Annotated in this window: 36 protein-coding genes, 1 tRNA gene and 5 pseudogenes; 25 read left to right on the top strand and 17 right to left on the bottom strand. The window is 54.1% G+C overall.

Translation table 11 applies throughout. The features are described from left to right. Positions 1-80 precede the first annotated feature (80 nt). Positions 81-662 (top strand): recombinase family protein, encoded by a 582-nt coding sequence (locus tag AOY23_RS20330; protein WP_054181073.1) that lies wholly within the window; start codon positions 81-83, stop codon positions 660-662. A 79-nt stretch (positions 663-741) separates the two neighbouring features. Beyond that, positions 742-1,986, top strand: a pseudogene (glpK, locus tag AOY23_RS20325) (glycerol kinase GlpK); the annotation flags it as partial. Between the two features lie 46 nt (positions 1,987-2,032). Here the strand turns inward: glpK and gltS are convergent. Continuing rightward, positions 2,033-3,235, bottom strand: a complete 1,203-nt coding sequence (gene gltS, locus AOY23_RS20320; RefSeq protein ID WP_054181040.1) for a sodium/glutamate symporter — start codon at positions 3,233-3,235, stop codon at positions 2,033-2,035. A 284-nt stretch (positions 3,236-3,519) separates the two neighbouring features. Here gltS and AOY23_RS20315 point away from each other — a divergent pair, with 284 nt between their 5' ends. From AOY23_RS20315 to AOY23_RS20300, 4 genes are all read left to right on the top strand, one after another. Then, positions 3,520-4,911 (top strand): nucleobase:cation symporter-2 family protein, encoded by a 1,392-nt coding sequence (locus AOY23_RS20315; protein WP_054181041.1) that lies wholly within the window; start codon positions 3,520-3,522, stop codon positions 4,909-4,911. A gap of 117 nt (positions 4,912-5,028) precedes the next feature. Continuing rightward, the gene (locus AOY23_RS20310; RefSeq protein WP_054181042.1) at positions 5,029-6,747 is read left to right on the top strand and encodes an AsmA family protein; all 1,719 of its coding nucleotides are present in this window, start codon (positions 5,029-5,031) and stop codon (positions 6,745-6,747) included. Positions 6,748-6,925: 178 nt separating this feature from the next. Further along, positions 6,926-8,497, top strand: a complete 1,572-nt coding sequence (locus AOY23_RS20305) for a PTS transporter subunit EIIC (RefSeq protein ID WP_054181043.1) — start codon at positions 6,926-6,928, stop codon at positions 8,495-8,497. 12 nt (positions 8,498-8,509) lie between these two features. Further along, complete coding sequence (locus AOY23_RS20300; RefSeq protein ID WP_054181044.1) at positions 8,510-9,886, top strand: family 4 glycosyl hydrolase; 1,377 nt, start codon at positions 8,510-8,512, stop codon at positions 9,884-9,886. A gap of 4 nt (positions 9,887-9,890) precedes the next feature. Here the strand turns inward: AOY23_RS20300 and AOY23_RS20295 are convergent, their stop codons facing one another. Further along, entirely contained in the window at positions 9,891-10,631 is a 741-nt protein-coding gene (locus AOY23_RS20295) for a MurR/RpiR family transcriptional regulator (protein ID WP_054181045.1), read from the bottom strand. Between the two features lie 88 nt (positions 10,632-10,719). Between AOY23_RS20295 and AOY23_RS20290 the strand changes: the two genes are divergently transcribed. Then, positions 10,720-11,919 carry an MFS transporter gene (locus AOY23_RS20290; protein ID WP_054181046.1) on the top strand — a complete coding sequence of 400 codons (1,200 nt, stop codon included), beginning with the start codon at positions 10,720-10,722 and terminating at the stop codon, positions 11,917-11,919. A gap of 20 nt (positions 11,920-11,939) precedes the next feature. On the opposite strand, the gene yicI is transcribed toward AOY23_RS20290, so the two are convergent. Continuing rightward, a complete protein-coding gene (yicI, locus tag AOY23_RS20285; protein ID WP_054181047.1) occupies positions 11,940-14,258 on the bottom strand; it encodes an alpha-xylosidase in 2,319 nt (772 codons plus the stop codon). Positions 14,259-14,268: 10 nt separating this feature from the next. Next, entirely contained in the window at positions 14,269-15,657 is a 1,389-nt protein-coding gene (locus AOY23_RS20280; protein WP_054181048.1) for a glycoside-pentoside-hexuronide family transporter, read from the bottom strand. A gap of 290 nt (positions 15,658-15,947) precedes the next feature. Between AOY23_RS20280 and AOY23_RS20275 the strand changes: the two genes are divergently transcribed. Together AOY23_RS20275 and AOY23_RS20270 are read left to right on the top strand one after the other, a co-directional pair. Continuing rightward, positions 15,948-16,042, top strand: a tRNA-Sec gene (locus tag AOY23_RS20275). 299 nt (positions 16,043-16,341) lie between these two features. Further along, entirely contained in the window at positions 16,342-17,544 is a 1,203-nt protein-coding gene (locus AOY23_RS20270; protein WP_054181049.1) for a tyrosine-type recombinase/integrase, read from the top strand. A gap of 176 nt (positions 17,545-17,720) precedes the next feature. Here AOY23_RS20270 and AOY23_RS22160 read toward each other — a convergent pair. The 8 genes and pseudogenes from AOY23_RS22160 to AOY23_RS20240 form a co-directional block, all read right to left on the bottom strand. Next, positions 17,721-18,133: pseudogene (locus AOY23_RS22160) on the bottom strand (phage tail tape measure protein); the annotation flags it as partial. 70 nt (positions 18,134-18,203) lie between these two features. Beyond that, a complete protein-coding gene (locus AOY23_RS22760; RefSeq protein WP_151255137.1) occupies positions 18,204-18,428 on the bottom strand; it encodes a hypothetical protein in 225 nt (74 codons plus the stop codon). Positions 18,429-19,281: 853 nt separating this feature from the next. Beyond that, a pseudogene (locus tag AOY23_RS23330) lies at positions 19,282-22,921 on the bottom strand (hemagglutinin repeat-containing protein); the annotation flags it as partial. Positions 22,922-27,193: 4,272 nt separating this feature from the next. Next, a pseudogene (locus AOY23_RS23325) lies at positions 27,194-27,874 on the bottom strand (filamentous hemagglutinin N-terminal domain-containing protein); the annotation flags it as partial. Between the two features lie 135 nt (positions 27,875-28,009). Beyond that, positions 28,010-29,668, bottom strand: coding sequence for a ShlB/FhaC/HecB family hemolysin secretion/activation protein (locus AOY23_RS20255; RefSeq protein WP_054181052.1), 1,659 nt, complete (start codon positions 29,666-29,668; stop codon positions 28,010-28,012). A gap of 396 nt (positions 29,669-30,064) precedes the next feature. Beyond that, complete coding sequence (locus AOY23_RS20250; protein ID WP_235501681.1) at positions 30,065-30,565, bottom strand: zinc-ribbon domain-containing protein; 501 nt, start codon at positions 30,563-30,565, stop codon at positions 30,065-30,067. Between the two features lie 199 nt (positions 30,566-30,764). Next, a complete protein-coding gene (locus AOY23_RS20245) occupies positions 30,765-31,385 on the bottom strand; it encodes an inovirus Gp2 family protein (protein WP_054181054.1) in 621 nt (206 codons plus the stop codon). 889 nt (positions 31,386-32,274) lie between these two features. Next, positions 32,275-32,484 (bottom strand): helix-turn-helix transcriptional regulator, encoded by a 210-nt coding sequence (locus AOY23_RS20240; protein WP_054181055.1) that lies wholly within the window; start codon positions 32,482-32,484, stop codon positions 32,275-32,277. A 245-nt stretch (positions 32,485-32,729) separates the two neighbouring features. Here AOY23_RS20240 and AOY23_RS20235 point away from each other — a divergent pair, with 245 nt between their 5' ends. From AOY23_RS20235 to AOY23_RS20170, 13 genes and pseudogenes are all read left to right on the top strand, one after another. After that, positions 32,730-33,668 (top strand): hypothetical protein, encoded by a 939-nt coding sequence (locus AOY23_RS20235; RefSeq protein ID WP_054181056.1) that lies wholly within the window; start codon positions 32,730-32,732, stop codon positions 33,666-33,668. Positions 33,669-33,720: 52 nt separating this feature from the next. Beyond that, positions 33,721-34,611: a GTPase family protein gene (locus tag AOY23_RS20230; RefSeq protein ID WP_235501682.1), complete on the top strand. Its 891-nt coding sequence runs from the start codon at positions 33,721-33,723 to the stop codon at positions 34,609-34,611. Positions 34,612-34,918: 307 nt separating this feature from the next. Further along, entirely contained in the window at positions 34,919-35,470 is a 552-nt protein-coding gene (locus AOY23_RS20225) for a hypothetical protein (RefSeq protein ID WP_054181057.1), read from the top strand. A gap of 5 nt (positions 35,471-35,475) precedes the next feature. Next, complete coding sequence (locus AOY23_RS23080; RefSeq protein ID WP_235501683.1) at positions 35,476-35,991, top strand: hypothetical protein; 516 nt, start codon at positions 35,476-35,478, stop codon at positions 35,989-35,991. A gap of 275 nt (positions 35,992-36,266) precedes the next feature. After that, on the top strand, positions 36,267-37,088 hold the full coding sequence (locus AOY23_RS20210) for a DUF932 domain-containing protein (protein ID WP_054181059.1): 822 nt from the start codon (positions 36,267-36,269) through the stop codon (positions 37,086-37,088). Positions 37,089-37,165: 77 nt separating this feature from the next. After that, positions 37,166-37,645, top strand: a complete 480-nt coding sequence (locus AOY23_RS20205; protein WP_054181060.1) for an antirestriction protein — start codon at positions 37,166-37,168, stop codon at positions 37,643-37,645. A gap of 54 nt (positions 37,646-37,699) precedes the next feature. Beyond that, positions 37,700-38,185 carry a RadC family protein gene (gene radC / locus AOY23_RS20200; RefSeq protein ID WP_054181061.1) on the top strand — a complete coding sequence of 162 codons (486 nt, stop codon included), beginning with the start codon at positions 37,700-37,702 and terminating at the stop codon, positions 38,183-38,185. A gap of 20 nt (positions 38,186-38,205) precedes the next feature. Continuing rightward, positions 38,206-38,427: a DUF987 domain-containing protein gene (locus AOY23_RS20195; RefSeq protein WP_054181062.1), complete on the top strand. Its 222-nt coding sequence runs from the start codon at positions 38,206-38,208 to the stop codon at positions 38,425-38,427. A gap of 21 nt (positions 38,428-38,448) precedes the next feature. Beyond that, complete coding sequence (locus AOY23_RS20190) at positions 38,449-38,808, top strand: type IV toxin-antitoxin system YeeU family antitoxin (RefSeq protein WP_054181063.1); 360 nt, start codon at positions 38,449-38,451, stop codon at positions 38,806-38,808. Between the two features lie 45 nt (positions 38,809-38,853). Continuing rightward, positions 38,854-39,229: pseudogene (locus AOY23_RS20185) on the top strand (TA system toxin CbtA family protein). Then, positions 39,226-39,717: a DUF5983 family protein gene (locus tag AOY23_RS20180; protein WP_054181064.1), complete on the top strand. Its 492-nt coding sequence runs from the start codon at positions 39,226-39,228 to the stop codon at positions 39,715-39,717. The pseudogene AOY23_RS20185 and the gene AOY23_RS20180 overlap by 4 nt, the downstream one beginning before the upstream one ends. 29 nt (positions 39,718-39,746) lie before the next feature. Then, positions 39,747-39,950: a DUF957 domain-containing protein gene (locus AOY23_RS20175; protein ID WP_054181065.1), complete on the top strand. Its 204-nt coding sequence runs from the start codon at positions 39,747-39,749 to the stop codon at positions 39,948-39,950. A gap of 90 nt (positions 39,951-40,040) precedes the next feature. Continuing rightward, complete coding sequence (locus AOY23_RS20170) at positions 40,041-40,880, top strand: DUF4942 domain-containing protein (RefSeq protein WP_054181066.1); 840 nt, start codon at positions 40,041-40,043, stop codon at positions 40,878-40,880. A gap of 383 nt (positions 40,881-41,263) precedes the next feature. Here AOY23_RS20170 and AOY23_RS22155 read toward each other — a convergent pair whose 3' ends face one another. The 5 genes from AOY23_RS22155 to AOY23_RS20150 all read right to left on the bottom strand — a co-directional run bounded on the left by AOY23_RS22155 (position 41,264) and on the right by AOY23_RS20150 (position 45,883). Further along, on the bottom strand, positions 41,264-41,434 hold the full coding sequence (locus AOY23_RS22155) for a YlcI/YnfO family protein (RefSeq protein ID WP_072171076.1): 171 nt from the start codon (positions 41,432-41,434) through the stop codon (positions 41,264-41,266). A 203-nt stretch (positions 41,435-41,637) separates the two neighbouring features. Further along, on the bottom strand, positions 41,638-42,270 hold the full coding sequence (locus AOY23_RS20165; protein ID WP_054181067.1) for an ECs1377 family protein: 633 nt from the start codon (positions 42,268-42,270) through the stop codon (positions 41,638-41,640). Between the two features lie 39 nt (positions 42,271-42,309). Continuing rightward, positions 42,310-43,272 carry a sugar-binding transcriptional regulator gene (locus tag AOY23_RS20160; protein ID WP_049848479.1) on the bottom strand — a complete coding sequence of 321 codons (963 nt, stop codon included), beginning with the start codon at positions 43,270-43,272 and terminating at the stop codon, positions 42,310-42,312. An 89-nt stretch (positions 43,273-43,361) separates the two neighbouring features. Further along, the gene (locus AOY23_RS20155; RefSeq protein ID WP_054181068.1) at positions 43,362-44,147 is read right to left on the bottom strand and encodes a triose-phosphate isomerase family protein; all 786 of its coding nucleotides are present in this window, start codon (positions 44,145-44,147) and stop codon (positions 43,362-43,364) included. Continuing rightward, positions 44,138-45,883, bottom strand: coding sequence for a dihydroxyacetone kinase family protein (locus AOY23_RS20150; protein WP_054181069.1), 1,746 nt, complete (start codon positions 45,881-45,883; stop codon positions 44,138-44,140). The genes AOY23_RS20155 and AOY23_RS20150 overlap by 10 nt, the downstream gene beginning before the upstream one ends. Positions 45,884-46,218: 335 nt before the next feature. Here AOY23_RS20150 and rpiB point away from each other — a divergent pair, with 335 nt between their 5' ends. From rpiB to tkt, 3 genes are all read left to right on the top strand, one after another. Continuing rightward, positions 46,219-46,689: a ribose 5-phosphate isomerase B gene (gene rpiB / locus AOY23_RS20145; protein WP_054181070.1), complete on the top strand. Its 471-nt coding sequence runs from the start codon at positions 46,219-46,221 to the stop codon at positions 46,687-46,689. Positions 46,690-46,700: 11 nt separating this feature from the next. After that, entirely contained in the window at positions 46,701-47,681 is a 981-nt protein-coding gene (gene tal, locus AOY23_RS20140) for a transaldolase (RefSeq protein ID WP_054181071.1), read from the top strand. Next, positions 47,668-48,959, top strand: a 1,292-nt coding sequence (gene tkt / locus AOY23_RS20135) for a transketolase (protein WP_072171075.1), incomplete at its 3' end; no start/stop codon positions are given. The genes tal and tkt, both read left to right, overlap by 14 nt.

The raw sequence follows: 48,959 nt of genomic DNA, 5'->3' as shown, positions 1-48,959 counted from the left end.
AAACCAAGGTTTTAGAAAAGCAGTTACACATAGTGAAATCTGCAAGAATCCTCCACATGTGACCTACAGGAGGAAAAATGATGGCCATGATTGGTTATATCCGCGTATCAACAATTGACCAGAACAACGATTTGCAGCGTAACGCACTCATAAGTGCAAGTTGTGACCGTATTTTTGAAGACCGTATGAGTGGGAAAGTGGCTAACCGGCCAGGTCTTAAACGCGCTTTAAAGTGCATTAATAGCGGAGATACGTTGGTGGTATGGAAACTGGACAGGCTTGGACGAAGTGTAAAGAACCTGATAGCTCTGATATCAGAACTGCACGAACGTGGCGCTCACTTTCGCTCTTTAACAGATAGTATTGATACAAGCAGTGCCATGGGGCGCTTTTTCTTCCATGTTATGTCAGCACTGGCCGAGATGGAGCGCGAGTTAATAGTTGAAAGGACAATGGCTGGTTTGGCTGCAGCCAGAGCGCAGGGACGTATAGGAGGCAGACCCAGAGTGTTGCAGCCACATGAACGTGATCAGATACAGCGATTGCTTGCTAAGGGACATACGCGACAAGAACTGGCAATTATTTACAGCATCGGTCTGTCAACGTTGTACAAGTATTTCCCGGTAAATGTGAAGCGGGAGCAAAACGAGGTGGTATTGTAATTCTTTTGCAAATGTTGAAACGCCGCAGCGATGCCATTTATCTCACGGAAATGGACGCATTTATCGCGCGGCGCATCACATCGTCTGGGATCGTGAAACCGGCAAGCCGATTTATAACGCCATTGTCTGGCAGTGCCGCCGCACCGCGGACATCTGCGAACAGCTCAAACGCGACGGCATGGAAGAGTACGTGCGTAAAACCACCGGTCTGGTGATCGACCCGTACTTCTCCGGCACCAAAGTGAAGTGGATCCTCGACCATGTCGAAGGCTCCCGCGAGCGGGCAAAACGCGGCGAACTACTGTTCGGCACCGTCGACACCTGGCTTATCTGGAAAATGACCCAGGGGCGCGTTCACGTCACCGACTACACCAACGCCTCGCGTACCATGCTGTTCAACATCCATGATCTGGACTGGGACGACAAAATGCTCGACGCGCTGGATATCCCGCGCGCCATGCTGCCGGAAGTGCGCAAATCGTCTGAAGTGTACGGCCAGACCAACATCGGCGGTAAAGGCGGCACGCGTATTCCTATCGCCGGGATCGCCGGTGACCAGCAGGCAGCGCTGTTTGGTCAGTTGTGCGTCAAGGAAGGGATGGCGAAGAATACCTACGGTACGGGTTGCTTCATGCTGATGAACACCGGCGAGAAAGCCGTTACGTCGGAGCATGGGTTGCTGACCACCATCGCCTGCGGACCGCGCGGCGAAGTGAACTACGCGCTGGAAGGTGCGGTGTTCATGGCGGGCGCATCCATTCAGTGGCTGCGTGATGAAATGAAACTCATCAACGATGCCTTCGACTCTGAATATTTCGCCACCAAAGTGAACGATACCAACGGCGTGTACGTCGTACCCGCGTTCACCGGTCTCGGCGCGCCGTACTGGGATCCGTATGCCCGCGGCGCCATTTTCGGTCTGACCCGCGGCGTGAATGCCAACCACATCATTCGCGCCACGCTGGAGTCGATTGCCTACCAGACCCGCGACGTGCTGGAAGCGATGCAGGCCGACTCCGGCATTCGTCTGCACGCCCTGCGCGTGGACGGCGGCGCGGTTGCCAATAATTTCCTGATGCAGTTCCAGTCCGACATTCTCGGCGCACGCGTAGAACGTCCGGAAGTTCGCGAAGTTACCGCGCTGGGTGCGGCTTATCTGGCTGGTCTGGCGGTGGGTTTCTGGCAGAATCTGGATGAATTGCAGGAAAAAGCAGTCATTGAGCGTGAATTCCGCCCGGGTATTGAAACCACCGAGCGTAATTACCGTTACAGCGGCTGGAAAAAAGCGGTGAAACGCGCAATGGCGTGGGAAGATCACGACTAAATTCATCAGCCGCAGTAGAGAGCCGGGCAGACGCCCGGCTTTTTTATTAGCCGAAGATCGGCAGCATCAGGTACAGCTTGATCACCAGCGCGTTGACGATATCAATAAAGAACGCGCCCACCATCGGCACCACGAGGAAAGCCATGTGTGACGGGCCGAAACGTTCAGTAATCGCCTGCATGTTGGCAATCGCCGTCGGCGTTGCGCCGAGACCAAATCCGCAGTGCCCCGCCGCCAGTACTGCCGCATCGTAGTTTTTGCCCATCATGCGCCAGGTGACAAACATCGCGTACATTGCCATCGCCAGCGTCTGCACCACCAGAATCACCAGCATTGGCAACGCCAGCGATGCCAGTTCCCATAGTTTCAGGCTCATCAGCGCCATGGCCAGGAACAACGACAGCGAGACGTTACCCAGCACGGAAACCGCACGCTCAAACACGCGATAAAACCCCAGCAGCGCCAGACCGTTACTCAGGATCACGCCGATAAACAGCACACAGACAAACACCGGCAGTTCAAACGCGGTGCCCGCCAGCAGTTGCGCAACCACACGACCCACAGTCAGGCAGATGGCAATCAGCGCGATGGTTTCAATCAGCACCAGCGAGGTGATCATGCGCCCGACATCCGGCTTCTCAAACGCGGTGGGAACTTCCTGATCGTCCGGCGTGCCATCCGGTGTCGACGAGTGTTTAACCAGATAACGCGCCACCGGGCCGCCAATCAGGCCACCCAGCACCAGGCCGAATGTCGCACAGGCCATCGCGACTTCCGTCGCATTCGCAAAGCCGTAGCGTTCCACAAACAGTTTACTCCACGCCGCCCCGGTGCCGTGGCCGCCCGAAAGCGTGATCGACCCCGCCAGCAGCCCCATCAGCGGATCGAGTCCCAGCACTTTTGCCATCCCGATGCCAATCGCGTTTTGCATCAGCAGCAGGCCGACCACGACAATCAAAAACGTGCCGAGCACTTTTCCACCCAGTCGCAGGCTGGCAAGGTTGGCGTTAAGGCCGATAGTGGCGAAAAACGCCAGCATCAGCGGGTCTTTCAGGCTCATATCGAAATCAATTTCGATATCCATGCTTTTTTTCAGCACCAGCAACGCCAGCGCCGTTAGCAGGCCGCCCGCGACGGGTTCGGGAATGGTGTATTTTTTGAAAAGGGGAACCGTATGGACCAGTTTGCGCCCCAGTAGCAGCACCAGCGTGGCGGCCACGAGCGTCGATAAGGTATCGAGATGAAACATAGAAAAGCTCCTTATTAGCGCATGCTCCATTCACACGCGATGTAGTGTTCCTGTGCCGATTAATCTCTTCATGAGGAATCAGGAGCCGAATTTTAATCAAAAAGTGGGCAAAAATTACAGAAAAATGGTTCATGACAGGTTATTTCTGCGGAAAAACTGCCTTTAGTGAAATAAAACGGTAATTTTTCGTGGTTGCGTAAATTATTTCGCCAACGCCAGCAAACGTTTGCTTTTGCCGCACAGTTCGATAAAATCCCCACTTTTCCACCACGGGACTGCCTTAGATGTCTGTTAACACCCTCGAGTCAGAAAGTGCGCAACCGGTTGCGCAGACTCAACCCAGCGAATTAATCTATCGCCTCGAAGATCGCCCGCCCCTGCCGCAAACCCTGTTCGCCGCGTTCCAGCATCTGCTGGCGATGTTTGTGGCGGTGATTACCCCGGCGTTGTTGATCTGCCAGGCGCTGGGATTACCGGCTGAAGATACGCAGCACATTATCAGCATGTCGCTGTTCGCTTCCGGTGTGGCATCCATCATTCAGATTAAGGCCTGGGGTCCGGTGGGTTCCGGGTTGCTCTCTATTCAGGGAACCAGCTTCAACTTTGTCGCGCCGCTGATCATGGGTGGTACGGCGTTAAAAACCGGCGGTGCCGATGTCCCGACCATGATGGCGGCGCTGTTCGGCACGCTGATGCTCGCCAGTTGTACCGAAATGGTGCTGTCCCGCGTACTGCATCTGGCGCGCCGCATCATTACGCCGCTGGTCTCAGGCGTGGTGGTGATGATTATCGGTCTGTCGCTGATTCAGGTTGGCCTGACTTCCATTGGCGGCGGTTACGCGGCGATGAGTGACCACACTTTTGGTGCGCCGAAAAACCTGCTGCTGGCCGGGATCGTGCTGGTGCTGATCATTATCCTCAACCGCCAGCGCAACCCGTATCTGCGTATTGCGTCGCTAGTCATCGCCATGGCGGCGGGGTATCTGGCGGCGTGGGCGTTAGACATGCTGCCCGCGAATACCGCGCCGACCAACAACGATCTGATTATGGTGCCAACGCCGCTTTATTACGGTCTGGGTATCGACTGGAATCTGCTGCTGCCGCTGATGCTGGTCTTTATGATCACCTCGCTGGAAACCATCGGCGACATTACCGCCACCTCTGACGTTTCTGAGCAGCCCGTTTCCGGGGCGGTGTATATGAAGCGCCTGAAAGGCGGCGTGCTGGCGAACGGTCTGAACTCTTTTGTCTCTGCGGTGTTCAACACCTTCCCGAACTCCTGCTTCGGGCAGAACAACGGCGTGATCCAGCTGACCGGCGTCGCCAGCCGCTACGTCGGTTTCGTCGTGGCGCTGATGTTGATCCTGCTCGGTCTGTTCCCGGCAGTCAGCGGCTTCGTGCAGCACATTCCTGAGCCGGTACTGGGCGGCGCAACGCTGGTCATGTTCGGCACCATCGCCGCTTCCGGTGTGCGCATCGTCTCCCGCGAACCGCTTAACCGCCGCGCGATCCTGATTATCGCCCTGTCGCTGGCCGTGGGCCTGGGCGTCTCTCAGCAGCCGCTAATCCTGCAGTTTGCGCCGGACTGGCTGAAAAATCTGCTCTCCTCCGGTATCGCCGCTGGCGGTATCACCGCGATTGTTCTGAATCTGGTCTTCCCGCCAGAGAAAGCGTAATCCCCGCACGACAGCGGCCTGGCCGCTGTCGTGACATCGAAATACACGATTCCCTCCTTGAGCATTGCGCATAATTCGTGCATAACACTCTTATTGCACTTCTCAGGATGGAAGCCCATGAAATTTATCGGGAAGCTGGTTCTCTGGCTGCTGATCGCCCTCCTGGTGGTGATCATCGCCTTCTATTTTCTGCTCCAGACGCAGTGGGGCGCGCGACGGGTCAGTGGCTGGATCACTGATCACACCCGCTATCACCTCGCTTTCGACGCGATCGATCATCGTTTCTCGTCGCCTGCCCATATCTTGCTGAAAAACGTCACTTTCGGTCGCGACGGCAAACCGGCAACGCTGGTCGCCAGAACGGTGGACATCGGTCTCAGCAGCCGTCAGCTCACCGACCCGCTGCACGCCGACACCATTCTGTTACAGGACGGCACGCTGAATCTCTCGCCATCCACGGCGCCGCTTCCCTTCGAGGCTGACCGCCTGCAACTCAGCAATATGGCATTTAACAGTCCGCAAACGGACTGGGTCCTGAGCGCCCAGCGCGTCACCGGTGGCGTCAGTCCGTGGCTGCCGGAAGCGGGTAACGTGTTAGGCAAGAAAACGGCGATTCAGATGAGTGCCGGATCAATGACGCTCAACGGCGTTCCCGTCAGCAACGTATTGATTCAGGGCTCTATCGACAATGGTGTTGTCACGCTTGATACCCTCGGTGCCGATATGGCGCGCGGGTCGCTGACCGGTAAAGCGCGTCGCGAAGCGGACGGCAGTTGGGTGATTGATAACCTGCGGCTGGACGAAATCCGTCTGCAAAGCGACAAATCGCTGGCTGACTTTTTCGCGCCGCTCGCCACGGTGCCGTCGCTGCAAATCGGTCGCATCGACGTGACCGACGCGCGTCTGCAGGGACCGGACTGGGCGGTGACTGATCTGGACATGAGTTTGCGCAACCTGACGCTCAGCAACGGCGACTGGCAGAGCCAGGACGGTAACCTGTCGATGAACGCCAGCGAGTTTATCTGGGGCAGCATCCATCTTTTCGATCCTATCCTGAACGGCGAATTTTCTCCGCAGGGTATCGCCATCCGCCAGTTCACGTCCCGCTGGGAAGGTGGTCTGTTGCGCACCTCCGGCAACTGGCAGCGCAGCGATAACGGGCTGGTGCTGGACGATATCGCCATTGCCGGTCTGGAATATACGTTACCGAAAAACTGGAAACAGCTGTGGATGGAACCCATGCCGACCTGGCTGAGCAATCTGACGCTGAAAAAAGTGAGCGCCAGCCGCAACCTGGTGATCGACATCGATCCCGCCTTCCCGTGGCAGATCACTTCGCTGGACGGTTATGGCAACAACCTGCAACTGCTGAAAGATCGCCAGTGGGGCGTGTGGAACGGTAACGCCACGCTGAACGGCGCGCTGGCGACGTTTAATCGCGTTGATGTGCGGCGTCCGTCGATGACGCTGACGGCCAACGCGTCGACGGTCAATATCAGCGAACTGAGCGCGTTTACCGAAAAAGGCATTCTGGAAGCGACGGCGACGGTTTCTCAACTCCCGCAACGGCAGGTCAACGTGAGCCTGAACGGACGCGGTGTGCCGCTGAATGTATTGCAACCGTGGGGTTGGCCTGCGCTGCCGATCACTGGCGACGGCAATCTCCAGCTCACCGCCAGTGGCAGCGTGCAGGCCACCGCACCGCTGAAACCCACCGTCAGCGGTCAGCTTAGCGCAGAGAACATGAGCCACCAGAAAGTCAGCCAGACGATGCACGGCGGTGAAGTCGCCACCGCAGCGCCTCAGCCTGCGCCTGAAACACCCGCCGCACCATAATCTCCCGCCCCTGACGCGAGTCAGGGGCATCTCTTTCCCATGAAACCTGTTCGCATTTTGTGACTGTTTGTACCTATTTCTCGCAACAGGTTCCGGTTCGCCGGTGTAGTTGATATAACTCCTTTACTGGAAAAGCATTCAATAAATAAAAATTCCCTTTAAAAAAGGTACAACTACTATGTCTGGGATACGTCAACGTATTCTGGAGAACATGCAAAAATTCTCCAGAGCCATGATCGGCGCAGTCTTGTTTTTACCTGTTATTGGTTTAATTCTGGCATTGAGTTCGATATTAACGAACCCGACGCTCATTTCAGAAACGAATTTTTTACATCAAATCGGCCAGCTGTTGGGGGACACGTTCTGGCCGTTATTTGGTAATTTAGGATTATTGTTTTGCGTGGGGATTAGTTACGGTTTAGCAAAGGATAAAAAAACAGAAGTCGCACTGGTTGCGGTGATGTGTTTTATTATGTTCCTCGGCGCTAACCACTCCTGGCTGGAATATACCAACGGTATCGCCGAAAAAATTAACGGCGAATATTACGGTACCGGGCAAACACAAATTCTGGGATTTGTGGTCGTCGATATGGGCGTGTTCCTCGGTATTATTCTTGGCTGCACCATTGCCTGGGTGCATAACAAAGTCACCGGTATTGAATTGCCCGGCGCGCTGTCCATGTATGGCGGCGCGAAACTGACGCTGATTGCCATGACCCCGGTGATCATCCTCTACGCCATGGCTTTTACCTGGATCTGGCCGTTCATCACTCACGGTATTGCTGCGCTGACCGGCTTTATGAAAAACGCGGGCGTGGCGGGAGTGTTCGTCTACGGCTTCTTCGAAAAATTCCTCATCCCCACCGGGTTGCACCATTTCGTCTGGTCGCCGTTCCAGCTCACGCAGATTGGCGGCACGCTGAGCGTTGACGGGCAAACGGTCTCCGGGACGCAGGCGATTTTCCTCGCCTACATGCGTCACCCGGATCTGACGCCGGTGATGAACGAAGCGCTGCGCTTCTCGCAACAGGGCATGACCACCATCTTCGGTCTGGCCGGTGCGGCGCTGGCGTTCTATCACACCGCGAAACCGGAGAAAAAGGTGCTGGCGAAGGCGATTCTTTTGCCTGCCATCATTACCTCGATGCTGACCGGGATCACGGAGCCGATTGAGTTCACATTCCTGTTTATTTCGCCGCTACTGTGGGTAATCCACGCGACACTGACCGCGGCGTCACAGGCGATTTGCGATATCTTCACCGTTCGCCCCTGGGGTGCGTCGGGCTTAATTGAATTCCTGATCTATAACCTGCCGCTGCCGGTCGCCTTAACCCGTTGGCCGATGTATGTGGTGATTGGCGTTGGTCAGTTCGCAGCGTATTACCTTATTTTCCGCACCCTGGTCGTCAAACTGAAACTGAAAACGCCAGGTCGTGAAGATGATGACGACGTGAAGTTATACAGCAAAGAAGATTACCGGCAGAAAATTAAACAGAATGCGCAAACCAGTAATACCACCACCGATGAAATTATTCGTGGGCTGGGCGGTAAAGAAAATATTATTTCCATCGACAACTGTTTTACCCGCTTACGGGTGGCGGTACATAACCCCGATATTGTTGACGATGCCGTTTTGAAAAGTACCGGCGCCAATGGCGTGGTGCATAACCGAAATGAAGTACAAGTTATTTATGGCGTCAGGGTTGGGCAAGTTCGCTCCAGCGTTGACACCTGGCTGGCAAATAATTAAGTGGGAGACGTTATGAAATTAACCGTAATAGGTGGCGGCGGTGTCCGTTCAGCATTCCTGGCGAAATCGCTGGCGTACAATGCGCATCGCATCGGCTTACAGGAGGTGGTTTTTCTCGACAGTTCTGCGGAAAATCTGACGCTATTCGGTGAAATCGCGCGCTATGTATTTAATACCATTCGTCCGGATATCCATTTTTCCCTGACGACCGATCCCGTTGCGGCGCTGAAAAGCGCCAATTACGTGATTACCACGCTGCGCGTTGGTGGCGACGCAAGCCGCATCCGTGATGAACGCATCGCCCTTGAACACAACACGCTGGGTCAGGAAACCACCGGCGCGGGCGGTTTTGCCATGGCGATGCGCTCCATTCCGGCCATTCTGGACTACTGCCGGTTGATTGAAGAACATGCTGCCAAAGATGCCATTCTGTTCAACTTCACCAACCCGTCAGGGCTGGTGACGGAGGCGATTATCAAATCTGGCTTTAAACGCCGGGTGTACGGGATCTGCGATGCGCCGTCGGAACTCATTCGCGAGCTGCCGTCGATTCTGGGCTGCAACCCGCAGGATCTGAAAGTCGAGTGCTACGGGCTGAACCATTTCTCGTGGTTTACCCATTTCACCGTGCGGGGCGAAGACGTCACCGAGAAGTTAATCAACAATCCTGAGCTGTACCTTAAAACTGCCATGCAGTATTTCTCGCCGGAACTGGTCCAGCTGTGCGACAAACAGTTGCTGAATGAATATCTCTATTACTACTACTATCGGGAAGTGGCGCTGAAAGCAATTCAGGACGCGCCGGAAACGCGTGGCGAGCAGATCGCCAGCATCAACCAGGATATGCGCCAGGAGCTGGCAGGCGTCAACGTACGGGAAAACCCGGAAGCGGCGTTTGATATCTGGATGAAACACTATCTGCGCCGTGAAAACAGCTACATGCAGAGCGAGTCGCATCAGGAGAAATTCAACACCCGCGAACCGCTGACGCTGCAGCAGTTTATTGAAGAGCCAGATACCGGCGGTTACGCAGGCGTGGCGCTCGATATTCTCGAGGCGGTCAACAGCAACACCACGAAACGTATTGTGGTTTCGCTTGCCAACAACGGTACGCTGGATTTCCTGCAACCGGACGACGTGATTGAAATCAGTTGCGATCTCAGCCGGACGGGCCTGAACCCCGTCACGCCGAAGCACGTCCCGACGGCGCAGAAGAACATGATTTCCTGCGTCAAAGAGTACGAACGTCTGGCGGTGGCGGCAATTCTTAACCGCGACCGCACGCTGGCGGTGCGCGCGTTAATGGCGCATCCGTTGGTGGGCTCATGGTCACTGGCGCAAAAACTGGTCACGGCGTATCTCGACGACACGCACTGCAAAGACTGGTAAGGGTTTATTCGGGGGTATCAGCAGATGCCCCCGACGCGGTCTGCCTGAACCACAGTTTCAGCAAATGCTCAAAACCTAAAATGCAGTAACCGAAGAAGGGGTTGCTCCAGTAAATATCGTCATCGTATTTTTGCGGGTCGTGAATAATAAAGGAGGTATCTGCCGCCTGGGCTAACGGGCTTTTATAATCACCGGTAAAGCAAATGAGATCGATGTCTTTGCCTTCCAGTGCCTTAACCCAATTTAACGCCGAGCTGCTACGGCCAGATTTAGACACAATCCAGATCGCATCAAATTTCGTTGCCGTTTTTTGTTCGAGTATTTCATAGTCCGGCCATAACGCCAGACTGGCATTAACGCCAATCACCAGGAACTTATTATAAATATACTGTGCAATAAGCTGTGAAAACCCGCTGCCGTGGATCAGAATGCGATGATGCTGTAATCCACTGAGCAGCGGGGTCAGTTGTTCTGCGGGCTGAATCTTCATGAAATCAACGTCATTGGTGACGTCCAGTTTGGGCATCGTAATATTAAACTTAATGAAATAGACCAGCTCCAGCCAGCCGCTGAATTTCAGTTTTTTCGCCAGACGCACCAGTGAGGAAGGATTACTGTAACAGCGCTCCGCGACGGCACGAATTCCGTCACGAATACATTGTTCCGGATCGTTCTGAATGGTCCGCAAAACGGTTATTTCAGTTTTGCTTAGTTTCACATCGCGAAAAATATTTTCCAGTTCCATGCACCCCCCCCGAATAATGAAAAAGGACTGTAACAGACATGTGGATTTCAGTATGTGTATTCTTTCACTTTTCCGGAATAATAATGCCATGAAAAGGAATTTGTCTTTACTGGCGATGGCGTTTTTCTTATGGGGGAATATTACCGCCATTAACAGCACCATCATCCTTTTCTTTTATCATTACTTCCAGATTAGCTGGCAGCAGGCGATGCTCATCACCGTCCTGTTTTATATCGCCCCGTTTATCAGTTGCCTGCCCTGCTCTGTGCTGATTGCTCACTGGGGCTATCGGCGCGTACTGCAATTTTCATTACTGTTGAGCACCGCTGGCTGCCTGTTGCTCGCGGCGGCGATCAGCATGAATACCTTTTATGGATCGCTGCCAGGAATGTTCATTGTCGCCACAGGCGTGGCCGCCATGCAGGTGGTCGCTAACCCGTACCTGTCGCTGCTTAGCCCGGCTGACCGGCGGGTGAGTAACCTGAGCCTCGCCTCAGCGGTCAATTCGCTGGGCACCACGCTGGCGCCGGTGTTTCTGGCATTGCTGTTGAAGCTGTATCCCGCAGACCCTTATCTTCATCAGGAGCCGGTCAGCGGATTATGGTTCATGCTGGCGCTGGCCTCGATCGCGTTGCTCATCGGCAGCGTCATCATTCGCCTGCCGGATGTGCCTCGCCCGCCGCTGGCGGCGCTGCGTTTTTCCAGCCTGCGCCAGCAACCACAGCCGTTGCTGAGTATCGCCGCGATTTTTGTTTACGTCGGCGTAGAGGTGGCGATCGCGACGAGTCTCGTCCAGTATCTGACCCTCTCCGCTGGCTGGTCGCCGGAAACCGCCATGTCGCTGGTCTCACTCTACTGGGGCGGCGCGCTGGTCGGGCGACTGCTGTTTGGTCTGTTTGCCAGCAACGCCCATAATGCTGCCGTGTTTCGAACCGCAACCCTGCTGGGCGTGCTGCTGGTTGCGCTGGCGACAGGGCTCAACAATGCCGCTGGCGGGTGGCTGTTACTACTCACCGGCCTCGGCAACTCGGTGATGTATCCGATTATTTTTGGTCACACCCTCAGTCAGTATCCGCAACAGGCAAACCTGCTGGCGGCCGCGATGGTCATGGCAGGCATTGGCGGGGCGATCATTCCCTGGTTGCAGGCGGTGATCATTGATAACGTCAGCCTTCATCTGAGCTTTCTGCTGCCGATGGCGCTCTATGCGCTGCTCGCGGTGTGGGGCAGGATCGCCTTTGCGAAGGAGAAAAACAGCGTTACGCCTGATCGTTGCCCTCTCCCCTGAAGGAGAGGGCATCAGCGCCGTTACAGCGTGATCACCAGTTCATTATGCTCTGGTGTCACCACCGCACCCCATTCGCTGCTGGTCACCGTACCGCCCTGCACCTCTGCCACCTGCGGCACATTGCGCAGGCACAGCGACCAGCCGCGGGCATCGCCTTCGCCCTTGACGGTCACGCTGTTGCCGCAGCGCGTCGCTTTGAGCGTAAAGACGACCTCACCGTTCGCCGCAGGCACCTGACATATCGCCTCCGCGCCATCGGCGAGACTGAACAGCTGGAATGCCGTTCCTTCATGCCAGGCGTAATCTGGCTTCTGGTTGTTATTCCCCAGCGCCAGCAACGTGTTTTCCCGCACATACACCGGCAGGCTGCGGAAATCATGCTGCTGTTTCAGCCAGCGGTTGCCCTGCACTTCATCGTTGTGCCACAGATGCGTCCAGCGTCCTTCTGGCAGGTAAAACTGTACGTCACCCGCTTCTGAGAAGACCGGCGCAACCAGCACCGCATCGCCAAGCATGTACTGCCTGTCGAGATAATCGCAGGCCGGATCGTCCGGGAACTCCAGCATCATGGCGCGCAGCATCGGCGTTCCGGTCTCATGGGCCAGTGCCGCCTGACGGTACAGGTATGGCATCATCCGGCATTTCAGTTCCGTAAAGTGGCGCACCACGTCACAGGATTCGTCGTCATACGCCCACGGCACGCGGTAGGATTTGCTGCCGTGCAGGCGGCTGTGACTGGAGAGCAGGCCGAACACGCACCAGCGTTTATAGACGTGCGCCGGGGCGGTATTTTCGAAGCCGCCAATGTCATGGCTCCAGAATCCAAAGCCTGACAGGCCAATCGACAGCCCGCCACGCAGGCTTTCCGCCATCGATTCATAGTTGGCGTAGCAGTCGCCGCCCCAGTGCACCGGAAACTGTTGCGCACCGACGGACGCCGAGCGAGCAAACAGCACGGCCTCCTGTTCGCCCACGGTCTCTTTCAGCACGTTCCACACCAGTTCGTTGTAGATGTACGCATAATGATTGTGCATTTTCTGCGGATCGGCACCGTTATGCCACACCACATCGGTAGGAATGCGCTCGCCAAAGTCTGTTTTAAAGCAATCGACGCCGATATCCACCAGCCCTTTCAGCTTACTGGAGTACCATTCACAGGCTTCCGGGTTGGTGAAATCATAAATCGCCAGCCCCGGCTGCCATTTATCCCACTGCCACAGCGAGCCATCCGGGCGTTTGAGCAGATAACCTTTCTCTTTCAGCTCGTTGAATACCGGGGATTTCTGCCCGATGTACGGGTTGATCCAGACGCAGATTTTCAGCCCTTTCGCTTTCAGGCGACGGATCATCCCTTCCGGATCGGGGAAGGTCACCGGGTCCCACTCGAAATCGCACCACTGAAATGCTTTCATCCAGAAACAGTCGAAATGGAAAACATGCAGCGGCAGGTCGCGTTCGGCCATGCCGTCAATGAAGCTGTTGACCGTTGCTTCGTCATAGTTAGTGGTAAACGAGGTGGTGAGCCACAGACCAAACGACCATGCAGGCGGCAACGCCGGGCGCCCCGTCAACTGCGTGTAGCGGTCAAGCACTGCTTTCGGCGTCGGGCCGTCGATCACGAAATACTCCAGAGACTCCCCTTCGACGCTGAACTGCACCTTCGACACTTTCTCCGAGCCGATTTCAAACGACACGCACTCAGGATGATTCACCAGCACGCCGTAGCCGCGGTTAGTGAGGTAGAACGGGATGTTTTTGTAGGACTGCTCGGTACTGGTGCCGCCGTCACGGTTCCAGGTATCGACCGTCTGGCCGTTGCGCACCAGCGCGGTAAAACGCTCGCCGAGACCATAGACCGTTTCCCCGACGCCGAGATCGAGTCGCTCAAACAGGTAATTGCGTGCGGTGTTGGTGTCCTGTACGTAGCCGTTATTCTTCACCTGACTGCCAGTGATGCGCACGCCGTTGCGCATAAAATCCAGCGACCAGAACTCGCCTTTGGTGACGCGAACGCTGAGGTTGCCGCTTTTCAGTTCGGCAAATTCCGCGGTGTTCTGCATTTCGACGTTAACGTCTTTCTGTATCTTCAGCGGATAGTGCGGGCCGTTGTCGACAGCACCCTGAAAGTGTTCAATGCGTACGCCGACCACACCTTCCAGCGGTGAGAAAAAGCGAAGGGTGAACAATGGCGTATCCAGTTGCCAGGTCCGTTCCCGGACGTCGCGCGGGGCGGCGTAAACCACCATCTCGTTGCCTTGTTGTTCGACATCGAACACCTGGATCGGGTGGATCAGAGTGAGCCCGGGTTGGATCAGCCAGTTTCCATCACTGATTTTCATCGTTTCATCCTCATAGTTCTTTGCTAACCGGTAGCTGTTCAAATTCCTGTTGATGACGACGTGCGCCCTGCGCAAGTTCGCTCATGATCTTCGCCAGATAAGGGGTTTTCAGGGTGTAGTAACGTCTGGCGATCACCGCGCTCAGCAGATAACACACCGCCGGAACAAGGGTGAACAGCGCAATGATGATGCTGATGGTGGCGCTGTTTTGCGTTTTCGCCGCGGCATCATAGCCGCCGCCCGCCAGCATCCAGCCAATCAGTGCGCCACCCAGCGCCAGGCCGAGTTTCAGCACAAAGAGGGTTCCGGCGAAGCTGATGCCGGTGAGGCGTTTGCCATTGCGCCACTCGCCGTAGTCGACGGTGTCGGACATCATCACCCACTGGATAGGCGTCACCAGCTGATGCAACACGCCAATGACGAAAATGAACAGGAACATGGTGATGTCATCGTTCATCGGCACAAAGAACATTGCCACGCTTAATACCGCCAGCGCGGCGTTGGTCCACCAGAACACGCTGACTTTGCATTTCCAGTCGGTCAGCGGTTTCGCCAGCGCCGAGCCAATCAGGTTGCCGACGCAATAGGTACCGAGGAAAGCGGTAAACAGCGCGGCATCGCCCATGATCCAGGTGACGTAATACATCATCGCCCCGCCACGCACACAGACGGCGAGGATATTGAGGATGGTCAGCACTCCGACGATGCGCCACTGGTCGTTCTGCCAGATATCGCGCAGATCTTCACGCATGGAAGCGGTGCTCGGCGGCACCTGAATACGTTCTTTGGTGGTAAAAAAGCAGAATGCCAGCATCAGGAACGCCACGACGGAGAGCACCGCAATCCCGCCCTGAAAACCAAACGCTTTATCCTCGCCGCCAATCAGATTCACCAGTGGCATCATCAGCACGGTGGAGAGCATGCCGCCTGCCGTCGCCAGCACAAAGCGCCAGGACTGCAGCGAGATGCGCTGTTTCGGGTCGTCAGTGATCACGCCGCCCAGCGCGCAATAGGGAATATTGACGATGGTGTAGAGCAGCGTCAGCAGCGTGTAGGTTACGGCGGCGTAGATCAGCTTGCCGTTGTGGGAGAGATCCGGCGAGCTATAGGCCAGCACGCAGACGACACCAAACGGGATGGCGCCAAAAATAATCCACGGCCGGAATTTCCCCCAGCGACTGCGGGTGCGGTCGGCAATCAGCCCCATGCACGGGTCTGAAATCGCATCCAGCGCGCGGGCCAGCAGGAACATGGTACCGACGAAGCCAGCAGGAATACCAAAGATGTCGGTATAGAAAAACATCATGTACAACATGACGTTATCAAAAATGATATGGCTGGCGGCATCACCCATGCCGTAACCAATCTTCTCTTTGACGGACAATACTTCACGTTTCATTTTCTCATCCTTTTGCGCCTGAAAAGGGCATTGAAACCGGTTACGGAATTTTTAAACCATCGTTCCGGACGCTGGTATTCCAAAATCTGGTTATCAAATTACGTTTCTTGCTTTCTGTGATCGCGGTCGGACGGAAGAGTGTGTAAAAATGTAACTAGCGGATTTTATGAGGGTTTATGCAACGCAGGTTATCGCAGGGCAAAATGATGCGAAAAAAGTTCATGAAGTGATGTGGTAAATGCCTGAAAGTAGCTATAATGCGCCCCGCCTCCATGTAGCAATGCAGGCGCGGAAGATCGTCGTCTCCGGTGAGGCGGCTGGACTTCAAATCCAGTTGGGGCCGCCAGCGGTCCCGGGCAGGTTCGACTCCTGTGATCTTCCGCCAATTAACCTCTTCTGAACTCTACCGACATCAACAAATCCCCTTATAATCCTATATATATCAGGATATTCTTGTATCCTGAGGTCAATCGATTTCAACCTACATCAAGCTATTTTTGGGGGTGCATTAGGGGGTGTCATTTTCCTCTCAGATTATCAGCACCCCCATAATGGTGAAAATATGAGTTATAACAAAGGTTTTTGAAGACATCTTTGTTATACAGGGGGTACATTAGGGGTATCAGGTTGGTTACTGGCGGAAATCCCCCAGGAGGATGGATTCATCAAAAGCCGGAGGATGTCATGGCGCTGACCGATGTTAAAGTGAAAACAGCGAAGCCAAAAGAAAAGCCCTATAAGGTGACTGATGGCCGCGGTATGTATCTGCTGATTAACGCTAATGGTTCCAAATACTGGCGTATGAAGTACCGCTTCGCCGGTAAAGAAAAGATGCTGTCCATTGGCGTATACCCTGATGTTTCACTGGCTGAAGCGCGTGAAAAGCGCAACGAAGCCAGAAAAATTCTTGCTGCAGGAAGCGATCCGGGTGAAGTAAAGAAAGAAGAGAAAGTGGCTCAGCAAATGAGCCTGAAAAACACTTTTGAGGCAGTTGCTCGCGAGTGGCATCAGACTAAAGCCGATCGCTGGTCATTACGCTATCGTGATGAAATCATCGACACCTTTGAGAAAGATATTTTTCCCTATATCGGCAAGCGCCCTATCGCAGAAATCAAACCAATGGAGTTGCTGGAAGCCCTACGTAAAATGGAGAAACGCGGAGCACTGGAGAAAATGCGCAAGGTTCGTCAGCGCTGTGGGGAGGTGTTCCGCTATGCAATTGTCACTGGTAGAGCTGATTACAATCCAGCCCCCGATCTTGCCAGTGCGTTAGCAACGCCGAAAAAAGTACATTTCCCTTTCCTTACTGCCAATGAACTTCCTCACTTCCTTAACGATCTGGCAGGTTACACCGGCAGTATTATCACGAAGACAGCCACTCAAATCATTATGTTAACCGGTGTACGCACGCAAGAACTGCGCTTTGCACGCTGGGAGGATATCGATTTTGAGACAAAATTATGGGAGATCCCGGCAGAAGTGATGAAGATGAAACGACCTCATATTGTGCCACTTTCAGAGCAGGTTATTGCTCTGTTTAAACAACTTGAGCCGATTTCGAAACATCACCCTCTGGTGTTTATCGGTAGAAATGATCCACGTAAACCTATCAGTAAGGAAAGCATTAATCAGGTCATTGAGTTGCTAGGGTACAAAGGCAGGCTAACGGGACATGGCTTTCGCCACACGATGAGCACTATTCTGCATGAAGAGGGCTTTAACTCGGCATGGATTGAAACACAGCTTGCACATGTTGATAAGAACGCGATTCGTGGGACGTATAACCATGCGCAGTATCTTGATGGGCGTAGGGAAATGATGCAGTGGTATGCGGATTATATTGGTGAATTGGGGAAAAGTGGGGGGTGTGGTAGAAGGGTTATTTAGGAAGACAGCATATATTAATATGTAGCCATCCAGCGATAAAGATGGCTATTTTCAGCAAAGTGGCAAGGCACTTTTGTCATGGGGATATCTTACTACGCATCCTCCAAGGCATCAAAAGCGGCCATCCTCTCCCCTAGTCGGTCATCTGCTCGATAACCGTCAGCGCATCAGCCAGCGACACCAACATTTTTGCAGTGGTCGAGCGTTTCCTGCACTGCTTTAACCGGTGCAATCAGATCGGTGAACCATTGCCAGACCCCGCGTAATTTCTCGACGATGGAATCAAACACCGGCACGCGCGGGGAAAAGATTTCGGCGACAGGCGCAGAGGCCGCTTTAACCCCCTCAACCACACCCGAGAAGATGCACTTATTGGTTCCCGGTATTTACGAATCAGTAGCGCACCCGCCACCACCGCATCAGCGACCGCCAGACTGCCTGCGCCTATCGTGGTCATTATCGCGCCTCCAGCTACGGTAAAGACCGTACCAATCAGACCTGTAGCAGCAATAATTGCGTTAATCCCAATGAACACTGACCACGCACTCAGGACAATCCCGCCAATTATACCGATGAGCCCCAGCGCGCCCCGCTACCGCCCCTCATTAACAGGAGAAGCTACCGCACCACCATCATATAGACTTAATGCTTTACCAGACTCACCGATAATAAAAATACCAAAAAACAAATCCAGCAGGTACTCCCATCCAAGTTAGCTTGAGACAAACAATTAAATCTTTTAATGAAAATGGGAAGCTCTCATTCACATCCCAAGCTAACCATGCCCCTAATAAGCGGCCAAGCATAGTCAGGGCAAACAACGCCAAGCTCATAGAGCAGCATAAAGATAAAAGGTTAAGTAATGACTTAGTGCTATCTTTCATCACTTACCTCCACTATCTTTCAGCTTATCCTGAACCATACCCGATACAGCAGAGTCGCCGACATTACCCATTATTGATGGCAATGGATGCTGCGGGGCTGGTTTCGTTATTGTCCAAACACCAGTTGGAATCCATTCATACTGCTTCGATATTGGGTTTAATTTTTTATCAAATGGAACTTTTAGAACATTACCCGCAGCATAACCAGCCGAAGCCCCTACTTTACTCAGTAAAGACGCAATAAATGGATCATCACCACTGATTTCAGCTTGGTAATAACCACCTACTGCATTCCATGTCACGGTTGGATTATAACCTTTACCGGCAGTAATCCCACCAATCAGACCGGTTCCTATTAAATCTGAAAGTTTCACTTCTCCCGTCGTACCGTATTGAATACCGGCCCCTAATCCAACACCAACCCCCACAGCTATAAGCTGTTCTTTAGTATTATTGACTGCATTGGTGATAAAGGCCTTACCTCCCATTACCGCAACAGGCCATGAAGTTGGATCGCTGATAACAGACAGTAAGCGATCCCCCTCTGTAATATTATCTTTAAGAAACTTGAGGTCTGAGCCGTTGAGATAATTCACAATAGCGGCCGCATCGGGATCCTTAAGTTTTTCATCCAGTCTGAATTGTCCGGAATGTGGATCATTAGCAACATTAGTACTTCCCTGAATTAATTCCTCCCAAGTTACGCATGCAACACCACCGCCAGTACAGGCTTCAGCCAGTTCCTTACTGTTTTTGTTGCTGATATCCAGATATTTCTGAACAACAGATTTACAGTCTCCACCAGAAGCCTTGCATTCCACCAGTTCTTCATCGAATTGTCGGGCTTCTTTAGAGCTTAAGAAGTTATTCTCAATCGCATTCTTGCCGCTCTGCGCACCAACAGCCGCTGACGCGGTGCTGTCACCAGCAATACCGCCTGCCATACCTGCAGATATTGTTGCCAGGGTGCTTATCGTCTGTTTCTGCTCTTCACTGAGATCAGACTGTTTCACACCTGGGTACAACATTCCGGCAATCGCTCTGGCGGCCAGTTCTCCCGCTGCTGCGCCTGCCGCACCGGCTGCCGCATTATTACCCTGCATTGCCGCAACCGCGCCGCCCAGAATGGCATGGGCGATGGCGTTTACAGCCGGATTATCCTCCGTGGATTTCAGCAGATGCGCCAGTTCCGGTGCTGAAGCTCCCGCCAGTGCTGCGCCAACGTCGCCACCTGCCAGCCCCTGAAGCGCGGCTGTCGCGGCCTGAATACCCCGCTGGATATTGCTGCCCGTGCCGTACTTCGCCATCTCACTTTTGTATTCAGGCGATTTCTGCAGCTTTTCAAGCCAGGCCTGACGTTCTTTTTCTGTCGCCCCCGGCTTAAGGTCACCGTATTTTTCTTTCGCTGCATTTAGCGCATTGAGCTCACCCTGCGTGCGGGCAATATCTGCCGCCTGGCTGCCAATGTCACTGATAAGACCCACTTCCTGCAGACGGTTCTGCTCTTTCTCCTTGTCGAAGATGGGGCTGATACTGTCGTTGGCATGTTCCGGGTCACGGCTGAGGTCGGCGATATCCTGTTTCTGATTCACCTTGTCGCGAATGGTGATGGTGCCATCCGACACAGCCGCCTGGGTTGTGCCTTCTGCATGACCGCTGCTGCCACCGGCAGATACCATCCCGCCCGGCATGTTGCCTTTAAACTGGTCGCCGCCAAAACTCCCGCCGCCGCTCAGGCTGATGCCACTGTGGCTGACTTTATAATCCGCCTCGTTGTGAAGGTCGCTGAATCCCAGCGTGCCGGTATCAAGCTGGTTTTTATCTGCCGTCGCGTTCGAGGCGATTACAGCACCGTCAAGCTGGGTATGTTTACCCACCGTGATGTCGAACCCGCCATCACCGGCGAACATCCCGGTCTGCTCCTGCACAGAGTCGTAGCGACTCTTCATCTTGTCCTGACTGGCGCTGATGTAACCCGAGCCGCTCATAGAACCAAAGGTGAAACTCCCGCCTGCGGCCACGCTGGTCTGTTTGCTGTCGTAGTCATTGTTATCCTGCTGGCTGCTCATCAGCAGGTTACGGCCCACGTCAGCCGTGATTTTATCGCCACTGACCTGCGCACCGTTCAGTACCGTATCGCGGCCACTGTTGATGGTGACGGTTTTCCCGCTGTCGATGGTGGTTTCAGTCCATTCGGTGCCGTTGCCTTTCTCGTTGCCTTTTGAGGCATTGACATTGGCAAAGATGCTGATACCGGCTCCGCTGCCACCGGCACCGATGCTGACTCCCACACCGCCGCCACTGCTACTGTTCTTACCGGTCGTTTTTTGCGTGTTTGCCGCACCCAGAAGCAGAACATCGTTCGCGGCATCCAGAGTTGTGTCGCCGCCCGCCTTAATCTGGCTTCCGGCAATCACGATATCCCCGCTGTTATCGCCCTTGTTTTTACCGGTTGCGATAACGGACAAATTATTCCCCGCATTCAGCGTGCTGCCGGATACCGAGTCACTCTCTGAATGCTGTTGAGATTTCGATTTCTGGGTGGTGAGTGACAGGCTGACGCCCATCGCATTCGGGTCACCAGTTGCGGAGGCCATTGCCGCTGCCTGTCCGGCCTGAACGCCAGACAGGGCCGTTTTGGTTGCCTGCAGTGCCCTGAGACGACTGTCACTGGTCTTTTTCGTCTCCTGCGCGTTAGTGACGGCATTATTGATGGCGCTGCCCACTGTGCCGGAGAGGGCAACGGTCAGCCCGCTCTTCTTCTGCTCAAATCTCTCGTCCACAGTACGACGGTCATGACCCGGGTCAATCACCACACTGTCACCGGTAATGCTGATATCCCGGTTCGCAATCACATCCGAGCCGCTGATATGCGCCTGGTTACCCGCGGTGATGCTGACGTTACCGCCCGTACTACCCACTGTGGAGGCACTCTGGCTCTGGGTCGTTCCGGCCTCGCGACGGTCATGGGTGGTTTTACTGCTGCCGATGGTGAAGCCAATGCCGCCGGTGCCCATCAGGCCGGATTTCTTCGTTTCCTTAAAGCGCCATGAGGTGTCGGTATTGGTGGCGGCGGATATATCCACATTATTACCCGCGCTGAGCGACACATCCTGGTCAGCCACCACATCCGAGCCTTTCACCTTCAGGTCATTACCTGCACTGACGGTGACACTGTTCCCGGAAAGCAGGGAGCCAGCTTCACGGGTGGCACTGTCTTCCTCAATGGTGTGCGTAGTTTTCTTGCTGAGGAAGCCGCCGCTGGTTTTCTTCTCTTCCTTATAGTGATAATTACTTTCGGTAGCGGTTGTAAGATTCACATCACGCCCGGCATTCACACCAATATCACCCTGAGTCGTCACAGAAGAGGCTTCGGTGTTCACATCACGTCCGGCAATAATCAGCGCATCATTACCACTGGCGATTTCCGTACCCTGCTGACGTACGGACTCATTAATCTCTTTTTTGTTTTTCGACATGTAGCTGTTGCCCTGGCTGGCAGATTCCGCCATCAGGTTCACGTCGCGGCCTGCTTGCAGGGCGACGTTATTTTCCGCCGCAATCCCGGCGGCCTGACTGTTCACGTCACGGCCGGCGGCAAGCGTGAGATTATTACCGGCGGTAACGGTGGTGACCGCCGCATGGCTTTCGTGGCTTTCAGCTTTGCCGTTGCGCTGCGTTTCTCCTTCACGTGTGGCATTGAGGTTCAGGTCATTGCCCGCCGCGAGCAGGGCACTTTCACCTGCAGATACAGAAGACGCAGTGACGTTCAGGTCGTTGCCCGCCTGCATGGCGAGATTGCCGCCTGCAGTGATGTTGCTTCCCTGTTGACTGACAGAGCTGTTGTTGATATCGCCCTTACCCCTGAATCCGGTGCGACTCTCGTGCTCTGCGATCTCATTCGCCGTAACGTTTATATTCCCTTCTGCTGCCATGGTGAGATCGCCCCCTGCAGCGACATTTGCGCCAGTGACGTTGATGTCTTTCCCGGCGTAAAGATCGAGGGAGTCCTTCGCGGTGATGGAGGCTGCCGGTCCGACGTCTGTTCCTGAAATATGGACATTGCCGGTACGCCCTTTCGCATTTACATCCCACTGCTGTGTCTGAGTGATGTTGTTAATGCTGCCGGTCACGCTCTCCAGTTGTACGGTCTTACCGCTGATAGCAGAGCCGATATTGTTGATATCACTCAGCGCGCTCAGTGAAAGGTTCCCGCCAGCGTTTATCAGCCCGGCATTCAGGTTGTCGAGGCTGTTGCTGCTGTCGATAGCTAATGCATTCTGCGCAGTAATGGTGCTGCCATCGTTGATGACAGTACCACCAGCCAGTTGAACGTTATTTCCGCTGATAACGCTGCCGTTCTGCACGACAACGTCTTTCGGTGATAGATACACTTTCGGGATCATCACCGTCTGTCCGTTGATGGTCGCGGATTCCCACCACAGGATGCTCTGATCGAGCGCGGCGATCTGCGCGGCCGTCAGCGCGACGCCAAACTGCAGGCCGAGGGCGTTCTGCGTGGTGGCGGCGTTATCCATCAGGTATCGCATCTGGTCGAGCTCAGAGCCGAGACCGTTGATATAGCGGCTGCCGGTCTGGTTCAGTACATAGTTGCTGACGTAACGGGTATCAAATGCCGCATCGCCAAGGAAACGATAGTCGTTATCCGGGTTGAGACCGAGTCGGTCAAGGAAATACGACGATCCCAGGAACTGGTTCTGATCAGTAAACGCGCTGTTCGTTTCTCGCGGCGCATCGCCCGGTTGCATGCCCAGCAGCGCATAAAGGTCGCCATACAGGCTGGGGTCAAGCTGACCGAGTCCGTCGAGTTTCGGGTTAACGGTAATAAGATACGGGCTGTCCGGGTCGGTGGAGGTGACAAAATAGCCGTTATTGCCCGAGGGGAGGGGGTAAGCGCTGGTACCTGAATTATCCAGCGGATCGCCACCAGCCAGGTTTTGTAATGCATCATTGACTTCATCACGCCATTCGGGGGAGTTGACGGCGACAGTGTCCGCGTTTGTGAGCGATTTCGTTTTTTCCGCATCACCTAAGGTTTGTTGGCTCAGCGGTGTCAGTGACGGGGTGGTGATAGCGTTACTAATCTGCCCTGCACTGGCGGTGGCACTGGTATTACTGATATCACTGGTGAATGTGGCATTAACATTGCCGCCTGCCTGGATAACAGAACGATAAATATCGCCATTTTCCCGTGAGGTGTCATGACCGACCAGCGTAAACGCAATGGTATTACTGTCCGGCATAACGTCTGAGTATTTATTCCCGTCCGTCGGGTAGCCGGTTTCCGGATCTACCGCATACCCGATACGCCCGGGATCGTACTGATAGACATACCACTCTGTGGCTGTCCCTGACTGCCAGCTCTGATTATTGAGCACGTTGCCGGTAAGGGCGATATTCCCGTTAGCCAGAATATTACTGGCCTGGTTTTCCAGCGTGCCGGCGGTGATGGACAGATTATTGCCTGATGCTATCTGCGCCACGCCTCCGGTACTTGTCACATCAAGCCGGGTCTGGCTGGCGATAAATTTCTGTATGGCGAAATCAACAAACATCGCATAGTAAAACTGATTCCAGTAGGTATAGTGACATGCCCCATTGCCACTGCATCCTGCAGCCTGGCGTTCAATCAGTTCGCTGGTCATGCCATAGCTTCCCTCAGCCAGGTTACTGATATCGATATTTACCGTTGCATCGCCGATGCCGGGGATCGCCTGCCCGCCATTAATATGTGTTTCTGTAACTTTCAGACCATCCCGCTGATTCAGCAGATGACCCGTCTTCATCGTCATATCGCCCCTGAGGGTCTCGATATTTCCTGATGTATTGATGATCTCTGTATTCGCCGCACCCGCCGCATTCTTCTGTATCACCAGATTGTTGCCCGCCAGGATATCGCCATAAACGTTGTGAATGCGGCCAGCAAACATGTTGAGATTGTTACCGGCATAAATCAGTGCGGTGTTCAGCAGCACCCCGGCAGCGTTCATTGTCAGACTGCCCGCGGTGCCGGTGAAGCCATTCACCGTGATATCGCCGCGCGAGGTCATCTGTACGTCGCCGCCCGCCGAAAGGCTTCCTGTGTCGTTAAGCAAAATGCTCTGGGCGCTGAAACTGCTGCTGGCAGTTCCGGTGGTCAGTTGACCATTGTTCGTTAAGGCTCCGCCTGCGCTGAGCAACAGGCCATTACCCTGCACCACACCGTTATTGGCAATGGCTGCCTGAGAGGTCACGGAGAGCAGATTGCCCGCCGCCAGGGTACCGCTGTGGGTGAGGGCACTGACCAGCTTCAGTGTGGTATCGCCAAGCGCGACGACCTGACCGGCGCTGGTGAGGGTGTTGCTGTCGAGCAACAGATCCCCGGCGCTGAACAGTTTGCCGCCTGCCTGGTTATTAACGGTAGCGCTCTTCACACTGAGGGAAGAGGTACCCAGTACGGTGCCGCTGTTGGTGAGTGTATTATTCAGCACCTGCAGGTTTGCACCCTGCAGCGTGCCGGTGTTGGTCAGGCTGGTTCCGCGCAGTTCGGCATCGCCGGTCGTCACTATCTTCCCGCCGTTAACGGTCTGCACGGCATTCACCAGCAGCGTCAGTGCCTGGATAAGCCCGTTACTGCCGGTGGTGAGTTGCGGTGTGGTCAGCGTGAGTTTGCCGCCGGAAAGGATGTTGCCACCATTCTGTGCGCGGCTGGTGGCGGTGAGCGTGGTCGCGCCGCCGCCCTGTAGTGTACCGTTGTTGATAAGTGTCGCGGTGGACAGGTTGAGCGCATTCTGGCTCAGCAACACGCCATTCACGGCGTTGTTCAGCTCGTCGCTGATGTTCAGGTTGAGTGATTCCCCCTGCACGCGGCCGCTGTTGGCGAGCGACGCGGTAGTGACGGTTGTGGTTTTACCCTGCAGTTGCCCGGCGTTACTGGTGCCTGCGGATTGCAATGTCAGCGTACCGGCGCTGAGCATTTTGCCGCCTGTCTGGTTAGTCAGCATGCCGTTCAGCGAAACCGCCAGGCCACTGACGCCGGTGATGTCGCCTGCGTTGGTCAGTGTGTCACCCGACAGCGTCAGGTTCTGCGCGATCCATTGTCCGCTGTTGCTTAAATTCAGTGCACTGAGCGCCATCTCACCGTTCGAGGTGACTTTGCTGCCCGCGGTACTGGTGAGATCACCCGTCAGACGTGCAGTCAGTCTGTCAGCCGCCAGGATCGCACCGCTGTTTGTCAGACTGTCTGCGGTGAGCAGAACCCGTTTGCCCTGCCATTGCCCTGAACTGGTAATGCTGCCTGCGGTAATCGTCAGATCGCCGGTGGTCAGTAGTGATCCCCCGTTATTCATCAGCGCAAGTTGAGGGGATGCCATCTCCATACGGGAGGCAAGCGTCAGCGCGGCGACCCCGGTGAGCGTGCCGCTGTTGGTGATACTGTCCTGGCGAACCGTCAGCCTTTTACCCTGAACCGTGCCGCTGTTGCTGAGCGTGTTACCCGTGAGGCTGAGACTATCCGCTGACAGCAGTCTGCCCCGGTTGTCTGTCTTCTGCGCCGTCAGCGAGGCACTGCCCTGGCTCATGATATCGCCGGTGCTGACAAGTGAACCGGTGTTCGTCATAAGTGTACCGGTCGCCAGCAGGCTGCCGCTGTGGCTCCAGTCCGTGCCGGCCAGCGTGGTGTTATCACCCTGTACTGTGCCGGCAGTGGTGAGCTGCCCGGCGGTGATGTCCAGTGCGCCCGCAGTTAACCAGCGTCCCGCACTGCCCTGGGCCAGCGTGTCACCACGCAGCGTCAGGGCTCTGGCTCCCTGTAACAGCCCGTCGCCGGTGAGGGTTGTCGTCTGCACGGTCAGTCCGGTATCGCTGACGATAAGGCCATTGTTGACGATACCAGGAACGTTCAGCGTCAGATTCGCGGCACTGTACAGTGTCCCGGTCTGCTGGTTGTCGAGCTGTTGCGTGTTCAGCAGCAGTTGTGAATCGCCCTGCAGCAGACCGCTGTTGGTCAGCGTCTGTGACTGAGTGTTCAGGGTGGTGGCAACCATCACGCCCTGGTTAATCAGTGCCGGAGTGTTAATGTTCAGTGCCTCTGCACTGCTTTTGCCGCTGTGGGTCAGACGTTCACTAGCGGTAATTTTTAACTGACTTTTTGCCGCCTGGGTACCAGCCAGCATAGCCTGCTTCGCGCTGAGCGTGACGTTGCGCCCCTGCATCTGCGAGGCGGTTGTGGCGGAGAGGTTCTGTCCCTGCACCGTGATATCACCGGTGGCGTTTATCGCACCGCTCAGCGTCTGGCTGGCAGCATTCAGCGACAGGGCATTACCTGCGACCAGTTCACCGCTGTGGCTGAGTGTACCGGTGGTGACGCTCAGGTTCTGTCCTGCGGTCACGCGCCCCTGTGTTGCCACACTGCTGCCGGCATTCAGGGCGATATTGCGGGCGGCATCGGTCTGGCTGTTGCTGTCCTGCGAAAGGGTGGTTGCCCGCAACGTGGCATCCCGCCCGGCCATCAGTTTTTCATTCTGTTGAGTGATTTTACCGCTGGCGGTCAGGCTGAGGTCGTTGTCAGTGTTGAGCGTTCCGTTACTGAGCGCTATGTCGCTCTGGCTGCTGACGGTCAGGTTACCACCTGCTTTATGGTCGCCGGTTAAGGTGACGTTCTGGCCTTTTGCAGTGATGGCGCCGGTGGCAAGGCTGTTGTTGACGGTCAGTCTGCCGTTCGCATCCAGCGTAATATCGCCGCTGCGGGCATTAAGGTTACCGAGGTTCACCCCGACACCACTATCACTGGAGACCAGTCGGATACGGTTGGCGTACATCCCGCCCAGTGCGCCGGTATCAACAGCGACTTTTGGCACATCGCCTTCGCCTTTCAGCGCGCTGACACGTCCGTCCGCGGTTACGCGGTTGGCCCCGGCAATCACCGTCAGGTTTTTCGCGTGCAGGGCGGCGTTAATGTCCGTGGCGCGGGTAAGAATGGATACCGAGTCGCTGAGGCTGCCGTCGAGCCCCTGACCTTCAATGGTAATGCTGCCTTTAGTGACATCAAACGACTGCAGGTTGCCGCTGGCATCCAGTACCGGTTTCCCGGTGGTCAGCGTCACATTTGGGGTATTGATAAAGCCGCAGCCGTTACAGGTAATACCGTACGGGTTGGCGACGATCACATTCGCCGCTTTGCCCGCCACTTCGGTATAACCCTGAAGCTGTGAACGGTTAGCGCCGGTGACTTCGTTGATAATACCTTTCGCTTCCTGCCCGGCTTTCAGGTTCGGGTTGTTCTGGATCAGGCCGCCCAGTTGGGTCTGGTTTAACTTTCCGGTGGCGTTGTTAAGAATTAAACCTTCCTTCCCGACGTTATAATTATTGTATTTGTTATGCGAGATCCCCGCGCCATTGGGCGTGGCGATATTCACCACCGGCACACCGTTTCCGGCCTTGTCCATCTTCGTGTTACCGGTGGGGGTGATGGTAGCAGCCACAGCGGGCAGCAGCGGTTGCGTTGCCAGCAGGGTACTTAACAGCCAGCTCAGTACACGCTGAGAAAAACGGGTCTGATTGTTATCCATCGTTTTTGTCCCTTAAAACGCCACCGCCAGGCGGTAATAAATATTGAGATGATCCGGAGCCAGCCAGTCCGGGTATTTCACGGGGGTTCCCACGGTAAACTGTGTCGAGAACCAACTGTTCGCGCTGGTCAGCCCGACGGCCGCACCCCACAGCGTGCCGCTGGCGTACGGATCCTGGTCGTCCTGTTTCAGCCAGCCGCCATCCAGTGCCGCCATCACGCTGATTTGCCCCACCCACGGCAGGGTAAACAGCGAGTAATTCAGCTCATTACGCAGATAACCGCCATTGTTGCCGGAGAGGTACTGTTCTTTAAAACCGCGGACAGAGCTTTCTCCACCCAGCGTGAGCTGTTCGGCGCCGTAAAGCCGATCCGGTGACCACTGAAAGTAAACACTGCTGAGCCACCAGAGATCGGTCGCCAGAGGCCGCTGAAAACTGCCGTTAATGCTCCACTTGCGAAATTCAGCCCGTGGCACATCGCCGTGTTTATCGTGATCGTCTTCCGCCCCCAGCCAGGGCACACCCTGAGTGACGGACGGATTGAGCGTCGCCACACCACCGGCCATTTTTTGCGTGTGATTGATGCCGAGCATCACGCTGGAGAGCTTGCGGCTACTGGATCCCAGCAGCACGTCATCAAGATAATTGCGGCTGATGCGGTGCGTCATGCCGGTGGTAAGACCGGTTTTGATATCGCCATTGCGAAACACCACCCACGAACCGGTAAGCCGGTGCGTTTCGCTGTCACCGGTTGAGCGCCACGGCCAGCCGTTGTTATCAATGGTGTTGAGGTAATTGCTCCAGCTGTAGCTGTAATCGAGTAGGCCGTAGCCATACGGCACGCTGACGCCAGCAGCAAAATTCTGCGCATCATGCGAGTCTGAAAAATCGCTGCTGCGCCCGCCGCTGATAAACCATTTATCCGCCAGCCCGAGCAGGTTATTGCCGGTCAGCGCGCCGCTGAACTGACCGGTACCGGTGCTTTTCTGCCCGCTGTTATCAAAACTTACCGAACCGCTAAGCGGAAATTCCGGGGCGGCGGTGAGATTCACAATTGACCAGCCCTGTTTGTCGCCTGGCTGGATTTCAATCTCCACCGGAACCTGCCGCACGCGGTTTAATTGTTCCATACCCTGTTCGATGTCGCGCAGGTTAAGGATTTTTCCTTCCAGCCCGGGGAACGTCATGGCAAGTGTCCGCTGCGGTACACCTTCCAGACGGATTTGCTGAAGTCGGCCTTCCAGCACCGTCAGATGCAGCACGCCGGAGGAGAGGTCCTGTTCGGTCAGAAAAGCGCGGCTGGTGATATATCCCCGGCTGATATACCAGTCGGAGACGGCATTAGTGACCTGCGTCAGGCGGGTCATGTCCAGGCACTGATTCAGCCAGGGGGCGGTAACGGTGTCAGCGTCGCGTGGTGACAATTTCGTGTTGCCACTGATTTCGATACGAGAAATGGAAAAGCACGGACCTCCTGTGGTCGGTGGTGCGACAGGAGTAGTAGGACGGGGGAGCGACGTGCTGCGCTCCAGTTCATCACGCTGACGCTGATTCTGCTCAAGCAACTGTTGTTGCTGCTGTTGAATGGTATCACGATCAGCCGGAGAGAGCGGTGCCGCTGTTGCATGCACGCACGCTACCGCCAGAATGGTGATACAGAAGTGGCGCATGACGACGGAATATCCGTGTACTGGCTTCCTGCCCATTACTTATCCTTAAGGAATATTTCGTATGAAAATTAAACGTGAAAATAATCCAGAAGTAAGCTTTTGTAAATAACATTGTTAATTTTGTGTATATGATAATTGAGGCTAATATATTTTTTTGTCCCGCTAAAATGGCGAGAAAGTATTGCATCAGCATACAGGAGCCAGAGGTACTGACAGGAATTGTCGGCCCGGGCTTCCGAATATTACCTGCATCAGTGATCCGGCATTTTCGGCAGCATGGAACTGACTACAGCGAAGTGATGGTGCGTTAAGCAGGGCTAAAAATCAGCGCAATTCAATTGTACTTCAAAGCATAATGCGTACCGGAGACCCGATAGTTCTGCTGTCATTTTTTTGTCACATGTTTCCTTCGATACTGTATATCCCTGTGCCACATACAGAGCAGAACTTCTCCCCCTGGTAGTGTTGCCCGCACCAGACACAGTGCCAGGACAGCACCGGCACGGGGACTACCATCTCCCCAATGGAATTACGTAACTTTCTGAGCCTGGCTTCTGCTTTAATTTCCGGATCAGAATGAACGCAGTCCTTCAGCGTGCTGTCAGGCACCGTACTCTGGTCATGCCAGAACCACGGTTTTTCGTCTGCATTTCCGGGCTGAACGTAAAGAACACAGCCACATGAGGAGCAGGTCAGCGATCCCGGTTCGCCGGTTGCGGCTTCGTCAGCAGTGATAAAATGTCCCCTGCCGGTATTTGCGAGATAGCATTTCATCATTCGCATGCCAGTCTCCTTAAACACACCGCAAGGAGCACAAGCAGGAAGAGTGAAGGTAAAAACGATGGCTGTTTTTGGTCGCCAGTAAGCATGAGTGTTCTCATTATCTTTTTTCTCCATTACAGCCAGATACCGCGCAGGCGCACTCCATCCCGTTAAGGGCAAAAGGACTGGGAAAACGTGGCGGTATGACTACAGAAAGGGTTATCGGGTATTTAGTGGCGACGGTACGATAAGAAACAGGTCGTCAGCTTCAGGGCAGATAAAGGTTTACTTCTTCAGCAACCAGGGGAAATGTCTCACCTTGCGTTGTGCTGGCTTATCTGACACTACCCCCAAATGAGCGGGCTTCCCTGCTGTAGACTTTGGTGCGTTCTTTGGCGAAGTAACTCAGGTGGCCCAGCAGACTCTTTCTTTGCTTCTCAAAACGGTCCTCGCGAATCGCTTCCAGAATGTGTGGCGTGTTATTGAAGGACACCAGTGTTCTGTATTCAGGAAACCCAAGCAGACCTGTCGCACTCAGCCAGGCCTCACAGATATAGCTCCCCAGATTACGGTCTTGCTTCGAATAATCTCCCAGGCAGTTGAAGGTATCTTTGTTAACGAATATCGCGACGTGGTAGTGCGGTTTGCTGCTTTCGCCCACCTCACGAACCCAGACGACTCTCAGATCCGTTGGACACACCTGAAGACCTTCCCGCCTGCGTCGGTGCTGATGAACGGCTATACGGGCTTCCAGCGCCCCTTTGAAGCGTTCCATTATCCCGACCTGCAGATTAGGGATACAGACTATCGAATCGCCTCTGTCGCGGTACTCAGGCAGCCTGAGAACGAAGGTGAAAACGGCAGTTCTGGGGTGAGCCACCGTTGCTAAAGTGATAATTTCCTCCATACGCTTCATGTAATCAGGATTCAGTGGGCCAAATTTACTGTCAGGCATCAGTGTTACTCCTGCTGGTTTGATTCAGACGTGCGAAGTCCCTGCCAGAGCAAATGGCAGTAACGAACGCACGAATGAGGGTTAAAGTTTCAGACGGTGGGAAGGTATAGCGCTACCAGATGCTCATCTGCTGACGCTGATGCTTTAACTGGCGATGAATGCGTTTACTTGCTGATATTTATGCAAGGCTGAACGGAAGCTGTCCTGGCTATTGTCAGTCCTCGCGATTTGATATCTCCCCCCGATGAGCGGACTGTGTGGTTAGTATTTTCAGGGGGGAAAGGATTCTTTAATTTGATTTTAAAGAACTCCAGGGGTAAGTCTTTATATCTGTATTAACTGAGACTGGCATCCTGCAATTCTATTTTCTATAGCGTGTCTCGTTAGCTCATCAGGTTAATTTCAGTGAACTAATGAGTTAGTGTATATCATATTATTGTTACTTAACCCTTCACCTTCAGATATTATATTGCCATTATCTTGTATCTCACTCTGTTATATTTCTCGGTGACTTGCTTATATAATATATATACTGTACCAGCCTACATGACCAGCTAATAACCAGGCCTTGCCAGGCACGGGCTTATATATTTAAAACTCTCCGTTTTTACTCCAGGGTTATCAGTTCAGAACACAATAAAAAATATTATTCCCGGTGAGCCAGGCGTTCACAACTGAAAGACCGGAAGCCGTCATGTGGCCGACGAAGTTGACTGGCAATAGCCAAATGCTCGTCAGGCAACCCGGTGGCAGAAAGGGCAGGGTTTAGCGCCACAATACTGCCGACGACAGCGTGGACATATCCAGCGGGCCGGGATATCTGCAGACACTGTGCGTGAGGCTTTTGCTGATACAGCTTTTCTTCTGTTGAACTTCAGCGCAGACATGGTTAGTTACCCCGTGAGTCAGCAATACGCTGCTGCATCCAGGCTTCCACTTCGCTCTTCAGCCAGCGAGAACTGCGCCCCAGTTTAATGGGCTTCGGGAACTGGCCTTCGCTGATGAGTTTGTAGAACCACTTGTCCGTCATTTCGGTGTAGGTGGTAATGAATGTCATATCGACAAGCTGGTCATTAAGCAGTGCGGGGGATGTGTTCATGGAAATCTCCTTTACGTTAAAAGTGAAGGAGGAATGACTGTTCTCAGTGTTGTGTTGCAGCCTTCCTCAGAGGATGGGAAGGACGAGTAAAAAATTACGTCACGAACTGTATGGCAGGCTTCTTCATCCTGCTCAGACAAAAAAGGTATTCAAAACACCAGCGTGTGCTATCCTGCTTATATTGATAAAGTACAATAAGTGCTGCACTTATTTGTTACATAAAGTGCAGCACTTATGGAGAAAAAATGCCCAGCCATCATCGAATCACTATCAACCTGCCAACCCGAAAGTTCTTCAGTGATCTAAAGGGACTGGCACAGAAGCGAGGTTTCACTCTGTCGAAGCTCATCCTGGAAATCATCATTGCAGGCCTGAGATTCGATGCATCTTCAGCACGATTTCTGGAGGAGTTAAGTAATGAGTTAAAAGAAGGTAATTCAGGGGAAAAGAGTTTTACCAGGGATGAGACGCACATTTTGCATGGTACATCCATAGTGGTGCCGAATGAGGATAAGGATACCAGCGATGCCTATGAGAGGATTATACTGAAAGCTCATGAATGTCACCTTCGTGTGTATGAATTCACAATTCCTGATGTAAGCAGTAAGAGCGAGTTCGACCCTAAAGTCAGAAGGAAAATGAGTGACGATGCCAGAAATGAAGTTTTGGCTATGTTGAGAGCATTTATTATTAAGGAGATACCTGCGATTACTCATTTTATGGGAGGAACGCCTGATTTTCTCCATTTATTCGTTAAAAAGGCAATTATTCAGTACAATAAGGATAACAATATTGACTGCAATGGCAGAATTCTAACCACACTGCATGTATTACCTCTTTTTTTTAATGACGTTGCTAATAGCAGACTTGATTTTCCCGGAATCAGATTCAGACAGTTCAAAACACTGGCAGTTGATGGCTGGGATAAAAATAAATATGAGAGAATGGTGTATATTAAGCGCGCTTCAGGAACAAAGTCAGGAGGGTATTTTATTGGGCTGGACTGGAATAAGAGGGACAGTGTGGATGAAATTTATGAAGGCTATGAGATGTTCACGATAGGTGATGCGGAAAAAGAGAAAGATATGCGCTATAAAGTGCATATGCACTCCCGTGATGTGAAATTCAAAAATACGCCAACGCTTTCACTTTCAAAAAAAGACAACCAGATATCACCACTGTGAGTACGGCAGCCAGTATCGCTGTCGCCCTGTTGTTTAACTCACGGAGGTCAATGTGTCAGACCGTACCCCTACCGGGCAGATTCCTGACGCCCTGCAACAACCCTTATCCCGTCTCCCGGGTATTCTGTCGGAAGCCATGGTGGAGCGACTGCTCCGGTGCGTTCACTACGAACCGGTGATTGGCGTCATGGGAAAATCAGGGGCAGGTAAATCCAGTCTCTGTAATACTCTCTTCAGTCCGCCACCTGCCAGTGTTGACCCCGTCAGGGGCTGCACCCGCCACGTTCATCGTTATCAGGTTACCCGTGGTACTCGTACCCTTCATATTGCCGATTTTCCCGGTATTGCCGAAACCCCGGAACCCGACAGGCAGTATCGTCGTCTGTACCGGGCATGGGCCCCGAAGCTGGACCTGATTGTCTGGGCGCTGAAGGCAGACGACCGGGCCTGGAAAGATGACCTGCGCTGTTACCGTGAACTGCTTGGCGAGGGAGCTGCACCAGAGCGTTTTCTGTTTGTTCTCACCCAGGCGGATAAAATGGAGCCCTGTCGCGAATGGGACAATGCAAACCACCAGCCCTCGCCACGTCAGGCTAAAAATCTCCGGGCTAAAACTCAACTTGCCGCGACACTGTTTGCAACTGTCCATCCGGTCATTGCAGTATCCGCAGCGGAAAACTATCACCTCGAACTCTGGGCGGAAGCGCTGATTAAGGCGCTGCCGGTGAGCAGCAGTAGCGCTGTTTTCCGTCATCTTAACCCTGATCTGCGAACGGAATATGTTCAGGAAACCGCCCGCGAGCGCTTTGTCCATGCCACAGGCGACATTTTTGATGAAGCCGTCGCGGCCATACAGATATCAGGCAGGCTGGTACGCCGGTTACAGCGACTCCGCCAGCGCTTCCTGGCGGTTATCCGTGCTGTCTGGCATCTCCTGTTCTGATTTCACAGCGCTTTTTTCCCCTGCCGTTTCGATCTGTTTCAACGATCGAAATGATTACCGTTGATAGTTTATTGCTATTGATTGTAAATTATCGATCGTTATTATTGATAGATATCAACGATCAGTTTACGCATATCGATCTGAATTAACAATTATCCCGCCTTCTGATTAGCCAGTACGATCTGTGCTGAATGTGAAGATATCCCCTGTTATTCGTTTCATTTAATTAATTGTTTATAAAGGAATATTTTATGTGTGTTTTTATGCCTGTGATGACGGGTGTCTGTATCCACAGGGAGACCCTGAGATGAAATCCTATCCATTACAGCGTCAGGACATTTTTGCCTGGTGCCTCGCAGTTGTACTTCCGGCAATATGGGTGGTGCTGTACCTGAACTTTCCACAGACTGCCGCACTTGTCATTTATCTTGTCGTCGCACTGGTCTGGGTATTGCTGGACCGGACAAACCTGATGAAGCAGGGCATCACGCCGCCTTCTTTTCTCTGGTTCTGGTTTCCGGTGGTGTACCTGCGCCAGCGCGACCAGATGCAGGGCAAACCGTGGCGGCTGATGCAGGTATGGTTGCTCTGCACCGCGCTGTCATTCGTGGCGATATACCTGCTTAACCGGCAGTCAGGTACGGAAAATCTGGCACAGAGCGCCTGTGGTGTGGTGACGAAAATCCTGCGTGATGAGGGGTATGACGAACGCTGTATCCGCGTGACGGACATGCAGGAAGAAGTGAGAGGGCGTTTCTGGCGGGCACAGGCGTTGCTGAACACCGGTGTAAAGGAGCCCGTGACCATTGAGGCCAGGGGCCGGGATATTTATGTCGTATTACCCGAAGCAGGAGAGTGAAGAAGATGGAAACAGTAAAAAGTATTTCCCGATGTCTGGTGCTTAATGCGGTGATTTTATTCTCCGTGACATCAGTGGCACATGCAGCCACACAGGACACACTTCGTCAGGCACATTACCAGCGCTGTGCAAAACCGGTGTTTTACGCACAGACTACGAATCACAAAAAAGAGGTGGAGATTTGCATTGTCACGCCGTCGGTCTCGTATTCATTCGGTAAGGTTGGTGCAATAAGCAAAGAGATGAATCTTACTGTTCCTGCGGGTAGCACCACTTACGCGTACCAGAACAACCAGGTCATCAGTATTCAGGATTTTACGGTCAGAAATGGTGATACCAGTTATCAGATTTCAGCTGGTTCGAATGATTCCGGAGAGCCATTTGCTTCCCTTTATGTCTATAAGGGCACCCCGGAGACCGGAAAACTGCTCGCAGAGATAAAACTTGACCCGGATACGGTAGCTAACAACATCAGCCATTCACTGGCAGAAGAGGGGGTTATACAGGCTGACAGCCTCTGATAGCAGCATCTACCGGATGACATCAATACGGTTTTTTACCCCACGATACAGCCGATTGATTGCGAGAAATCTAAATGAAGTGAGTTAGCAGTACAAACTGCAAGAGTGCTTTTACCTTTAACTGGTAATCCGTAACGGCTGTACGGTGCTGCTTGTAAAAGGGTCTGCAACCTTCGCCGGTGAATACTGAACCGGTCACACCACTGCACTGACAGGGCTGTTCCTCCTTCGGGAGGAACAGCCCTTTTCTTTTCCTGCCATATAAGGAGTTAACCATGCGTTTAGCCAGCCGCTTTGGTCGGATTAACCAGATACGCCGCGACAGGCCACTGACTCACGAAGAACTGATGAGCCATGTCCCCAGCATCTTCGGTGAGGACAAACATGCGTCCCGTAGTGAACGCTACACCTGGATACCGACTATCACCATCCTGGAAAACCTGCAGCGCGAAGGTTTTCAGCCGTTCTTCGCCTGTCAGACGAAAGTACGTGACCCGAGTAAGCGTGAACACACGAAGCACATGCTGCGTCTGCGTCGTGCCGGACAAATCACTGGTCATCTGGTCCCGGAAATTATCCTGCTCAACTCTCATGATGGCTCATCAAGTTACCAGATGCTGCCTGGTATCTTCCGCAGCGTCTGTACCAATTCGCTCGTCTGCGGGCAGTCGTTTGGCGAAGTGCGTGTACCGCACCGGGGCGATGTGGTGGAAAAGGTGATTGAGGGCGCTTACGAAGTGCTCGGTATCTTTGACCGGGTGGAAGAGAAGCGTGATGCCATGCAGTCGCTGCTGTTACCACCACCGGCACAGCAGGCACTGGCGAATGCCGCACTCCAGTACCGTTATGGTGAAGACCACCAGCCGGTGACGGCATCGCAGATACTGACACCCCGCCGCTATGAAGACCGTCAGAACGACCTGTGGACAACGTACCAGAGACTGCAGGAGAACCTGCTGAAAGGCGGTCTGCCCGGGCGTACTGCGAAGGGCAAACGCAGCCATACCCGAGCCGTTAACGGCATCGACGGTGACGTGAAGCTCAACCGCGCATTATGGATGATGGCGGAAAACATGCTGGAACTCTCCGGTAAATAATCCCCCGCGTTTCCTCACTGTTATCCCGCTTTAGTCACCCACAGCTTTACCCCATTAATAAACAAGGAAAAACCAGCATGACCGACAATACACTGCTACTGTTCACACCCTCAGAATCCGTTCCTGTTGCTGCTCAACATCAGATTACCGCAACACAGGTAACCGATGAGAACCGCATCAGCTTCTGGCCGCAGTATTTCGGCAGCATTCCACAGTGGATAACTCTCGAACCGCACATCTTTGCGTGGATGGACCGCTTCTGCGCTGACTACCATGGCGGTATCTGGACCTTTTTCACTCTCAGTAACGGCGGTGCTTTTATGGTGCCGGAAACTGGTGAGGACAGTGATGAGAGTTCATGGACGCTGTTCAACCCCATGAACGGCAACGACGGAGAAATGAGCGCGGTAGCCGCCGGGATTGCGGTCTGTCTTATTGCTTACAGTCATCATGCCTGCCGTACCGAATGTGACGCCATGACGGAACACTATTACCGCCTGCGGGATTACGCTCTGCTGCATCGCGAGTGTCAGGCCATTATGCGCATCATTGATTAGGAGTTTCAGACTATGCCCGACATGGCGGCATTACCCGTACAGTCACAACCCGACATGTTCCCTTCTTCAGTACATCCACAACAACAGCCCATCATGACCCCGTATGCACAGCGCACCATTCGTCGGGCGCTGAATATTCTGGAACGTCAGTTACGTGAGCCCGGTGCAGTATTCTCCTCCAGTAACTCTGTTCGCAACTGGCTGCGCCTGCAGATGACACTGGAAGAAAAAGAGGTATTCATGGTGCTCTTTCTGGATAACCAGCATCGTCTTATTGCGCACGAAACGCTGTTCACCGGCACCATCAACCATACGCAGGTCCATCCCCGAGAGGTGGTGAAGGTGGCACTGAAGCACAACGCTGCAGCTGTCATTGTGGCGCATTGCCACCCTTCGGGACTTGCGGAACCCAGTCTGGCTGACCGCCATATTACAGAGCGTCTTAAACAGGCGCTGGACCTGGTGGAGATCCGTCTGCCGGACCACCTGATCGTCGGTGGAATGGATATCGTCTCCTTCGCCGAATCGGGCTGGCTTTAAAGGGGAAGGAGGAAATATCGGTGAAAATTATCAGCAAACGTCAGGCCATGACGATATACCGTCGACATCCACAGTCCAGGCTGTTTCGCTTCTGTACCGGCAAATATCGCTGGTCCGGCAGTATCTGCCACTACGCAGGCATGAAGGTGCAGGACATTCGCGGTGTGCTGGCGGTCTTCGCGGAACGTCGTCAGGACCGCAACGGCCCGTATGTGGTACTGCGCTGCGTCACACTTAATTAACCTGATGTAAGGAGCACTACATTGTCGAATACAACACCCGCAACAGACCATGATATTGCAGAGCACTGGTGGGGACTGAAACGCAGTACTACCCCATGTTTTGGTGCCCGTCTGGTACAGGAAGGCAACCGCCTGCATTATCTAGCTGACCGCGCCAGTATCAACGGTAAATTCAGTGACGCAGATTTACGTCATCTCGATCAGGCATTTCAGCTGCTGATGAAACAGATGGAACTAATGCTGACCAGCGGTGAACTCACTCCCCGTCATCAGCACTGCGTCACGCTGTACGCGAAAGGACTGACCTGCGAGGCCGACTCCCTTGCCAGTTGTGGCTATGTCTATATCGCGATTTATCCGACACCGGAAACAACTGCGTAACTCCCCGCAATGCCTCTTCTTTTATTCCACAAAGAGATAACTCCCATGCAGAAATCCTCAGCATCACCGGCGGGGGCGGTACAGCCACGACCGTCACCCGTCGACATCTGGCAGACCCTACTCACGTACCTGCTGGAGCAACATTACGGCCTCACGATAAACGACACACCGTTTGGTAACGACGGTGTCATTGAGCAGCATATTGACGCTGGTATTTCACTGACAGACGCAGTGAATTTTACCGTGGAAAAGTACGGACTGGTTCGTACTTTTCCACGGCTTCAGTGGCACGGAGCATTCCCCCTTCATCAGCAGCACTGATATTCTCCGCGCCCGTAAAGCCACCGGAATGATGACGCGTGATAATTACAGAACCATCACCAGTATCACCGGCGGTAAATACAGCAGGGTGACACGATGAAACTCGCTCTCACGGTGGAAGCCGGTGCCGTCAACGTGCAGGCCCTTAACATGGGCCGGATTAGCGTGGATATTGATGGTATTGAACTGACCGACCTGATTAATGTGGTCTGTGATAACGGTTATTCGCTTCGTGTTGTTGATGAACCCGGAAAACGGGTTGTGGAGGACACACTCCCGCCTGTCGCCCGGTTTAACGGTATTCAGTGCAGTACCGCCCACGTCACCGAAGCGGATAACAGTCTGCTGTATACGCTCTCGCACCAGCATGAAGACCACGGCGACAGTGAGTGGATATGCTATACCGGTTCCGGTTATCTGAACTACTTCGATGCGTGGCAGTACCCAGTACTTCAGCTAAAGAAACGGGGATTATCAAAAGTCTGCCGTCGGTTAGTGGTGACATTAATGTGCCGTTATCACATTCGCATTATTCATCTTGATGCCCTGGACGAGCAGCTATCCGGTTTCTCCACCTTTGAGTGGTGATCCGCTTCCAGTTACCACGAGGTCTTTTCATGCGGACATTAACCACCGAAGAAGCCCTGCAAATCCTGCTCGACTGGCTACGGGACAATATCGACTGCAACAGCGGGATCATCTTCGATAACGACGAGGAGAACACGGACTCCACCATGCTGCTCCCGCACGTGGAGCAGGCACTGAATGATGTTCATGACCTCCACCACCTCCAGCGTTTACACCGCGCTAAATCAGGCTAGCCACTGAACCGTACTCATCACACGCGCATAAGCGCCAGCCCTCACCAACTGGCGCTTTGCTTTTTTGCTTTATATAAAGGAAAGAAAACTATGTCAGAACAACTTTATGCCGATCCCGACGTAATAGCCGGGCACACCGACGTGATCTGCTCCACCAGCATTGAACGTATTGTCACTGGATGTAATGCCTCATTGAGCCTGGCAGAAATTCTTATCCATCAGCTTAGTGATATTTCTGCACTGACCGACAGTATTGACGGTGGCAAAGCGAATGAATGGGGTGTGCGGCAATACCGTTACGACTGCTGGCTGACGGAGAAGCCAGAAACGGCAATGAAAGCGATCACCCGCAATATCGATCGCAGCATCTGGAAAGATTTAATGCAACGCTCCGGTATGCTTGCACTCATGGATGCGGTTGCCCGTAACGAGTGGTACAACAGTCTGGAGAAAGACGATATCCCGGCGATCTCTGAAGCCAACATACTGAGCACGTTTGAGCAACTGCACCTGAGCAAAGGGGAAGTGTTTGAGCGCGGTGTCATCAACGTTTTCAAAGGACTGAGCTGGAACTATAAGACCAACTCACCCTGCAAATTTGGTTCAAAGATCATTGTCAGCGGTCTGATGAAATATGACCAGTGGGGATTCGGACTGAACTGGGGCTGGCAACGCGACAGATTAGCTGATCTTGAGTGCATGCTGATGCTCCTTGATAGAAAACCTATTCCTGACAACCGAGCTGACGTTACCTGTCGTCTCGGAGACCATATCCATGAGAACAGACACAGCAATCGTTATGAGGACGAAATGTTTGCAATCAAATATTTTCAGAAGGGAACGGCACATATCACGTTGAAGCTCCCTGACCTGGTGGATCAAATGAATGACATCATTGCCAGACACTATCCGGGAGTGTTACCTTCATGATCAAGTTCTAGGGATTGATTCAATTGAATATTTTAGCCTCTTTCCCTTGCGCAAATTTATTTGGGGGTACTAATGGGGGTTACTCATTTATCCAACACAGATTAGTGATTTAAAATCAATAAATTAACAAACAAGTGCGACTCCTGTGATCTTGCCAAAATGTCTTGTTTTGTACTCTCCTTGCATCAACAAATCCCCTTTAGCCAGGCTATTACACAGCACGTCAAAGTGATCTACGAAGAAGAAAAACCTGAACAAATACGCAACCTGTAAGTCTTACTTACAAGTTCAGCAGGAAGGAGCACGTTGGTAAGTCAGTCTGAACATCCCTGATTTCTACGAGAAAAATCATCTCAAAAGATAGAAAACTTCTATTATCAGAATTAGGTGCGACTCGTTTTGCTCAAACGCATCCTGCACGCCTCTTTCACCCATTTACTGAAATTCCCCTTTCCAGCAACTTTCTCAATCTGTTCTAAAAGCTCATCCTCAAATCGGATGTTCTTCATCGTGCTTTTTGTACGGTCGAAATCGGCTTTCTTTTTCTCTTGCATGGTACCTACCACATGAAATTTCAAATCTGACAACGCTCAAAGGTGCGCGTCTAACCGCACCAACTATCAAGGAGTTGATTATGGCTGATTCGCATTCTAACACGGTGCGCTGGTATTGCCCGGCGGCGCTTCGCTTGCACGGGCCTACAAATGCAGCGAACCCCAGTAGGCCGGATAAGCGAAGCGCCATCCGGCAGAAATGTCTACCCCGCCTCACCCCGATACACCGGCACCAGCCTTGTCGTACCGGTAATGTTATCGGAGACACTGATCTCAGACGTGGCGATGCGCATTCCCGATTTTCGCAGCCGCTGTATATCTGCGGCGACGCGCTGAATGCCGAACCAGAACAAAGCGTCGAGCGCGGTGACCTGCAGTCCGCTTTCCAGCGCCAGTTTGAGGCGATCGCGCGGGGCTTTCACCTCTTTGGCGATCTGCTGGAAAGGGGTCGCCAGCGTGCCAGTGGGATCAACCCGGCGGATGCGGGTCGAGAGGCGATACTGAAATTCGTCGGGGATTTCGCTTAACGAGGTATTAAGACTGTAGACGCAGCCAAAGCGCTTACCATTAAACGTCGCGCTTTTCTGGCTGAGCTGAAGCTCGTCCCGCAATCCAGCAATCAACTGCGGCGTGCGGGTGAGCAACAACCGGAAGGGAAGCTCAAAGCTGGTGACGTAATCCACATTCAGCAGCGCAATGCGCAGACGCTCTTCCGCTCCGGCCTGTAACTGGCGGCACTCGTCCAGCACTTCGCGCCACTGATGGGTGAGCCGCGGTGTCTCAGCGGCTTCCGTAAAACTATATTTTTCAATCTGATAGTCAATTCGTTCGGTCATGTCCGTTCGCCATCCCGCCGGGTGGTTAATACGAGGTGATTACTGACTCAGACTCAGGATAGTACGGATATTTCTGGCGCTGGTCGCGATAATATCAATCGCGCCGGTGCGCAGCGCGCCCATGATGGCCATCGCTTTGGTGTTTTCCGATGCAATCGCAATCACGCAGGGGATTTGCCGCAGCTCGTCGATGCTCAGACCAATCACGCGGTTATCCATTACGGTATTGACGTGTTCGCCACGGGCGTTGAAAAAGTCATACCCGGCGATATCGCCGATGACGCCCTGATGAAGGCTGGCATCGTTGATCTCTTGCGGCGTGAACCAACCCAGTTTCACCATGTAGCTGTCTTCATTCATGTCGCCAATACCGACCAGCGCAATATCGGCTTTGCGCGCGCGATCCAGCGTTTCCTTGATGGTGCCGTTCTGCATCAACAGTTCTTTTAGCTGGATGTTTTCGACATAGGCGGGCGCGTACAAAGACTCGCTGCTGCCGCCGAATTTTTTCGCCAGCAGACGGCTGATATGGTCGGCGTTGATCACATCGCCTGGACGGTGCGTGCCGCCAATCCCGCAGATAAACCGGCAGTCGCGCGGCTGAATGGTACCGGAGAGATCGGCCACCGACGCGACGTTACGCCCCTGCCCGACCGCCACCACCATGTTATCTTTCAACATGTTATTAAGATGGCCGGAAACCAGCGCGGAGACCTGACGGCGCTGCTCTTCTTCGTCGTTATGGTCGAGGGCGATCAGCGCGCGGCTGATAGGAAAACGCTCAATCAGCTGCTTTTCCAGTTGCGTGCTGAATACCGGGTGGTAGCGCACATTGATTTCAACAATGCCTTCTTCTTTCGCGCGCTTCAGTAAACGCCCGACCTTGATGCGGGAAAAGCCAAACTTGTTTGCAATCTCTTCCTGCGTCACCTCATCGCAGTAATACGCGACGGCAATCTCGGTGAGTAATTCATAATCCTGGGACGCGTTCGATTTTTCCATATCGGCTGACATCTCCCCACAGTAGATATAAATAATGTTTAAGTGGTGAACATTTGCCGGGGAGTATATCAGAAATGTTCAGTACGCAATCATGCGTCACCCGCAGAACGGGTGGAGAGGAGCGCCTGCGCTTCGGCAAGAATCGACGCCATCGCCTGTGGCTGATGTGCAAAGCGGCCAAGGAAAATCCCGTCGACATCCGGCCAGAGTCGACTCAACAAACCGGGACCGGCGCTGCCGCCGTAGATCACCTGAAACTGCGCGCCGTACCGCTGATGCAGATACGCCCGCAGTGCTTTGCAGACGCCGCGGATGTACTCATCGCTCGCCGGTTCCGGCGCACCGATCGCCCACTGCGGCTCCCAGGCAAACAGCGCGGCGGGTAGTGGTGATTCACGGCGATGGGCGAGCAGTTCATCCACCTGCTGGCAGGCAAACGCACTGGCATCGTCAATGCTCATCCGCTGCGCTTCCCCGATACAAATGACCGGGGTGAGTTCACAGGCAAAGGCCCTATCAAGCTTTTGATTGATGATGTCGGTCGTTTCAGCGAAATGGCGTCGGCGCTCGGCGTGACCAATCTCGACGTAACGACAGCCCATCTCCTGAAGCATGGCCGCACTGGTCTCCCCTGTCCACGCGCCGGGTGGGGCGGCGCAGACATTCTGCGCCCCCGTTGCCATTGCGGTGCCGGAAAAAGCTTCGAGCGCCACCGACAGCGCTGGCATTGCAGGAAAGGTAAACAACTGCAATGCCGGTGTCGTTGCTTCTGGTAGCGCGCACACCAGTTCCGCCACCTGCTGGCACCATGCCTGCGTTTGCTGGTAGCCAAAGTAGGTTTTGTGGCTGGTGCCGATCACCAGTTTCACGGGCATACTTTCTCCCTGGTGTCATCGGTCATGCAGGTGCCGACCACATCAATGATCATCGACAGCGACACCGCACCCGGATCCGGCGTGCCCAGACTGCGTTCCGCCAGCGGTCGTGCACGGCCAATCTGCGGCAGTAATTGTGCCGTTGCCTGTGCGCTCTGCTGTGCCACCACACCCGCCTTGCGCCAGGCCGCCGACAGCGACAATCCCTCTTCCGCCGCCACGCTCAACGCCTGGCTGAACGGCAGCAGAACATCCACCAGCGTTTTATCGCCCGGTTTTGCTTTACCAAAATGCATCACCCCGGAACTGGCCTGCGAAACCGCCTGCGCCACAGTGATAACATCCGGCTTCTCACTGTTGCCGATCGTGGTGCCGAGCGTATTGAGGATCACCCCCCAGATAGCGCCTGACGTGCCTCCGGCTTCATCGGCCCAGGCATCAGCCGCGCATTGCAGCAGCGTTCCCGCGCCACCGCCCTGGTTCAGCGCATGGCTGGCGGCGGCACGTGCCGCCACAACACCGCGCTCCATACCAATGCCGTGGTCGCCGTCACCAGCGATGGCGTCAATGCGCCCGAGTTCTTCTGCGTTGGCGACGATGGTGTCCGCCAGCGCGTCAATCATCGTCATCACCCTGACCGCGCATTCTTGCGATGCCGCACTGCCCTGCGGAATTTTGGCCTCGCCGCTCTGCTCAAGCTGCACCGGATCCAGCGGTTTATGTGGCAGCACCGAGCCACGATTGAACGCCGGTGTGGTGGCAGGCGCCAGCCATAATGTTTCCAGTTCTTCGTCGAACCAGATAAAAGTCAGCGACATGCCCGCCATATCAAAGCTGGTAACGAACTCGCCAATCTGTACGTCGGCAATGGTCACGCCCGCGTCCTGCAGCAGCGGCTGAACGTCATGCCAGAAGACAAACAGCTCTTCATATTTCACCGAACCCAGCCCGTTGACGATCACGCCAAGCCGTGCGCCTTTGGTCTGCGGAATGTCCTGCGGGCGCTCTTCCAGCAGCGCGCTGGTCAGCTTTTTCGCCAGATCCTGAGAGGACAGCACCGCCAGTTCGCTGATGCCAGGTTCGCCGTGGATGCCCATGCCGAAGCCCATTTTGCCTTCCGGCACGGTGAACAGCGGGTGTTCCGCACCAGGGAATTTACAGCCGCTAAAGGCCAGCCCCAGCGTGCGGGTCTGTTCGTTAGCGCGTCGAGCCACCGCCAGCACCTCAGCCAGAGAATCGCCGCGTTCAGCGGCAGCCGCCGCGGCTTTAAACACCACCAGATCGCCCGCCACGCCACGGCGCTTCTCTTTTTGCGCCAGCGGCGCGCTGGAAATGTCATCCGTAATTGCAAAGGTTTCACAGGGGATGCCTTCGGCGCGTAAACGTTCACAGGCCAGGCCGAAATGCAGGACGTCGCCCGCGTAGTTGCCGAAGGTCAGCAGCACACCGCCGCCGTTGTTGGCGGCCCGGGCGACAGAGCAAATTTGTTGTGCGGAAGGGGAGGCAAAAAGATTACCCATCGCAGCGCCGTGCGCCAGCCCCTGCCCGACCAGACCGGCAAACGCCGGATAGTGCCCGGAACCGCCGCCGACGATCACCGCCACGCTGCCCGGTTTACTTTGGGTATTGCGCACCACGCCGCCGGGAACCTGGCGCACCATGGACGCATGCGCGCTGACGAAGCCCGCCACCATCTCTTTCGCAAAGTCGGCGGGTCGGTTAAATAACCAGGTCATTTGTTCTTCTCCAGATGATTTACAAGCAATACCCCAGCCGCCAGAAACTGGCCTTTATATAACCATCACAAATGAACGCTAGCAGATCGCACCCGCCAATCAAATGTTCAGCATATGAAAATGTGAGCATGGTCGAAAAATCCCCAAATCCGTGCATTTTTGTGCGTCAGATCCTTTTTTACGCGCTTTTTTCCTGCTAATGATCTATTACATACGAACACTAACTGAACTTTCGTTCATCTCTGCGACACATTTCGTCCCAGCCAGACGCCATCACACGAGCAGAGGGTGAACATGAGTTCAATTTAAGCACTGTCATTAATGAGGTAATAAAAATGCTGAAAGTCGCAATCGGTGCGGATGATGCCGCTACCGGACTGAAAAATCGGGTAAAAGAGCACCTGAACAAAAAGGACATTGAAGTTGTAGATTTCAGTCACGACGTTGCAGGGAACGATCAAATTTATCCCGATATCGCCTTCAATCTCGCGTCCGCGATCCAGCAAGGCAAATTCGAACGCGGCATTCTGTTTTGTGGTACCGGCATTGGTATGGCGATTGTGGCGAACAAAGTGCCGGGCGTTCGCGCCGCGCAGTGCCACGATGTTTATTCCGCCGAGCGCGCCCGTAAAAGTAATAATGCGCAAATCATGACGATGGGCGCCCGGGTTATTGGCGAAGAGCTGGCGCTGATGCTGGTCGATGCCTGGCTGGCGTCCGAATTTGAAGCGGGGCGGTCCGCGCCGAAAGTCGAGCGTATTGATTACTACGACGGCCTCACCCATCCGAACCGCGCGGATAAGTAAAGGAGAGCCACATGAATCTTCTGGAAAAACTAAAAGCGGTCACCACAGTGGTAGCGGACAGCGGCGACATCACTGCCATTCGGGAATATCACCCGCAGGACGCGACCACCAACCCGTCGCTGATCCTGAAAGCCACTGCGCAACCGCTCTACCGTCCGTTGATCGAACAGGCGATTGACTGGGCCTGCGAGCAGGGCGGCACGGCGCAGACCCGGCTGATTAACGCCAGCGACAAACTGGCGGTCAATATTGGTCTTGAACTGCTGCGCCAGGTGCCGGGTAAAGTCTCGACCGAAGTGGACGCCCGGCTCTCGTTCGATCGTGGCTTATGCGTGGCGAAAGCGCGCAAACTGATTTCGTTGTATGAAGACGCCGGTATTGACCGTTCCCGCGTGCTGATCAAACTGGCGTCCACCTGGCAGGGTATTAAAGCGGCGGAAGAGCTGGAGCGCGAAGGCATTCACTGCAACCTGACGCTGTTGTTCTCGTTTGCCCAGGCCCGCGCCTGCGCCGAAGCCGGGGTCTGGCTGATTTCGCCGTTTGTTGGCCGTATTTACGACTGGTACCGCCAGCGTAACCTGATCACTGACGACAACCCGCAAAATGATCCGGGCGTGATCTCGGTAAGTACGATTTATGATTACTACAAAAAGCACCGTTACCCGACGGTGATCATGGGCGCAAGTTTCCGCAAAGTGTCGCAGGTGGTAGCCCTGGCTGGCTGTGACCGTCTGACGATTGCCCCGGCGCTGCTGGAAGAACTCAGTCAGATGCAAGGCGACCTGGCTGTCGCGCTGAAACCCCCGGTTGAAGCGGAAACACCACCGTCACCACTGACCGAAGCGGAGTTTTACTGGCTGCACAATGAGGATCCGATGGCAGTGGAAAAACTGGCGGAAGGCATCCGTTTATTTGCCGTGGACCAGGAAAAACTCGAATCGATGCTCACCGAACTGCTGGCGAAACGGGAGGCGGCGAATGTCACCGCGTAGAGATCTGGCGAATGCGCTCCGTGCGCTAAGCATGGACGCAGTACAGAAAGCGAAATCCGGTCACCCTGGTGCCCCGATGGGTATGGCTGACATTGCCGAAGTCCTGTGGCGTGATTTCCTGAACCACAACCCGCAGAATCCGTCCTGGGCAGACCGCGACCGTTTCGTACTGTCTAACGGCCACGGCTCCATGCTGATTTACAGCCTGCTGCACCTCACCGGCTACGACCTGCCGATGGAAGAGCTGAAAAACTTCCGTCAGCTGCACTCGAAAACGCCGGGCCACCCGGAAGTGGGTTACACCGCTGGTGTTGAAACCACCACCGGTCCGCTGGGTCAGGGCATTGCCAACGCAGTCGGTATGGCGATTGCCGAGAAAACCCTGGCGGCACAGTTCAACCGTCCGGGTCATGACATCGTTGACCACTTCACGTATGCCTTTATGGGCGACGGCTGCATGATGGAAGGGATTTCCCACGAAGTGTGCTCCCTGGCGGGAACCCTGAAGCTGGGCAAACTGGTGGCGTTCTATGACGATAACGGCATCTCCATCGACGGTCATGTGGAAGGCTGGTTTACTGACGACACCGCGAAACGCTTTGAAGCCTACGGCTGGCACGTGGTACGTGGTGTGGACGGTCACGACGCGGCTTCCATCAAACGTGCGGTGGAAGAAGCCCGTGCGGTGACAGACAAACCGTCGCTGCTGATGTGCAAAACCATCATCGGTTTCGGCTCGCCGAACAAGGCCGGTACGCATGATTCCCACGGTGCGCCGCTGGGTGATGCGGAAGTGGCCGCCACCCGCGAACAGCTGGGCTGGAAATACGCGCCGTTTGAAATCCCGTCTGAAATCTATGCACAGTGGGATGCAAAAGAAGCCGGCCAGGCGAAAGAGTCTGCCTGGAATGACAAATTTGCCGCGTATGCGAAAGCCTTCCCGCAGGAAGCTGCTGAGTTCACCCGCCGTATGAAGGGTGACATGCCTGCGGACTTCGCGGCGAAAGCGCAGGCGTGGATTGAAAGCCTGCAGGCGAATCCGGCGAAAATCGCCAGCCGTAAGGCGTCACAGAATGCCATCGAAGCTTTCGGCCCGTGGCTGCCGGAATTCCTCGGCGGCTCTGCGGACCTGGCGCCGTCCAACCTGACCCTGTGGTCCGGTTCGAAAGCCATCAATGAAGACGCGGCAGGCAACTACATTCACTACGGTGTGCGCGAATTCGGTATGACCGCCATTGCCAACGGCATTGCGCTGCACGGCGGTTTCCTGCCGTACAC

Source organism: Trabulsiella odontotermitis (assembly GCF_001297775.1).
Taxonomy (GTDB): Bacteria; Pseudomonadota; Gammaproteobacteria; order Enterobacterales; family Enterobacteriaceae; genus Trabulsiella; species Trabulsiella odontotermitis.
The sequence above is the reverse complement of the archived record's forward strand: the minus strand, read 5'-3'. Positions and strand labels throughout refer to the sequence as shown.

Coding starts and splice junctions, on each gene's coding strand:
- AOY23_RS20330 (WP_054181073.1), top strand. CDS start 81: ATGGCCATGATTGGTTATATCCGCGTATCAACAATTGACCAGAACAAC.
- gltS (WP_054181040.1), bottom strand. CDS start 3,235: ATGTTTCATCTCGATACCTTATCGACGCTCGTGGCCGCCACGCTGGTG.
- AOY23_RS20315 (WP_054181041.1), top strand. CDS start 3,520: ATGTCTGTTAACACCCTCGAGTCAGAAAGTGCGCAACCGGTTGCGCAG.
- AOY23_RS20310 (WP_054181042.1), top strand. CDS start 5,029: ATGAAATTTATCGGGAAGCTGGTTCTCTGGCTGCTGATCGCCCTCCTG.
- AOY23_RS20305 (WP_054181043.1), top strand. CDS start 6,926: ATGTCTGGGATACGTCAACGTATTCTGGAGAACATGCAAAAATTCTCC.
- AOY23_RS20300 (WP_054181044.1), top strand. CDS start 8,510: ATGAAATTAACCGTAATAGGTGGCGGCGGTGTCCGTTCAGCATTCCTG.
- AOY23_RS20295 (WP_054181045.1), bottom strand. CDS start 10,631: ATGGAACTGGAAAATATTTTTCGCGATGTGAAACTAAGCAAAACTGAA.
- AOY23_RS20290 (WP_054181046.1), top strand. CDS start 10,720: ATGAAAAGGAATTTGTCTTTACTGGCGATGGCGTTTTTCTTATGGGGG.
- yicI (WP_054181047.1), bottom strand. CDS start 14,258: ATGAAAATCAGTGATGGAAACTGGCTGATCCAACCCGGGCTCACTCTG.
- AOY23_RS20280 (WP_054181048.1), bottom strand. CDS start 15,657: ATGAAACGTGAAGTATTGTCCGTCAAAGAGAAGATTGGTTACGGCATG.
- AOY23_RS20270 (WP_054181049.1), top strand. CDS start 16,342: ATGGCGCTGACCGATGTTAAAGTGAAAACAGCGAAGCCAAAAGAAAAG.
- AOY23_RS22760 (WP_151255137.1), bottom strand. CDS start 18,428: ATGAAAGATAGCACTAAGTCATTACTTAACCTTTTATCTTTATGCTGC.
- AOY23_RS20255 (WP_054181052.1), bottom strand. CDS start 29,668: ATGCGCCACTTCTGTATCACCATTCTGGCGGTAGCGTGCGTGCATGCA.
- AOY23_RS20250 (WP_235501681.1), bottom strand. CDS start 30,565: ATGGAGAAAAAAGATAATGAGAACACTCATGCTTACTGGCGACCAAAA.
- AOY23_RS20245 (WP_054181054.1), bottom strand. CDS start 31,385: ATGCCTGACAGTAAATTTGGCCCACTGAATCCTGATTACATGAAGCGT.
- AOY23_RS20240 (WP_054181055.1), bottom strand. CDS start 32,484: ATGAACACATCCCCCGCACTGCTTAATGACCAGCTTGTCGATATGACA.
- AOY23_RS20235 (WP_054181056.1), top strand. CDS start 32,730: ATGCCCAGCCATCATCGAATCACTATCAACCTGCCAACCCGAAAGTTC.
- AOY23_RS20225 (WP_054181057.1), top strand. CDS start 34,919: ATGAAATCCTATCCATTACAGCGTCAGGACATTTTTGCCTGGTGCCTC.
- AOY23_RS23080 (WP_235501683.1), top strand. CDS start 35,476: ATGGAAACAGTAAAAAGTATTTCCCGATGTCTGGTGCTTAATGCGGTG.
- AOY23_RS20210 (WP_054181059.1), top strand. CDS start 36,267: ATGCGTTTAGCCAGCCGCTTTGGTCGGATTAACCAGATACGCCGCGAC.
- AOY23_RS20205 (WP_054181060.1), top strand. CDS start 37,166: ATGACCGACAATACACTGCTACTGTTCACACCCTCAGAATCCGTTCCT.
- radC (WP_054181061.1), top strand. CDS start 37,700: ATGTTCCCTTCTTCAGTACATCCACAACAACAGCCCATCATGACCCCG.
- AOY23_RS20180 (WP_054181064.1), top strand. CDS start 39,226: ATGAAACTCGCTCTCACGGTGGAAGCCGGTGCCGTCAACGTGCAGGCC.
- AOY23_RS20175 (WP_054181065.1), top strand. CDS start 39,747: ATGCGGACATTAACCACCGAAGAAGCCCTGCAAATCCTGCTCGACTGG.
- AOY23_RS20170 (WP_054181066.1), top strand. CDS start 40,041: ATGTCAGAACAACTTTATGCCGATCCCGACGTAATAGCCGGGCACACC.
- AOY23_RS22155 (WP_072171076.1), bottom strand. CDS start 41,434: ATGCAAGAGAAAAAGAAAGCCGATTTCGACCGTACAAAAAGCACGATG.
- AOY23_RS20165 (WP_054181067.1), bottom strand. CDS start 42,270: ATGACCGAACGAATTGACTATCAGATTGAAAAATATAGTTTTACGGAA.
- AOY23_RS20160 (WP_049848479.1), bottom strand. CDS start 43,272: ATGGAAAAATCGAACGCGTCCCAGGATTATGAATTACTCACCGAGATT.
- AOY23_RS20155 (WP_054181068.1), bottom strand. CDS start 44,147: ATGCCCGTGAAACTGGTGATCGGCACCAGCCACAAAACCTACTTTGGC.
- AOY23_RS20150 (WP_054181069.1), bottom strand. CDS start 45,883: ATGACCTGGTTATTTAACCGACCCGCCGACTTTGCGAAAGAGATGGTG.
- rpiB (WP_054181070.1), top strand. CDS start 46,219: ATGCTGAAAGTCGCAATCGGTGCGGATGATGCCGCTACCGGACTGAAA.
- tal (WP_054181071.1), top strand. CDS start 46,701: ATGAATCTTCTGGAAAAACTAAAAGCGGTCACCACAGTGGTAGCGGAC.